Annotated in this window: 46 protein-coding genes (1 of these 46 running past the window's edge); 41 read left to right on the top strand and 5 right to left on the bottom strand. The window is 72.7% G+C overall.

Going from position 1 to position 57671, the window contains the following annotated elements:
- Window positions 1-1822, top strand: partial view of a DNA polymerase III subunit alpha gene (gene dnaE, locus AB0K25_RS29330; RefSeq protein WP_363823766.1) — the 3' portion only. Its footprint begins 1709 nt before the window's first position; the window shows 1822 of its 3531 coding nt (coding positions 1710-3531); its start codon lies beyond the left edge, outside the window; the stop codon is at window positions 1820-1822.
- Window positions 1823-1983: 161 nt separating this feature from the next.
- Here the strand turns inward: dnaE and AB0K25_RS29325 are convergent, their stop codons facing one another.
- On the bottom strand, window positions 1984-2844 hold the full coding sequence (locus AB0K25_RS29325) for an SPFH domain-containing protein (protein ID WP_219469612.1): 861 nt from the start codon (window positions 2842-2844) through the stop codon (window positions 1984-1986).
- Window positions 2845-2900: 56 nt separating this feature from the next.
- The gene (locus tag AB0K25_RS29320; RefSeq protein WP_219469614.1) at window positions 2901-3098 is read right to left on the bottom strand and encodes a hypothetical protein; all 198 of its coding nucleotides are present in this window, start codon (window positions 3096-3098) and stop codon (window positions 2901-2903) included.
- 54 nt (window positions 3099-3152) lie between these two features.
- On the opposite strand from AB0K25_RS29320, the gene AB0K25_RS29315 reads away from it, so the two are divergent.
- The 12 genes from AB0K25_RS29315 to AB0K25_RS29260 all read left to right on the top strand — a co-directional run bounded on the left by AB0K25_RS29315 (window position 3153) and on the right by AB0K25_RS29260 (window position 16785).
- The gene (locus tag AB0K25_RS29315; protein ID WP_219469616.1) at window positions 3153-4190 is read left to right on the top strand and encodes an aminotransferase class V-fold PLP-dependent enzyme; all 1038 of its coding nucleotides are present in this window, start codon (window positions 3153-3155) and stop codon (window positions 4188-4190) included.
- 90 nt (window positions 4191-4280) lie between these two features.
- The gene (locus AB0K25_RS29310) at window positions 4281-4904 is read left to right on the top strand and encodes a transcriptional regulator (RefSeq protein ID WP_308291082.1); all 624 of its coding nucleotides are present in this window, start codon (window positions 4281-4283) and stop codon (window positions 4902-4904) included.
- Window positions 4905-5059: 155 nt separating this feature from the next.
- Window positions 5060-6625, top strand: coding sequence for an MFS transporter (locus tag AB0K25_RS29305; RefSeq protein ID WP_363823764.1), 1566 nt, complete (start codon window positions 5060-5062; stop codon window positions 6623-6625).
- Between the two features lie 11 nt (window positions 6626-6636).
- On the top strand, window positions 6637-7245 hold the full coding sequence (locus AB0K25_RS29300) for a TetR/AcrR family transcriptional regulator (protein ID WP_219469622.1): 609 nt from the start codon (window positions 6637-6639) through the stop codon (window positions 7243-7245).
- 97 nt (window positions 7246-7342) lie between these two features.
- A complete protein-coding gene (gene ruvC, locus AB0K25_RS29295) occupies window positions 7343-7870 on the top strand; it encodes a crossover junction endodeoxyribonuclease RuvC (protein ID WP_218108214.1) in 528 nt (175 codons plus the stop codon).
- Window positions 7867-8469: a Holliday junction branch migration protein RuvA gene (ruvA, locus tag AB0K25_RS29290; protein ID WP_208569454.1), complete on the top strand. Its 603-nt coding sequence runs from the start codon at window positions 7867-7869 to the stop codon at window positions 8467-8469. Before ruvC ends, ruvA begins: the two co-directional genes overlap by 4 nt.
- A gap of 34 nt (window positions 8470-8503) precedes the next feature.
- Window positions 8504-9568, top strand: a complete 1065-nt coding sequence (ruvB, locus tag AB0K25_RS29285) for a Holliday junction branch migration DNA helicase RuvB (RefSeq protein ID WP_219469625.1) — start codon at window positions 8504-8506, stop codon at window positions 9566-9568.
- Window positions 9569-9706: 138 nt separating this feature from the next.
- Window positions 9707-10054, top strand: coding sequence for a preprotein translocase subunit YajC (gene yajC / locus AB0K25_RS29280; RefSeq protein WP_208569456.1), 348 nt, complete (start codon window positions 9707-9709; stop codon window positions 10052-10054).
- A 226-nt stretch (window positions 10055-10280) separates the two neighbouring features.
- Window positions 10281-12209, top strand: coding sequence for a protein translocase subunit SecD (gene secD / locus AB0K25_RS29275; protein WP_219469627.1), 1929 nt, complete (start codon window positions 10281-10283; stop codon window positions 12207-12209).
- Window position 12210: 1 nt separating this feature from the next.
- Window positions 12211-13410: a protein translocase subunit SecF gene (gene secF, locus AB0K25_RS29270; protein ID WP_219469630.1), complete on the top strand. Its 1200-nt coding sequence runs from the start codon at window positions 12211-12213 to the stop codon at window positions 13408-13410.
- Between the two features lie 99 nt (window positions 13411-13509).
- A complete protein-coding gene (locus AB0K25_RS29265) occupies window positions 13510-14076 on the top strand; it encodes an adenine phosphoribosyltransferase (RefSeq protein WP_208569459.1) in 567 nt (188 codons plus the stop codon).
- 276 nt (window positions 14077-14352) lie between these two features.
- On the top strand, window positions 14353-16785 hold the full coding sequence (locus AB0K25_RS29260; protein WP_219470869.1) for a bifunctional (p)ppGpp synthetase/guanosine-3',5'-bis(diphosphate) 3'-pyrophosphohydrolase: 2433 nt from the start codon (window positions 14353-14355) through the stop codon (window positions 16783-16785).
- Window positions 16786-16925: 140 nt separating this feature from the next.
- Here the strand turns inward: AB0K25_RS29260 and AB0K25_RS29255 are convergent, their stop codons facing one another.
- Entirely contained in the window at window positions 16926-17768 is an 843-nt protein-coding gene (locus AB0K25_RS29255) for a peptidylprolyl isomerase (protein ID WP_363823762.1), read from the bottom strand.
- Between the two features lie 61 nt (window positions 17769-17829).
- The gene (locus AB0K25_RS29250) at window positions 17830-18714 is read right to left on the bottom strand and encodes a peptidylprolyl isomerase (protein WP_363823761.1); all 885 of its coding nucleotides are present in this window, start codon (window positions 18712-18714) and stop codon (window positions 17830-17832) included.
- A gap of 259 nt (window positions 18715-18973) precedes the next feature.
- On the opposite strand from AB0K25_RS29250, the gene AB0K25_RS29245 reads away from it, so the two are divergent.
- The 8 genes from AB0K25_RS29245 (at window position 18974) to AB0K25_RS29210 (ending at window position 29279) form a co-directional block, all read left to right on the top strand.
- Entirely contained in the window at window positions 18974-19693 is a 720-nt protein-coding gene (locus AB0K25_RS29245; RefSeq protein ID WP_208569462.1) for an MBL fold metallo-hydrolase, read from the top strand.
- A 70-nt stretch (window positions 19694-19763) separates the two neighbouring features.
- On the top strand, window positions 19764-21086 hold the full coding sequence (gene hisS / locus AB0K25_RS29240; RefSeq protein WP_357535866.1) for a histidine--tRNA ligase: 1323 nt from the start codon (window positions 19764-19766) through the stop codon (window positions 21084-21086).
- A 73-nt stretch (window positions 21087-21159) separates the two neighbouring features.
- The gene (locus AB0K25_RS29235) at window positions 21160-22095 is read left to right on the top strand and encodes an acyl-ACP desaturase (RefSeq protein WP_208569464.1); all 936 of its coding nucleotides are present in this window, start codon (window positions 21160-21162) and stop codon (window positions 22093-22095) included.
- Window positions 22096-23155: 1060 nt separating this feature from the next.
- Window positions 23156-24208, top strand: coding sequence for a S1 family peptidase (locus AB0K25_RS29230; protein WP_219469638.1), 1053 nt, complete (start codon window positions 23156-23158; stop codon window positions 24206-24208).
- Between the two features lie 193 nt (window positions 24209-24401).
- Window positions 24402-26204, top strand: coding sequence for an aspartate--tRNA ligase (gene aspS, locus AB0K25_RS29225; RefSeq protein ID WP_219469641.1), 1803 nt, complete (start codon window positions 24402-24404; stop codon window positions 26202-26204).
- Between the two features lie 129 nt (window positions 26205-26333).
- A complete protein-coding gene (locus AB0K25_RS29220) occupies window positions 26334-27146 on the top strand; it encodes a sugar nucleotide-binding protein (protein ID WP_219469646.1) in 813 nt (270 codons plus the stop codon).
- A 103-nt stretch (window positions 27147-27249) separates the two neighbouring features.
- Window positions 27250-27846 (top strand): helix-turn-helix domain-containing protein, encoded by a 597-nt coding sequence (locus tag AB0K25_RS29215; protein WP_219469647.1) that lies wholly within the window; start codon window positions 27250-27252, stop codon window positions 27844-27846.
- Window positions 27846-29279 (top strand): MFS transporter, encoded by a 1434-nt coding sequence (locus AB0K25_RS29210; RefSeq protein ID WP_363823759.1) that lies wholly within the window; start codon window positions 27846-27848, stop codon window positions 29277-29279. Before AB0K25_RS29215 ends, AB0K25_RS29210 begins: the two co-directional genes overlap by 1 nt.
- Here the strand turns inward: AB0K25_RS29210 and AB0K25_RS29205 are convergent.
- On the bottom strand, window positions 29250-29993 hold the full coding sequence (locus AB0K25_RS29205) for a GNAT family N-acetyltransferase (protein WP_363823757.1): 744 nt from the start codon (window positions 29991-29993) through the stop codon (window positions 29250-29252). The two genes, AB0K25_RS29210 and AB0K25_RS29205, sit on opposite strands and share 30 nt — an antisense overlap.
- Before the next feature lie 129 nt (window positions 29994-30122).
- On the opposite strand from AB0K25_RS29205, the gene AB0K25_RS29200 reads away from it, so the two are divergent.
- The 20 genes from AB0K25_RS29200 to aroC form a co-directional block, all read left to right on the top strand.
- The gene (locus AB0K25_RS29200; RefSeq protein WP_067307861.1) at window positions 30123-30335 is read left to right on the top strand and encodes a hypothetical protein; all 213 of its coding nucleotides are present in this window, start codon (window positions 30123-30125) and stop codon (window positions 30333-30335) included.
- Window positions 30336-30420: 85 nt separating this feature from the next.
- The gene (locus tag AB0K25_RS29195) at window positions 30421-31917 is read left to right on the top strand and encodes a replication-associated recombination protein A (RefSeq protein ID WP_219469657.1); all 1497 of its coding nucleotides are present in this window, start codon (window positions 30421-30423) and stop codon (window positions 31915-31917) included.
- A 3131-nt stretch (window positions 31918-35048) separates the two neighbouring features.
- Entirely contained in the window at window positions 35049-35738 is a 690-nt protein-coding gene (locus AB0K25_RS29190; protein WP_357024742.1) for a hypothetical protein, read from the top strand.
- 139 nt (window positions 35739-35877) lie between these two features.
- On the top strand, window positions 35878-36339 hold the full coding sequence (locus AB0K25_RS29185; RefSeq protein WP_219469662.1) for a DUF948 domain-containing protein: 462 nt from the start codon (window positions 35878-35880) through the stop codon (window positions 36337-36339).
- A 31-nt stretch (window positions 36340-36370) separates the two neighbouring features.
- The gene (locus tag AB0K25_RS29180; RefSeq protein WP_208569474.1) at window positions 36371-36676 is read left to right on the top strand and encodes a hypothetical protein; all 306 of its coding nucleotides are present in this window, start codon (window positions 36371-36373) and stop codon (window positions 36674-36676) included.
- On the top strand, window positions 36673-39351 hold the full coding sequence (gene alaS, locus AB0K25_RS29175; RefSeq protein WP_363823756.1) for an alanine--tRNA ligase: 2679 nt from the start codon (window positions 36673-36675) through the stop codon (window positions 39349-39351). The genes AB0K25_RS29180 and alaS overlap by 4 nt, the downstream gene beginning before the upstream one ends.
- A gap of 72 nt (window positions 39352-39423) precedes the next feature.
- Entirely contained in the window at window positions 39424-39885 is a 462-nt protein-coding gene (gene ruvX, locus AB0K25_RS29170) for a Holliday junction resolvase RuvX (protein WP_208569476.1), read from the top strand.
- Complete coding sequence (mltG, locus tag AB0K25_RS29165) at window positions 39882-41117, top strand: endolytic transglycosylase MltG (RefSeq protein ID WP_219469668.1); 1236 nt, start codon at window positions 39882-39884, stop codon at window positions 41115-41117. The genes ruvX and mltG overlap by 4 nt, the downstream gene beginning before the upstream one ends.
- The gene (locus AB0K25_RS29160; protein WP_363823755.1) at window positions 41114-41923 is read left to right on the top strand and encodes a shikimate dehydrogenase; all 810 of its coding nucleotides are present in this window, start codon (window positions 41114-41116) and stop codon (window positions 41921-41923) included. The genes mltG and AB0K25_RS29160 overlap by 4 nt, the downstream gene beginning before the upstream one ends.
- 280 nt (window positions 41924-42203) lie before the next feature.
- Window positions 42204-43709, top strand: coding sequence for a family 16 glycosylhydrolase (locus AB0K25_RS29155; protein ID WP_363823754.1), 1506 nt, complete (start codon window positions 42204-42206; stop codon window positions 43707-43709).
- A 115-nt stretch (window positions 43710-43824) separates the two neighbouring features.
- Entirely contained in the window at window positions 43825-45060 is a 1236-nt protein-coding gene (locus AB0K25_RS29150) for a hypothetical protein (protein WP_363823753.1), read from the top strand.
- A 311-nt stretch (window positions 45061-45371) separates the two neighbouring features.
- Window positions 45372-46211, top strand: coding sequence for a phosphatase PAP2 family protein (locus AB0K25_RS29145; protein ID WP_219469682.1), 840 nt, complete (start codon window positions 45372-45374; stop codon window positions 46209-46211).
- Between the two features lie 91 nt (window positions 46212-46302).
- Window positions 46303-47247: a glycosyltransferase gene (locus AB0K25_RS29140; RefSeq protein ID WP_357535848.1), complete on the top strand. Its 945-nt coding sequence runs from the start codon at window positions 46303-46305 to the stop codon at window positions 47245-47247.
- Window positions 47248-47468: 221 nt separating this feature from the next.
- Complete coding sequence (locus AB0K25_RS29135) at window positions 47469-49388, top strand: delta-60 repeat domain-containing protein (protein WP_219469688.1); 1920 nt, start codon at window positions 47469-47471, stop codon at window positions 49386-49388.
- A gap of 191 nt (window positions 49389-49579) precedes the next feature.
- Entirely contained in the window at window positions 49580-51217 is a 1638-nt protein-coding gene (locus tag AB0K25_RS29130) for a hypothetical protein (protein WP_219469691.1), read from the top strand.
- On the top strand, window positions 51210-52142 hold the full coding sequence (locus AB0K25_RS29125; protein WP_219469693.1) for a glycosyltransferase family A protein: 933 nt from the start codon (window positions 51210-51212) through the stop codon (window positions 52140-52142). The genes AB0K25_RS29130 and AB0K25_RS29125 overlap by 8 nt, the downstream gene beginning before the upstream one ends.
- Entirely contained in the window at window positions 52135-54369 is a 2235-nt protein-coding gene (locus AB0K25_RS29120; RefSeq protein WP_363823751.1) for a hypothetical protein, read from the top strand. Before AB0K25_RS29125 ends, AB0K25_RS29120 begins: the two co-directional genes overlap by 8 nt.
- Entirely contained in the window at window positions 54366-55973 is a 1608-nt protein-coding gene (locus AB0K25_RS29115; protein ID WP_219469700.1) for a polysaccharide biosynthesis C-terminal domain-containing protein, read from the top strand. The genes AB0K25_RS29120 and AB0K25_RS29115 overlap by 4 nt, the downstream gene beginning before the upstream one ends.
- Window positions 55974-55986: 13 nt before the next feature.
- A complete protein-coding gene (locus tag AB0K25_RS29110; RefSeq protein WP_219469702.1) occupies window positions 55987-56874 on the top strand; it encodes a sulfotransferase domain-containing protein in 888 nt (295 codons plus the stop codon).
- 99 nt (window positions 56875-56973) lie between these two features.
- Window positions 56974-57671: chorismate synthase (gene aroC, locus AB0K25_RS29105; RefSeq protein WP_363823749.1), on the top strand; the 698-nt coding region annotated here is incomplete at its 3' end.

Raw genomic sequence — 57671 nt, 5'->3', positions numbered from 1 at the left:
CTGCGAGTCGCTCGGGTTGTTGAAGATGGACTTCCTCGGCCTGCGCAACCTGACGATCATCGACGACGCGGTCAAGAACATCCAGCTCAACCACGGTCGGGAACTCGACCTGCTGGGCCTTGAGCTGGACGACAAGCCCGCCTACGAGCTGCTCGCCCGGGGCGACACCCTGGGCGTGTTCCAGCTCGACGGCGGGCCGATGCGTTCGCTGCTGCGGCTGATGAAGCCGGACAACTTCGAGGACATCTCCGCCGTGCTGGCGCTCTACCGGCCGGGCCCGATGGGTGTCGACTCGCACACCAACTACGCGCTGCGCAAGAACGGCCTCCAGGAGATCACCCCGATCCACCCGGAGCTGGAGGAGCCGCTGCGGGAGATCCTGGCGCCCACCCACGGCCTGATCGTCTACCAGGAGCAGGTGCAGCGCGCCGCGCAGATCCTCGCCGGCTACACCCTCGGCCAGGCGGACCTGCTGCGCCGGGCGATGGGCAAGAAAAAGAAGGAGATCCTCGACAAGGAGTTCATCCCGTTCCGGGACGGCTGCCGCGAACGCGGCTACTCCGACCAGGCCATCCAGGCGGTCTGGGACGTCCTGGTGCCGTTCGCCGGGTACGCCTTCAACAAGGCGCACTCCGCGGCGTACGGCCTGGTGTCGTACTGGACGGCGTACCTCAAGGCGCACTACCCGGCCGAGTACATGGCGGCGCTGCTGACCTCAGTCGGTGACGACAAGGACAAGATGGCGCTCTACCTGTCGGAGTGCCGCCGGATGCGCATCCAGGTGCTGCCGCCGGACGTGAACACCTCGGCCGGCCCGTTCACCCCGGTCGGCAAGGACATCCGCTTCGGCCTGGCCGCAGTCCGCAACGTCGGGGCGAACGTGGTCGCGGCGATCATGCGATGCCGCGAGGAGAAGGGCGAGTACGCCGACTTCTACGACTTCCTGTCCAAGGTCGACGCGGTGGTCTGCAACAAGAAGACCATCGAATCACTGATCAAGGCGGGTGCGTTCGACTCGCTGGGGCACACCCGCAAGGGCCTGCTCGCCGTGCACGCCGACGCCATCGACGCCTTCGCCGACGTCAAGCGCAAGGAGGCCGTCGGCCAGTACGACCTGTTCGGGGCGGGCTTCGGTGACGCCGACACCGGCAGCACCACCGTGATGCCGACCATCAGCGACGCGGAGTGGGACAAACGGGACAAGCTCGCCTTCGAACGCGAGATGCTCGGCCTCTACGTCTCCGACCATCCGCTGTTCGGGCTGGAACACGTCCTCGGCGCGGCGGCCGACACCACCATCGCCGCGCTGTCGGAGGAGGGCACCGTCCCGGACGGGGCGGTGGTCACCCTGGCGGGCATCCTCTCCGGCGTGCAGCGCCGGGTCACCAAGCAGGGGCGGGCCTGGGCGTCGGCGGCCCTGGAGGACCTGGCCGGCGGGGTGGAGACGCTGTTCTTCCCGAACACCTACGAGGTGATCGGCCAGTACATCGCCGAGGACGCGATCGTGGTGGTCAAGGGCCGGGTGGACCGGCGTGACGACACCCCCCGGATCATGGCGATGGACATGTCCATGCCGGACGTCAGCAGCACCCCCGGCAGTAAACCGGTGACGCTGACCATCCCGGTGCACCGCTGCACGCCACCGCTGGTGGAACGGCTCAAGGAGACCCTGGTGCTGCACCCGGGCGACACCGAGGTGCACGTCAAGCTGCTCAACGGCGGCAAGGTGACCACCCTGCGGCTCGGACCGTTCCGGGTGGCCGCCACCACCGCGCTGATGGGCGACCTCAAGAGCGTCCTCGGCCCCGCCAACGTCAGCTGACCCGCTGGCAGGTCAGCTCCACGTCGGTCGGCGGCAAGATCGTGCTCGATCCTTGTTCCGGTGGTTTCCCCCTGCGCGGATGCCACTACAACAAGGATCGAGCGGCCAGCGCGTCGTCCCCGCACGACAGCGCGGCGCTCGTCGCACAGACCGGCCGGTCGTCACTTGCCGCCGGTGACGATGCCCGGGTTGATGCACAGCCCGGGGGTGGAGCCGTTCTTCTCGGCGATCTCCAGGCAGCGGGACACCTTGTCGACCTTGGCGTTGGTCTCGGTGATCTGTTTCTGGATCTCGGCGTTCTTGCGGTCCTGTTCGAGGTTGCGGGTCTGGGCGAGCTTGTCCTGGAAGGCCTTGATGTTGCCCTCGGTCTTGTCGTCGTGGTTGACCCGGGTGATGGTGACGGACAGGATGTCGACGTCGCCGGAGAGCCGGCCCTCGGCGTTGCCCCGGATGCCCTCGGCGAACGGCTTCAGGTCGACGTTCAGGTTGCCCGTCCGGGCGTCGATCTTCTCCAGCGGGTTGTAGGTGGCGAAGGCGTCGTTGACCGCGCTGTCCAGCTGCACCCCCACCCGCTGGCCCCGGAAGCTCTCGAAGTCGCCCTTGTAGTCCATGAACTGCTTCGGCGCGTTCTCGGGCTTGACCTGCCACTCGATCAGCACTTCCACGCAGGCGTCGGCGAGGGTGCCGGTGCGGACCCGGACACACTGGTCGCCGCCGATGTGGTCGTACTTCTGCCGGCCGGCGTCCCACTCGCCGACCTTCTGCCAGGGGGCGACCCACTTCAGACCGGAGCCGGTGACCTCGCCGGTCGGCTTGTTGAAGCTGGTGACGATGCCGACCGAGCGGATCGGCACGGAGTGCGCGCTCGCTCCCACGCCGAAGAGCACTGTTCCGGCCAGGCAGCCGAGCGCGACCAGCGCGGCGATGCGCTTGACGCCCGGGTTGCGGGCGATGAGCAGCACCGCACCGGCGATCGCCAGCCCGATGGCGAGAATGACGGCGAACGTGAAGCCGACCGGCATGGAGGATCACCCTTCCGGGTTGGTCACAATGTTGATCTTCAACCTAGGGCACCCTGTCAAGCCCGGACCAGCACTGTGGCCTGCCGAGGCTCCCGCCACTGCCGTCCCGCCCGACCCAGGACCACGGCCAGGACCAGCGCCCGACCCAGGACCACGGCCAGGACCAGCGCCCGACCCAGGACCACGGCCAGGAGCAGGGCCCGACCCAGGGCCAGGGCGGACCAGGACCAGGACCAGGGCCCGGTCCGGGCCACCCGGCCCGGATTGGCGCTGACGCGCGGGCGGGGGGAGTGGCTAGCGTCGGTGGCATGGAGCTGGAACAGGCACGCGAGCTGTGGCAGCCGGAGCCGGGCTGGTTGAACACCGCCAGCTACGGGCTCCCACCCGAGCCGGTCTGGACGGCGGTGCAGGGCGCGCTGGCCGACTGGCGGGTGGGGCGTACCTCGTGGGAGGGGTGGGGAGAGGCGACCGGGCGGTCCCGGGAGGCCTTCGCCGGGCTGATCGGGGTGCCGGTGGCGGACGTCGCGGTGGCCAGCACCGTGTCGCAACTGCTCGCGCCGATCGCCGCCGCCCTGCCCGCCGGTGCCACCGTGGTCGTCCCGGAGGTCGAGTTCACCTCCAACCTGTTCCCCTGGCTGGTGCAGCAGGAGCGCGGGGTGCGGGTGCGTACCGTGCCGTTGGCTGGTCTGCGGGACGCGATCGACGCCGGCACCGACCTGGTGGCGTTCAGTCTGGTGCAGTCCGCCGACGGGGCCGTCGCCCCGTACGCCGAGATCGTGGCCGCCGCCCGCGTGCACGACGCGTTGGTGGTGGTGGACGCCACCCAGGCGTGCGGGTGGCTGCCGTTCGACGGGTCGCTGGCCGACGCGGTCGCGGTGGGGACGTACAAGTGGCTGATGTCGCCGCGCGGCTCGGCGTTGGCCTATCTGGCTCCGGCGCTGCGGGAGCGGATGCGGCCGGACGCCGCCGGCTGGTATGCGGGTAAGGACCCGCACTCCACCTACTACGGTCCGCCGCTGCGGTTGGCCGACGACGCCCGCCGGTTCGACATCTCCCCGGCCTGGTTCAGCTGGGTGGGCACCGCGCCGGCCCTGGAACTGGTCGCCGCGCTCGGCCCGGCGGTGATCGGCGCGTACGACGTGGGGTTGGCTAACCGCTTCCTGGCCGGGCTGGGTAGACCACCGGGGCGCAGCGCGATCGTCGCGGTGGAGGTGCCCGACGCGCGGCAGCGGCTGGCGCGGGCCGGGGTCCGGGCGGCGGTGCGCGCCGGGCAGGTCCGGGTCGCGTTCCACCTCTACACCACCGAGGCGGACGTGGACCTGGCGTTGACGGCGTTGACGGACTGAGCCGCCGCAGATAATCCACCGACGGCGCATCCAGACCGTGCCGTCCGGGCGAATCCCCTGGTAATGGTGAGCTACCCGGGGGTGCGTCTGGTGTTGACAGATCCGATGCCGGTGGAGGCCGTCGAGACGACCCGCAGGCGGCTCGCGGCAGCCGCCGAGGACCTCGACGCCAACCTGGTCGCCGCGCTGGTGCTGGAGTTCGCCGCCGACGCCGGGGTGGGGGCGGCCTGGGAACGGCTCTGCGTGCCGATGCTGGCCGGGCTGCGGGGGCGCGACGCCGCCGAGATCGCCGTCGAGCACGCCCTGTCCGAGGGCATCCGGATCGGGCTGGACGTGCACCGCCGTGCTCCCGTCCGGCGGTTGCGCGCCGACGGTGTGCTGCTCGCCGGTGCCGAGCACGAGGCGCACTGCCTGGGCCTGCACGCGGTGGCCGCCGCGCTGCGCGAGCAGGGTCGGGGCTGCCTGCACCTGGGGCCGGACCTGCCCTGGGCGGCGCTGCGTTCCGCCGTGCTGCGGGCCCGTCCGCGGGTCGTGGTGGTCTGGTCGCAGACGCCGGTCACCGGCCGCGCGTACCGTCTGGTCCGCTTCGGCCGCGATGTCCCGGGGGTACGCGTGTACGCCGCCGGGCCGGGCTGGATCGGGCCCCTGCCACCCCCGGCGACCCGGTTGACCAGCTTCTCCGCTGCCCTGGCCGCGTGCGGTGTGCCGGCCTGAGTCGCGCTTCGACCGTCCAGGGTGGCGTGACCCGCACCACATCCGATACGAACCGGTGCCGTATCGAAACATCCCCCTCGTAAGGTGAGTGTCGTTACGAGTCTGCCCCGTATCGTATTGCCGGTACGGGTGAACCGGGGGGAGCACCGGAGCGTATGCAACCGCACGAGAACACCGGACATCCGAGACGATGGGCGATCCTCGGCGTGCTGGTGGTCAGCCTGCTCGTCGTCGTCCTCGACAACACCATCCTCAACGTCGCGCTGCGTACCCTGGCCGACCCGGTGCACGGTCTCGGGGCCAGCCAGGGCGAGCTGGAATGGGCGATCAACTCCTACACCCTCGTCTTCGCCGGCCTGCTGTTCACCTTCGGGGTGCTCGGGGACCGGGCCGGCCGCCGCCGGTTCCTGCTCATCGGCCTGGTCCTGTTCGGCCTGTCGTCCCTGCTGTCGGCGTACGCGCAGAGCCCCGGCCAGCTGATCGCGGCCCGCGCCCTGATGGGCATCGGTGGCGCGGCGATCATGCCGGTCACCCTGTCGATCATCTCCAACGTGTTCGACCCCCGGGAACGGGGCCGCGCGATCGGCGTCTGGGCCGGCGCGGTCGGCCTGGCGGTGGCGATCGGCCCGATCCTCGGCGGCGTGCTGCTGGAGCACTTCTGGTGGGGCTCGGTCTTCCTGATCAACGTGCCGGTGGTGGTACTCGGCGTGCTGCTGGTCGCCCTGCTGGTGCCCGAGTCCCGCGACCCCCGGCCCGGCCGGGTCGACATCCTCGGCGTGCTGCTGTCGGTCGTCGGACTGGTCGCGCTGACCTACGGCATCATCGACGGCGGCGAGCACGGCTTCGGCCGGCCCACGGTCTGGGCCGCCATCCTGGGCGGAGTGGCGGTGCTGGCCTGGTTCGTCGAGCACGAGCGGCGCAGCGACCACCCGTCGCTGGACGTCCGGCTGTTCCGGGTGCCCCGGTTCGCCGCGCCGGTGGCGATCGTCGGCCTGGTCTTCTTCGCCGCGATGGGCGTGATGTTCTTCAGCTCGTTCTACATGCAGCTGGTCCGGGGCTACAGCCCGTTGGAGACCGGCCTGTTCTTCCTGCCGTTCGCCGGGGCCCAGCTGGTCTTCGCGCCGCGCAGCGCCGCGATGGTGCGCCGGTACGGCGGCCGGGCGGTCGCCACGGTCGGCCTGGTGCTGACCTCCGTGGCGCTGGCAGCCTTCGCCTTCATCGACGTCGACACGCCGATCTGGGTGGTGCTGGTGGCCTTCTTCCTCCAGGGCGTCGGGATGGCGAACATCATGCCCCCGGCCACCGAGTCGATCATGTCGGCGCTGCCCCGGGAGAAGGCCGGCGTCGGCTCGGCGGTCAGCAACACCGTCCGCCAGGTCGCCGGCGCGCTGGGCGTCGCGGTCCTCGGCTCGGTGCTGTCCGCCGTCTACCGGCAGGACATCGCCGCGACCGTCGACAGCCTGCCCGCCCCCGCCCGGGAGGCGGCCACCGAGTCGGTCTCCGGGGCGTACGCGGCGGCGGCGCAGGTCGGCCCGGCGGCACCGAAGCTGATCGCGGCGGCCAACGACGCGTTCGTCTCGGCCATGCACTGGGCGGCGGCGATCTCCGCGGTGGTGGCCGCCCTCGGCATCCTCATCGTGCTGCGCTGGATGCCGGGCCGCACCGCCACGGCCACCGACGCGACGCCGGTGGCGGAGCGGGAACTGGCCGCAACCACATAGGGCCGGGAACAATGTCTGACATGAACCCCACCGCCGATGCTCCGCGGTCGCCCGGGCGACCGCGGAGCGTCCGCGCGGACGAGGCCATCATCGAGGCCACCCTGGACCTGCTCGCCGAGGGCAGCACCCTCGAGGCACTGTCGATCGAGGCGATCGCGGCCCGCGCCGGGGTGGGCAAGGCCACCATCTACCGCCGCTGGCCCGGCAAGGACGCCCTGCTGCTCGACGCCCTGCGCCGGCTCAAGGGGGTGGTCCCCCAGCCGGCCGGGCACTCCGTGCGCGACGACCTGGTGCTGCTGGTCGGTGCGGTCGGGCACAACATCGACCCCCGGGCCGAGCGGATCATGCCGTGCCTGGTGCCCGAGGTGAACCGCAGCCCGGACCACTTCCAGCTCTACCAGAACATCATCGAGCCCCGCCGCAAGATCATGCGGGAGGTGCTCCGCCGGGGCGTGGCCACCGGCGAACTGCGCGCCGATCTCGACATCGAGGTGGCCATGGCGCTGCTCACCGGGCCGATGCTGGTCCAGCGGCTGCTGCGCTGGCATCCGGAGCTGGACGACCGGTTGCTCCCCGAACGGGTCGTCGACGGCGTGCTCGACGGCCTGCGTACCCGCTGAGCCCCACCGGCGGGCGGCGTGTCCGCCCACCGGCGTGTCGGGGTGGACCAGTAGGGTGTCGAACACCCGTACTGTCGAGGGGCCTGGAGGAGACGGCGTGCGTGTGCTGGGCGTCGACCCGGGGCTGACCCGGTGCGGGGTCGGCGTGGTCGAGGGCGTGCCGGGCCGCCCCTGCTCGCTGGTCGCCTACTACGTCGTCTACACCGATCCCGCCGACGACCTGTCGCTGCGCCTGCTGCACCTGGACCGGTCGTTGACCGACCTGGTGGCCGAGCACCGGCCCGACGCGGTCGCCGTGGAGCGGGTGTTCAGCCAGCACAACGTGCGCACCGTGATGGGCACCGCCCAGGCCAGCGGGATCGCCGTGCTGGCCGGGGCGCGGGCCGGGCTGCCGGTGCAGACCTACACGCCGAGCGAGGTCAAGGCCGCGGTGACCGGGTCCGGTCAGGCCGACAAGAAGCAGATGACCGCCATGGTCACCCGGCTGCTGCGGCTGGCCGAGCCGCCCAAGCCGGCCGACGCGGCGGACGCCCTGGCCCTGGCCATCTGCCACGTGTGGCGGGGCGGCACCCGGTCCAAGCTGGCCGAGGCCGCCGACCGGGTACGACGAGGAGGAGCACGATGATCGCCAGCGTGCGCGGCACGGTGACCGCGACCGGTCCGGACCATGCCGTGGTGGAGGTCGGGGGGATCGGCCTGGCGGTGCAGTGCGCCCCCGGCACCCTGGCCGAGCTGCGGGTCGGCCAGCCGGCCCGGCTCGCCACCAGCCTGGTGGTCCGGGAGGACTCGCTCACCCTCTACGGCTTCGCCGACGACGACGCCAAGCAGCTGTTCGAGCTGCTCCAGACGGCCAGCGGGGTCGGCCCGCGGCTGGCCCAGGCGGTGCTGGCCGTGCACACCCCGGACGCGGTGCGCAAGGCCATCGCCAACGCCGACACCGCCGCCCTGACCCGGGTCCCGGGGATCGGCAAGAAGGGCGCCGAGCGGCTGGTCCTGGAGCTGCGTGACCGGATCGGCCCGGTGCCGGTGGGGCCCGACGGCGCGGCCGGGGTGACCGCCGGGGCCTGGCCGGACCAGGTCCGCCAGGCGCTGGTCGGGCTCGGCTGGACGGCCGGGCAGGCCGACCAGGCGGTGGCTGCGGTGGCGGAGACCGTCGACGGCCCCACCCCGCCGGTGCCGGTCCTGCTCAAGCAGGCCATCCGACTGCTCGGTCGGACCCGGTGACCGCCGTGGCGCGGTCGGGGTCGGGGTGGCCGGCATGACCGGCGACGGCCTCGTCTCGGCGTACGCCGACGACGCGGAGCGGGACGCCGAGGTCAGCGTCCGGCCGAAGCGGCTCGACGAGTTCATCGCCCAGCACCGGGTCCGCGACCAGCTCGACCTGCTGTTGCAGGGCGCGATGCGGCGCGGCGCCCCACCCGACCACATCCTCCTGTCGGGGCCTCCTGGCCTCGGGAAAACGACGTTGGCCAATATCGTGGCCGCCGAGCTGGGTTCCGGTATCCGGGTGACCAGCGGGCCGGTGATCGAGCGCTCCGGCGACCTGGCCGCCATCCTGACCAGCCTCGCCGAGGGCGACGTGCTGTTCATCGACGAGATCCACCGGATCGCCAAGCCGGCCGAGGAGCTGCTCTACAGCGCGATGGAGGACTTCCGGGTCGACGTGATCGTCGGCAAGGGGCCGGGGGCCACCGCGATCCCGCTGGACGTGGAGCCGTTCACCCTGGTCGGTGCCACCACCCGGTCCGGCCTGCTGACCGGTCCGATGCGGGACCGGTTCGGTTTCGTCGCGCACCTCGACTTCTACTCCCCGGCCGACCTGGAGGCGTTGCTGCACCGGTCGGCGCGCATCCTGGGCGTGCCGATCACCCCGGAGGGGGCGGTGGAGATCTCCGGCCGGTCCCGGGGCACGCCCCGGATCGCCAACCGGCTGCTGCGCCGGGTGCGCGACTACGCCGAGGTCCGGGCCGAGGGGGTGGTCACCCTGGAGACCGCGCGCGCTGCCCTGACCGTCTACGACGTGGACGCCCTGGGGCTGGACCGGCTGGACCGGGCGGTGCTGACCGCGCTGGTCGACTCGTTCCGGGGCGGGCCGGTGGGCCTGTCCACCCTGGCGGTGGCGGTGGGGGAGCAGCCGGACACGGTGGAGGAGGTCTGCGAGCCGTTCCTCGTCCGCGCTGGACTGCTGGCCCGTACGCCCCGGGGGCGGGTGGCCACCGAGGCGGCCTGGCGGCACCTCGGCCGGACACCACCAAATGGTACATTTGGCATGGAAGCCCCCGCTGTGCCTGATCTGTTCTCGAACGCGCCCGATCCACCGTGATCTGAACGTGATCTGCGCCGCATTCGGCGTTCCCAGGTGCAGGGATTAGACTCGCCGCGGTCTGTACAGGATGTGAATATCCGCCTCCGCTCCGGCGCGCACCGCGCCGAACGGGGGCCAATGGGAAGGTCGCACACCGTGCTTTACGCAGCACAGTCCGGCGGAGGCGCCGGCAGTCTGACGCCGATCATCATGATCGCCCTGCTCTTCGGGGTCATGTACTTCATGATGATCCGGCCGCAGCAGAAGCGCCGCCGCGAGGCCGAGGCCATGCAGTCCGCGCTCGGCCCCGGTGACGAGGTCGTCACCATCGGCGGGCTCTACGGCACGGTCGTGGGCGTCGAGGACGACACCGTGCTGCTGGAGGTGGCCCCCGGCGTGCAGTCCCGTTACGCCCGGCCGGCCATCGCCCGGGTGGTCACCCGGGCGGAGCGTCCGGAGGCCGACGAGCCGGTCATCGAGGACGCGGAAGCCGTCAAGGAGTGAGTGTCCGCCCGCCCCGCCGGGGTGGGCGTGACAGGACAACTGGATAGGTGGGCCGGTCCCCGGGGCCGGCACGCGCGCCCCGCCGTCCGACGCCCCCACGTCGGCGGTGGTACGCCGTGCCGCACGGTCGGGAGCGGTCCGCGCAGAGCACGTCGGGGCGGGAACCCCGCTCCGACCTCGTCGCCGCTGCGCCGGCGGCGCGACCGTTACAGGGAGACAGACAGCCGTGGCACCACCTCAGGGACAGATGCGCCCCGGGCGGCAGCTCGCCGTGCTCGGGATCATCTTCGTCGTCCTCTATTCCTTGGTGTTCTTCTCGGGCGGCGCCAGCGGTAGCTGGAAGGACCGGTTGGAGCCACGGCTCGGCCTGGACCTCATCGGTGGCACCCGGCTGACGCTGGAGGCGACCAACAGCATCGACGGCAAGCCCCCGACGTCGGCCAACCTGGAGGAGGCCCGGCAGATCATCGAGAGCCGGGTCAACGCCTACGGGGTGGCCGAGGCCGAGGTGGTCACCGAGGGCAACCGGAACATCGTCATCTCCCTGCCCGGTGAGAACCGGGAGCTGACCGACGTCGGCAGCGCCGCGGAGCTGCGCTTCCGCAAGGTGCTCAAGGCCGCCGACGGCAGCGGTACGGTCGCCGCTCCGGCTCCGTCCGGCAGTGCGTCGCCGGCCCCGTCGGGTAGCGCCTCCCCGGCTCCGTCGGGCAGCGCGTCGCCGAAGGCCTCCGGCAGTGCGGCGCCGAAGGTGACCGGTTCGCCGAGCGCCGGTGGGCAGGGTGGTGGCGCCCCCGCGCCGAGCGCCAGCCCGAGCGCCTCCCCGTCCGGGTCGGCCTCGCCGAGCGCCCCGGCCGCCTCGCCCAGCGCCACCGAGGCGCCGGTGTCGCAGAGCATCGAGGAGCAGCGCAAGGCCGTCGAGAAGAAGGTCGGTGCACCGGCCTGGGCCGCCGCGAGCGGGCTCCAGGCTCCGGCCGACCTGGCCACCAACCCGGCCCTGGCGGAGACGCTCAAGCCGTTCGGCACGCTCTCCCCGCAGGAGATCGCGGTGCTGAGCCCGCAGATGCAGTTCAACGTGCCGACCATCACCTGCGCCCAGCTCGACAAACGGCCCCCCGCGTCGATCAAGGACGAGAAGCAGCAGGCGGTCGCCTGTGAGGGTGGTGCGGCGAAGTACCTGCTCGACCAGGCCAAGGTGCTCGGCACCGACGTCAAGGACGCCAACGCCGTCCTCGACCAGGCCAGCACCTGGGTGGTCAGCCTGAACTTCACCGGCGACGGCCAGTCCAAGTGGACCGAGCTGACCCGGGAGGCGTTCAACAACACCGGCGGCGGCTGCGACCAGACGGCCCTGGGCCAGGACGGCAAGTGCCGGGTGGCCGTGGTGCTGGACAACGAGATCGTCTCCTCGCCCGAGATCCAGGGCGTGCTGACCGGCGACTCGCAGATCACCGGCAGCTTCGACAACACGTCGGCCAACGCGCTGGCCAGCCAGCTGCGCTACGGCGCGCTGCCGGTCACCTTCGTGCCGCAGGAGCAGCAGAACGTCACCGCGACGCTGGGCGACAGCCACCTGCGGGCCGGTCTGCTGGCCGCCGGCATCGGCATGCTGCTGGTCATCATCTACTCGTTCTTCTACTACCGGCTGCTCGGCTCGGTCATCTTCCTGAGCCTGGTGCTCTCCGCGTTGCTGGTCTTCGGCGCGCTGGTGGTGCTCGGCCGGTCGATCGGCTTCACTCTCACCCTCGCCGGCATCGCCGGCATGATCGTCTCGCTCGGTGTGGCGGCGGACTCGTTCGTCATCTACTTCGAGCGGCTCAAGGACGAGATCCGGGAGGGGCGCAGCCCGCGTAGCGCGGTGGGCCGGGCCTGGATCCGGGCCCGCCGGACGATCATCTCGGCCAACGCGATCACCCTGATGTCCGCCGTGGTCCTCTACATCGTCTCGGTCGGCACGGTGAAGGGCTTCGCCTTCGCCCTCGGCCTGGCGACCGTCCTCGACCTGGTGGTCGTCTTCCTCTTCCGGCACCCGATCATGACGATGTTCGCCCGGACCCCGGCGTTCCTGTCGCCCCGGGTCAGCGGCCTCGGTCGGGCCCTGCCAGCCCGTTCGGCCGACCCGGCCACCGCCCGCAACTCGCGCGTCAAGGAGGCCTGAGATGGCTAAGAGTGGTCTGGCGTCCCGGCTCTACCGGGGCGAGGCCGGTCTCAACATCGTCGGCCGGCGCAAGTTGTGGTTCACCGTCGCCGGCGTGCTGGTGCTGATCGCCGTGCTCAGCTTCGCGGTGCGCGGCTTCAGCCTGGGCATCGAGTTCGCCGGCGGCAACTCGTTCCAGGTGCCGGCCAGCGTCGGCACCCTGGACCAGGCCGAGGGCAAGGTCAACGACGCGCTGGCGGCCGAGGGCGGCGGCGCCGAGGTGGTGACCGCGCAGAAGGTCGGCAGCACCAGCGGCGAGTACTACGAGCTGCGCACCTCGCAGCTCAGCGCCGACCAGGCCAACGCGGTCAAGGCCGAGATGGCGCAGGAGTTCGGCATCAACGCCGACCAGATCAGCGGCAGCCAGGTCAGCGAGGCCTGGGGCAGCCAGGTGACCTCCCGGGCGCTGCTCGGCCTGATCATCTTCGTCCTGGTGGTGGCGGCCTACCTGGTGCTGCGCTTCGAGTGGCGGATGGCGGTCGCGGCGATCATCTCGCTGTTCATGAACCTGATCCTCACCGCCGGCATCTACTCGCTGGTCGGCTTCGAGGTGACCCCGTCGACGATCATCGGGTTCCTCACCATTCTGGGCTTCGCGCTCTACGACGTGGTGGTGGTCTTCGACAAGGTCCAGGAGAACACCCGGGGCATCACGGCCAACAACAACCAGACCTACGGCGAGGCGGCCAACCTGGCGCTCAACCAGAGCCTGATGCGGTCGTTGAACACCTCGGTGGTCGCCCTGCTCCCGGTCGGCGGTCTGCTCTTCATCGGTGCCGGCCTGCTCGGCGCGGGCACCCTGAAGGACCTGGGCCTGGTGCTCTTCGTCGGTATGGCGATGGCGTTCCTGACCTCGATCCTGCTGTCCACCCCGTTGCTGGTGCTGCTCAAGAACTATGACCCGCGCATCGAGGCGCACACCAAGCGGGTGCTGGCCCGGCGGGGCGCGATCGCCCGGGGCGAGGTCGTCCCGCGTGGCGCGGCCCGGCAGGCGGCCGGCGACGACGCTGCCGACGAGCCGATCGACCCCGAGGCGGCGGCCCTGGCCGGCAGCGCGCCGAAGGTCGGTTCCCGGCCGGCGGCCAAGCGGGCGACCGGTGCCCGGGGTGGTCGTCCCAGCGGCGGCGGGGGCAACCGCCCCGGTGGCGCGAAGCGGCGCTGACCGACGGGCGACCCGCCACACGTCGAGTCGACGGCGTCCGCCATGCTGTGCGAGCAGCATGGCGGACGCCGTCGTCGTAGCGAAGGAGAATCGACCATCGTGACGGAGACCCACAGCACCGCGGTACGGGGAGACAGCGGCCCGCAGGTCGCCCGGCTGGTCGCCAGCCGGGTGCTGGACGTGCCGGACTTCCCCAAGCCCGGTGTCCTGTTCAAGGACCTGATGCCGTTGTTCGCCGACGGCGACGTGTTCCGCGAGGTGATCGACGGCATCATCGACCACCACGGGCGGGACAGCTTCGACATCGTGGTCGGCATCGAGGCCCGGGGCTTCGTGATCGCCGCCGCGATCGCGTACGCGACCGGGATGGGGGTGGTGCCGGTGCGCAAGGCGGGCAAGCTGCCCCGGCCGGCGTACTCGGCCTCCTATGCCCTGGAGTACGGCGAGGCGACGCTCGAGGTGCACCAGGACGCCTTCACCGCCGGGCACCGGGTGCTGGTGGTCGACGACGTGCTGGCCACCGGTGGCACCGCCGAGGCGACCCTCGATCTGGTCGAGCGGGCCGGTGGCACGGTGGCCGGGTTCACCGTACTGCTGGAGTTGGGTTTCCTGGGTGGGCGGGAGCGGCTCGCCGGGCGTCCGGTCCATGCCCTGCTGACCGTGTGACGCCCGGTCGTCCCGCCGACCTGGGACGGACCGTCCGGCGGAGCGGCACGGCACCTACCGTGCGGGTAGCATTGCCCATTGCTGACCGGGCGATCACCCGTCCGGGCGGCGGGCAGGGCGTCGGCCGGGGGCCGGCGGGTAACGCCATCGGCCCCGACGGCGGCCGATGGGAACATGCCGGCGCGACGGCCGGTTGGAAGACAGGCGTCGGCCGCACGGCCGGCGTGGTCCCGGCGATCGGTGAGGAGGCCGGTGTCCCACGATGTCGTCCCTCCGGTGGAGGGCACGGTGCACCCGACAGGCGACGCTGACGGCGCGGTGACCGCTCGGAAGAACGACCCACCGGTCGGCCCGGCGGGGGTCGGCGACGACGTCGGTGCCACGCTCGACGGCATGGCAGCCGGGGCGGCGCTCGACGACGACCCGTCCCCGAGCGCCGGTTTCGCGTTGTCCAACGCGCCGACCGGGCGTCGGGTGCGGGCGCGGCTGGCCCGGTTCAACGCCCCCTGGCAGAGTTCCCAGGTCAGCGAGGTGCTCGAACCGCTGATCGCCAGCCACCGGGAAAACCACCCCAAGGCGGATGCCCGGCTGCTCCAGCGTGCCTTCGACACCGCCGCGCGGTGGCACTCCGGTCAGTACCGCAAGTCCGGTGACCCGTACATCACCCACCCGCTGGCGGTGGCGACCATCCTGGGCAACCTGGGAATGGACACCACCACGCTGGTGGCGGCGCTGCTGCACGACACGATCGAGGACACCGAGTACACCCTCGACCAGATGCGCACCGACTTCGGTCCCGAGGTCACCCTGCTCGTCGACGGCGTGACGAAGCTGGACAAGGTCAAGCTGGGCGACGCAGCCAAGGCGGAGACGATCCGCAAGATGGTCGTGGCGATGGCGAAGGACCCCCGGGTCCTGGTGATCAAGCTGGCCGACCGGCTGCACAACATGCGGACGCTGTCCTTCCTGCCGGCGCCCAAGCGGGAGCAGAAGGCCAAGGAGACGCTGGAGATCCTGGCTCCGCTGGCCCACCGCCTCGGTATGAACACGATCAAGTGGGAGCTGGAGGACCTGGCCTTCGGCACCCTGTTCCCCAAGCGCTACGAGGAGATCCTCCGGCTGATCGGGGAGCACCAGCCGCAGCGGGAGTCGCTGCTCAAGCAGGTCACCCAGAAGGTCGGCACCGACCTCAAGGCCGCGAAGATCAAGGCGGAGACGACCGGCCGGCCGAAGCACCTCTACTCGATCTACCAGAAGATGATCGTGCGGGGGCGGGACTTCAACGACATCTACGACCTGGTCGGGGTGCGCATCCTGGTCGACACGGTGCGGGACTGCTACGCGGCGTTGGGGGTCATCCACGCCAACTGGCAGCCGGTGCCGGGCCGGTTCAAGGACTACATCGCGATGCCCAAGTTCAACATGTACCAGTCGTTGCACACGACGGTCATCGGGCCCACCGGCAAGCCGGTGGAGATGCAGATCCGCACCTACGCGATGCACCGCACCGCCGAGTTCGGTATCGCCGCGCACTGGAAGTACAAGGAGCACAAGGGCACCCAGATCGTCGGCCCGCCCGCGCACATCGACGAGATGACCTGGCTGCGGCAGCTGCTGGACTGGCAGCGGGAGGCCGCCGACCCGTCGGAGTTCCTCGACGCGTTGCGCTTCGACCTGTCCAGCCAGGAGGTGTACGTCTTCACCCCCAAGGGGGACGTCATCCCGCTGCCGACCGGGTCGACGCCTGTGGACTTCGCGTACGCGGTGCACACCGAGGTCGGGCACAAGTGCATCGGGGCACGGGTCAACGGCAAGCTGGTGCCGTTGGAGTCGGCGCTGTCCAACGGCGACGTGATCGAGATCTTCACCTCGAAGTCCGACACGGCCGGTCCGACGCAGGACTGGCTGAGCTTCGTCAAGAGCCCCCGGGCGCGTACCAAGATCCGCCAGTATTTCAACAAGGAGCGGCGTGAGGAGGCGATCGAGGCCGGTAAGGACTCGATCGTCAAGGCGATGCGCAAGCAGGGCATGCCGTTGCAGCGGATGCTCACCTCCGACGCGTTGATGGCGATCGCCCGGGACCTGCACCTCGCCGACGTCGCGTCGCTCTACGCGGCGGTCGGCGACAGCCAGGTGTCGGCGCAGTCGGTGGTGCAGAAGCTGATGGCCGCGTACGGCGGCGAGGAGGGCGCGGCGGAGGACATCGCCGAGACCGCCGTCGCCACCCGTCCGCCGCACAGCCGGCAGAACAGCAGCGATCCCGGGGTGGTGGTGCGGGGCGTCAGCGACGTCTGGATCAAGCTGGCCCGGTGCTGCACGCCGGTGCCCCCGGATTCGGTCTTCGGGTTCGTCACCCGTTCCGGCGGGGTCAGCGTGCACCGCGACGACTGCGCCAACGCCGAGGACCTGCGGGCCCAGGCCGAGCGGGTGGTCGAGGTCAGCTGGAAGCTCACCTCCGCCTCCACGTTCCTGGTGGCCATCCAGGTGGAGGCACTCGACCGGCACAAGCTGCTGGCCGACGTCACCCGGGTGCTCTCCGAGGAGCGGGTCAACATCCTGTCGGCGACGGTCACCACCACCCGGGACCGGGTGGCGGTGAGCCGGTTCAGCTTCGAGATGGCCGACCCGAAGCACCTGGGGCACCTGCTGGCCGCCGTCCGCAAGGTCGACGGGGTCTTCGACGCCTACCGGGTCACCTCCGGCGCCTGACGGGCCTGGGACCCCACCGGGCGGACCACCCGACCGCCTCCGGATCCGTGGGTCCGTAGGGTCCCCGGGAGTGTTGCGGACACCGGGGTAACGAAAGCGCCCGCCGGCTCAGCCGGCGGGCGCTTCGTCGTACGGTGCGGTCAGCCCTCGATGTCGCTCATGGTCAGCTTGGTGATGGTGACCTCCTTCTTGGGGTGGCCACCCCCCGCCTGCTGGGCGTACGCCTTGTCGTCGCCGGCCGCCCCGACCTGCTTGACCAGGTCCATTCCGGAGGTGACGGTGCCCAGCACTGTGTATTTCGCGTCGAGCTGCGAGTCGCCGTAGACGATGAAGAACTGACTGCCGGTGCTGCCCGGCTGCCCGGAGTTGGCCATCGCGATGACGCCCTCCGGGTAGGGGGGCCGCTTGTCGGTCGGCAGGTTCTCCTCGGCGAGGCCGTAGCTCGGCCCGCCGGTGCCGTCGGTCTGCCGCCAGCCGGCGCCGGTCGCGCTCGGGTCACCGCACTGGAGCACCTTGATGCCCTCGGTCACCAGCCGGTGGCACTTGGTGTTGTCGAAGAAGCCCTTGCTGGCCAGGTGGGTGAAGCTGCCGGCGGTGCAGGGCACCTTGGTCCGGTCGAGCTTGGCGACGATCGGGCCCAGGTTGGTCTCCAGGGTCATCGTCTGGGTGCCCTTGTTGGCCTGCTGGTTGGGGGGCAGCCCGACGTCCTTGATCTGGGCGGGCCGGCCCTCCTTGGGCGCCTCGGTATAGGTGCACTGCGAGAAGCCCTCGGTGCTGGCGGTCTGCTGCTTGTTGTCGTCGTCATCACCGCCGAGGCTGGTCGCCAACCAGACGGTGCCGGCGACCACGAGCACCAGGATCGCGGCGGCCCCGACGATCGCCTGCGTCTGCCGGCGCTTGCGGGCCTTGGCCGAACGTTCGGCCATCTCCCGCTCAAGTCGGGCCCGCGCCGCCGCGCGCTGCCGCTCTCTCGTGGACGTCACGGTCACTCCTCCTGGGCTTTCTCTGGCGCGGCGTGGCCGCAGGTACGGGTGGTGGGCCGGCTCAGCCGGCGCTGGGGCTGGCCGCCGGGGACGCGGCCGGGGAACCGGTCGCCGGAGCCGGCGCGGCCTGCGCCTCGCCGACGGTCAGCTTGCGGATCAGCACGTCGGTCTTGGGCTTGACCTTGGCGCCCGCCCCGTTGTCCACGGTCGGCTGGGCGCCGATCTTCTCGACCACGTCGAGGCCGCCGGTGATCCGGCCGATGATCGGGTACGCCGGCTGGGCCGGGCTGGAGTCCTTGAAGAAGATCAGGAACTGGCTGCCGTTGGCGCCCGGCGGGTTGCTGATCATCGCGACCGTGCCCTTGGGGTAGGTCGGCGGCTGCCCGGGCGGCGGGCTGGCCGAGGGGCTCGCCTCGGGCGCGGTCGGCACGTTCTCGTTGTAGAACGAGTAGCTGGGGCCGCCCAGGCCGGTGCCGCTCGGGTCGCCGCAACGCAACGCACCCTCGGTGGTGATCTCGTGGCACTTGGTGTTGTCGTAGAACGACTTGCCGGCCAGGTGGGCGATGCTCGCCCCGGCGCACGGCGCCGCGGCGAGGTCAAGCTCGGCGGTGACCGGGCCGCCCTGGTCGGTGTCGATCGTCATGGTGCGTACCCCGGTGGTGGGCAGACCGGTGGTGGCCGGGGTGCCGACGTCCTTGAGGTTGGTGTTGGCGGCCGCGTCCTGCGGCGTCCAGAGGCAGACGTCCTCGGCGGCCTTCTGCTCGGGGTCGCTGTCGAAGGCACCCAGCCCCCAGGCCGCGCCGGCCACGATCAGCACCAGCACCACGGCCGCACCGACCCCGGCCTGGATCTGCCGACGCCGTCGGGCGGCGGCGGCCCGCCGGGCCAACTGCCGGTCGAGCTTCTCCCGCGCGAGCTTGCGCTGCCGGTCCCTGCTGGAAGCCACCCGTGCTCCCCTCCTCTACCCTGGTCGTCACCGGCGGTCGGGCCGTACGCGCCACGATGTCCGCAGGTGCGCCACGCCACACGCCCGCCAGAGTGTACGGGTACCCGCTGTGAAAGTGGTGTACGAGGGCCGGCCTGGGTTTATCAAAGTGCGTCACTGTGCCGTACGAGGCCCGTGGTGCGGGTGGGCGCGGATGTCGGCTCGCGCCGACGACTAGGCTGCCCAGGAGACGGACGACTCGAACGAAAGGGGAGCGGACGTGCTCGTGGCCGGCTTTCCCGCGGACGCCTTCGGCACCAACTGCTACGTGGTGGCGACCGCGCCGGGGGAGCAGTGCGTGGTGGTCGACCCCGGTATCGGGGTGCTCGACCGGCTCGACGCCGTGCTCGCCGAGCACCGCCTGCACCCGGCCGCCGTGCTGCTCACCCACGGCCATCTCGACCACACCTTCTCCGTCGCCCCGGTCTGCGGCGCGCGCGGCATCCCGGCGTACGTCCACCCGGAGGACCGGGAGCTGCTGGCCGACCCGACCAAGGCGCTGTCGATGGACCTCACCGCGCTGTTCGGCGGCCGGCTGCCGTACACCGAGCCGGACGACGTCGCGGAGCTGACCGACGGGGCGACGCTGGCGCTGGCCGGCCTGGAGATCACCGTCGACCACGCGCCGGGCCATACCGGCGGGTCGGTGCTGTTCCGGCTGCCCGGCACCGGCTCGCCCTGGGAGGCCGACCAGCTCTGCCTCTCCGGTGACGTGCTCTTCGCCGGCTCGATCGGTCGCACCGACCTGCCCGGCGGCAGCATGCCCCGGATGCTGGCCAGCCTGCGGGAGAAGGTCCTCCCGTTGGCCGACGACACGGTCGTGCTGCCCGGCCACGGCCCGAGGACCACCATCGGCCGCGAGCGGGTGCGCAACCCGTACCTGGTCGACGTGGCGGGCCCCGGTGGCGCACGTCCGGCCGCGCCCACCCGCGGCCTCTAGCTTCTCCTCCGCGCCGCGCGCGGACCTTTCGCTCTCACCGCGCCCGGCGCGGACCCGCAAGGAGTACGCCATGAGCAAGCCCACGCCCCTGTCCGGCTTCCCGGAGTGGACCACGTCGCAGCGGATGATCGAGCAGTTCGTCCTCGACCGGATCCGGCACACCTTCGAGCTGTACGGGTTCGCGCCGCTGGAGACCCGGTCGGTGGAGCCACTGGACCAGTTGCTGCGTAAGGGGGAGACCTCGAAGGAGGTCTACCTGCTGCGCCGGTTGCAGGCCGACGCGGATGGTCCGGCCGGTGACGATGCGCTCGGCCTGCACTTCGACCTGACCGTGCCGTTCGCCCGGTACGTGCTGGAGAACGCCGGCAAGCTCCAGTTCCCGTTCCGCCGCTACCAGATCCAGAAGGTGTGGCGGGGTGAGCGCCCGCAGGAGGGGCGCTACCGGGAGTTCCTCCAGGCCGACATCGACATCGTCGACCGGGACACCCTGCCGGCGCACTACGAGGCGGAGATGCCGCTGGTGATCGGGGACGCGCTGCGGTCGCTGCCGATCCCGCCGGTGCTGATCCAGGTGAACAACCGCAAGATCTGTGAGGGGTTCTACCGGGGCATCGGGCTGACCGACCCGGAGGCGGCGCTGCGCGCGGTCGACAAGCTCGACAAGATCGGCCCGGACAAGGTGGCCGACCTGCTGGCCGAGACGGCGGGAGCGAGCGCGGCCCAGGCGAAGGCGTGCCTGGCGCTGGCCGGGATCTCCGCCCCGGATGCCTCCTTCGCCGACGCGGTGCGCGCCCTCGGGGTGAGCGACCCGCTGCTCGACGAGGGCATCGCCGAGCTGGTCGCGGTGGTGGAGACCGCCGCCGCGCACGCGCCGGGGCTCTGCGTCGCCGACCTGCGCATCGCCCGGGGCCTGGACTACTACACCGGCACCGTCTACGAGACCCAGCTGCTCGGCTACGAGCGGTTCGGTTCGATCTGCTCCGGTGGCCGGTACGACAACCTGGCCAGCGCCGGTGCCGTGTCGTACCCGGGGGTCGGCATCTCGATCGGGGTGACCCGGCTGCTCGGTCTGCTCTTCGGCGCCGGGGCGCTGTCGGTCTCGCGCAGCGTGCCGACCTGTGTGCTGGTCGCGGTCGGTGCCGAGGAGGAGCGGGCGGGCAGCAACGCGGTCGCCGCGGTGCTGCGGTCGCGGGGGATCCCGACCGAGGTGTCGCCGAACGCGGCGAAGTTCGGCAAGCAGATCCGCTACGCCGAGCGGCGTGGTATCCCGTACGTGTGGTTCCGGGGTGCCGAGGGTGACCAGGTCAAGGACATCCGTTCGGGCGAGCAGGTGAACGCCGTGCCGGCCGAGTGGACGCCGCCCCACGCGGACCTGAAGCCGCTGGTCGGCTGAGTCTCAGTTACTGGCGCGTACGCCGACGGGGACCTACGGTGGCGTAAGTTACGCCACCGTAGGGAGGGGCCCTGTGACCGAGCTGAGCCAGACCGCGCTGCTGCACGAACTCGAACCCGTGGTCGCCAAGAACCTCGACCGTCACCTCTCGGTGGCCAAGGAGTGGTTTCCGCACGAGTACGTGCCGTGGAGCGAAGGGCGGACCTTCGACGGCCCGCTCGGCGGCGAGGCGTGGTCGGAGGGGGACTCTACGCTGCCCGAGGTGGCCCGGACGGCGTTGATCGTCAACCTGCTCACCGAGGACAACCTGCCGTCGTACCACCATCAGATCGCCACCCTGTTCGGTCCGGACGGGGCGTGGGGGACGTGGGTGGGTCGGTGGACCGCCGAGGAGGGTCGGCACGGTACCGCCATCCGGGACTACCTCACGGTGTCCCGGGCGGTCGACCCGGTGGCCCTGGAGCGGGCCCGGATGGTGCACATGACCGCCGGCTACAGCAACTCGCACGACACGTCGATGCTGCGCTCGTTGGCGTACGTGTCGTTCCAGGAGCTGGCGACCCGCATCTCGCACCGCAACACCGGCCGGATCACCGGTGACCCGGTCTGCGAGGCGTTGCTGGGTCGCGTCGCGGCCGACGAGAACCTGCACATGATCTTTTATCGCAATCTGCTCGGCGCGGCCCTCGAGGTGGACCCGAACCAGACCATGCGAGCCATTGACGAGGTGCTGGCAGACTTCCAGATGCCCGGGGTGGGTATCGAGGGGTTCGCCCGCAAGTCGGTGACGATCGCCCTCGCCGGCATCTACGACCTGCGTCAGCACCGCGACGACGTGGTGGCCCCGGTGCTGCGCCAGTGGGACGTGTTCAACGTCGTCGGTCTGGACGCCGAGGGCGAGGCCGCCCGCGACCGGATCGCCGCCCACCTGGACGGCCTGGAGCAGGCCGCGTCCCGGTTCGAGGAGAAGCGCGACGCGCGCGCCGCCAAGCTGGCCGCCCGCGCCTGACCTGACCGTCCCCTCCGGCGTTTCACCACCCCCGTGCCTGCCCGCAGGCACGGGGGTGTGCTGCAACCACGTCGCCACCCCCTGCGGCGGGCGCGTCGGGTGTGCCGCGCGGCGGGCGCGTCGGGTGTGCCGCGCGGCGGGCGCGTCGGGTGTGCCGCGCGGGTGGGGACGGCTCTTCCGGCCCCCGCCGCTTCGCCCGGGGTCGTGCCGACGTCATGCGTCACCCGGTTACTCCGTCCGTCCCTCGAAGTCGGTGACTTTCGGTGACAGGTCGGCGGGTGTGACGCGCCGTGACAACGGCTCCTCCCTCGTGCTCCTACCCTTCCGCGCTTTGCTCTGCTGCCCTCGGAGCGCCACCGACCTGAGCTGCCCTTCCTTGCGGCGTGTGATTCGCTGGTCTTCTCATGCATGGCTACCTGAGGTAACTGTCGCGGTGAGGGCGGCAGAGCAAAGGGGACGACCGTCAGGCGGCGGGGTCGACTGATGATGACTCCCGGTGACGGGTGCCGAGTGTTGCCGTTCTCGCCGCCATCGGGCCTGCCGGCACGGGACGTCCTGGTCGGCGGCCCGGTCGTGTCGTGCCGTCCCGGCTGTGGCCGGACCACCCCGGTGCCACCGGTCTCGTCGGACGGTGCGGGGGGCGGGTCGGCTCCGGTCGGTGCGTCCACGGGATCGGCTGCGGTGCCTGCGGGATCGGCTGCGGTGCCTGCGGGACCGGGTGCGGCGCGCAACCGGGCCGCCTGCGAACCACTCAACGCCGGGTCGGGACCGCGGCGTCGGACCCCCGGCGGGGGCCGCTTCGGGCTGTCGGCGGTGGCCGCTTCGGGCCCGGCCCGCTGTGGGGGCGGGGCAGGTTGGCGGAGGGTCTGACATGGATGTGTCCACGATGTTGCCTGACCGTCATAACCGCTGGTGGGGTGAATCCGGGCAAACGCATGTCTTGATAACGATCTTAAATATGTGAATACTTCAGTCTCTCGGCCGGTTTCCCCAGGTCGGCCGGTTGTCCCCGGGCGCGTCTTCATGACGCCGCCCGTCACCCCCTTCCGGAGGTTGTTGCATGCGACCCACGAGGTCCTCACTCCGACACGCCGCCGCCGTCGCCATGGCCGGAACCCTGGTCACCGGCGCGCTCATGGGTGCCCCCGCCCAGGCGGCCCCCGCCTCACCCGCATCCCCCGACGCCGCCGCCAGCCTGGCCGAGCGTCTCGGTGACCGCGCCGCCGGCACCTACGCCGACGCCGCCGGCAAGATGGTCGTCACCGTCACCGACACCGCCGCCGCCAAGCAGGTCCGCGCCGCCGGTGCCGTCCCGAAGCTGGTCACCCGGGGCGCGGCCCAGCTCCGCTCCGCCACCGCCGAGCTGGAGCGGTCGGCCAAGATCCCCGGCACCGCGTGGTGGACCGACACCGCCACCAACCAGGTCGTCGTGTCGGTCGACAGCACCGTCACCGGCGCCAAGCTGGAGCGGGTCAAGGCCGCCGCCGCGCGCACCGGTGGCACCGTCCGGGTCGAGGCCGAGACCGGCGTGCTCAGCACCAAGATCTCCGGCGGCCAGGCCATCTACACCGGCGGCGGTCGCTGCTCGCTCGGCTTCAACGTCCGCAACAGCGCCGGTCAGACCTTCTTCCTGACCGCCGGGCACTGCACCAACATCGGCTCGACCTGGTACTCGAACTCCGGCCAGACCAGCGTGCTCGGTACCCGTACCGGCACCAGCTTCCCGGGCAACGACTACGGCATCGTCCGGCACAGCAACGCCGCCAACGCGACCGGCAACGTCTCCCTCTACAACGGCAGCTTCCGGGACGTCACCGGTGCCGCCAACGCGTACGTCGGCCAGAGCGTGCAGCGCTCCGGCAGCACCACCGGCCTCAAGAGCGGCTCGGTGAGCGCCATCAACGCCACCGTGAACTACGCCGAGGGCTCGGTCTCCGGCCTGATCCGGACCAACGTCTGCGCCGAGCCGGGCGACAGCGGCGGTTCGCTGTTCAGCGGCAGCAGCGCGGTCGGCCTCACCTCCGGCGGCAGCGGCAACTGCACCCGCGGTGGCACCACCTACTTCCAGCCGGTCACCGAGCCGCTGAGCGTCTACGGCGTCAGCATCATCTGACCGATCTGCCGCATCCTCTGATGCACCACCGGATCCGCTGATCCACCTTGCGTGAACGGGCCGTCGGGAACACCGGCGGCCCGTTCCGCGCGTCCGGTGGGCGGGCCGGCCTTGCTCACCCCGCAACCGGGCGGACCGGGCGGCTGACACAATGCGGGGGAACAGCCGTACCGCAGATGAGGAGACGCAAGTCGTGATCCGTACCCATGACGCCGGCAGCCTGCGCGCGACGGACGCCGGCACCACGGTGACGCTCGCCGGGTGGGTGGCCCGCCGGCGCGACCACGGCGGTGTCATCTTCGTCGACCTGCGCGACGGCTCCGGCGTGGTCCAGGTGGTGTTCCGCGAAGAGGACGCGCACGCGCTGCGCAACGAGTTCTGCGTCAAGGTCACCGGCGAGGTGACCCGCCGCCCCGAGGGCAACGAGAACCCGGAGCTGCCCACCGGTGAGATCGAGGTGACCGCCAGCGCGCTGGAGGTGCTCTCCGAGGCCGCGCCGCTGCCGCTGCCGGTCGACGACCAGGTCGAGGCGGGCGACGACATCCGGCTGCGCTACCGCTACCTGGACCTGCGCCGCAGTGGCCCGGCCAACGCGATGCGGCTGCGCTCCCGGGCCAACCAGCTCGCCCGCACCGTGCTGCACGAGCGGGACTTCCTGGAGATCGAGACCCCGACGCTGACCCGGTCCACCCCCGAGGGCGCCCGCGACTTCCTGGTCCCGGTCCGGCTCCAGCCCGGCAGCTGGTACGCGCTGCCGCAGTCGCCGCAGCTGTTCAAGCAGCTGCTCATGGTCGGCGGCATGGAGCGGTACTACCAGATCGCCCGCTGCTACCGCGACGAGGACTTCCGCGCCGACCGGCAGCCGGAGTTCACCCAGCTCGACATCGAGATGTCCTTCGTCACCGAGGACGACGTGATCGACCTCGGCGAGGCGATCGTCGCGGCACTCTGGAAGGACCTGGCCGGGCACGAGATCTCCCGGCCGATCCCCCGGATCACCTGGCACGACGCGATGGCCCGGTACGGCTCCGACAAGCCCGACCTGCGTTACGGCCTGGAGCTGACCGAGCTGACCGAGTACCTGCGCGGCACCGAGTTCCGGGTGTTCGCCGGTGCGATCGACGCGGGCGGCTACGTCGGCGCGGTGGTCATGCCCGGCGGTGCGGCGCAGACCCGCAAGGAGCTGGACGGCTGGCAGGACTGGGCCAAGGCGCGTGGCGCGCGCGGCCTGGCGTACGTGGTGCTGGACGCCGAGACCGGCGAGGCGCGTGGGCCGGTGGCCAAGAACCTCTCCGCCGAGCACCTGGGTGGCCTGGCCGACGCGGTCGGGGCCAAGCCGGGCGACGCGGTCTTCTTCGCCGCCGGCACGAACACCCGGGAGGCGCAGGAACTGCTCGGCGCGGCCCGGATCGAGATCGCCAAGCGGGCCAAGCTGATCGACGAGAGCGCCTGGGCGTTCTGCTGGGTGGTCGACGCGCCGATGTTCGAGCGCACGGACGAGGGCGGCTGGACGGCCGTGCACCACCCGTTCACCTCGCCGAACGCCGACTGGGTCGGCCGGTTCGAGGAGGCCCCGGACCGGGCCCTGGCCTACGCGTACGACATCGTCTGCAACGGCAACGAGATCGGCGGCGGCTCGATCCGTATCCACCGGGGCGACGTGCAGCAGCGGGTCTTCGACCTGCTCGGCATCACCCCCGCCGAGGCGCAGGACAAGTTCGGCTTCCTGCTGGAGGCGTTCAAGTACGGCGCCCCGCCGCACGGCGGCATCGCGTTCGGCTGGGACCGGGTCTGCATGCTGCTGGCCGGGGCCGACTCGATCCGCGAGGTGATCGCCTTCCCCAAGACCCGGGGCGGCTTCGACCCGCTGACCGGCGCCCCGACCCCGATCACCACCCAGCAGCGCACCGAGGCCGGCATCGACGCCAAGCCCAAGCCCCCGGCCGCGTCCCCCGGCACCGCCGGCCCCGCCGCCCCGGTAGCCGACCCGGCCTAACTCCCACCCCACCCCACCCCGGCCGGCCCGCCCGGCCGCCCTACCCCGGATCGTTGATCAAGAGGTTTACGTCATCATCACGCCGTGAGGTGACGTGAACCTCTTGATCGCTGTAAGGGGAGTGGTGGGATGCGGGCGTTGGTGGTGGGGGGTAGTGGGTTTCTCGGGGGTGAGGTGTGTCGGCGGGGGGTTGCTGCCGGGTGGTCGGTGGTGGGGACGTGCTGGTCGGGTGCGGTCGGGGTGCCCGGGGTGGCGGCGCGTCGGCTCGACGTGACCGATCGGGAGGCGGTGCGCCGGCTGGTCGCCGAGGTACGCCCGGACGTCGTCGTCGCGACCGCGTACCGCACCGACGACTGGACGGTCACCGCCGACGGGGCGGCGCACGTCGCGTATGCGGCGGCCGAGGTCGGGGCGCGGTTGGTGCACCTGTCCAGTGACGCGCTGCACGCCGGCCGTCCGACCCCCTATCTCGACGACGACGTGCCGACCCCGGTGCATCCCTACGGTGCGGCGAAGGCGGCGGCGGAGACCGCCGTACGGGTGGTCGACCCGGGAGCGGTGCTGGTGCGGACCTCGCTGATCCTGGGGGAGGGCAGCAAGCAGATACAGCTCTGCCGGGATGCGTTGGCGGGTCGGGCCACCCTGTTCACCGACGAGTTGCGCTGCCCGGTCGACGTCGGCGACCTGGCCGACGCGGTGCTGGAACTGGCCGACTCGACAGTCGCCGGCCCGCTCAACGTGGCCGGCCCGGAGCCGGTCAGCCGGGCCGGGCTGGGACTGCTGGTGGCCCGTCGGCACGGGATCGATCCGGCCGGGATGACGACCGCCACGACCACGGCGGCCGGGCTGCGGCGCCCCACCGACGTGCGGCTGGACTCGTCCCGCGCCGTCACCCTGCTGCGGACCCGGCTGCGCGGCGCGACCGAGTTGCTCGCCGACTGACGGGAGACCGTCGGGTCGGCCGTGTCGGGCCCCACAGGAGATCTTGCACAGAATCTATGCACAAATATTGTGCATAGATTCTGTGCACAGTTATTGTGCATGCATGGAGAACGACGACACCGGCGGGCGACCCGCGACCAGCTCCGTCCGGATCGACCACCGGCAGGTCCGCGTCCTGGCCCACCCGCTGCGGCTGCGGCTGCTCGGCGCGCTGCGGGTGCAGGGACCGGCCACCGCCACCACCCTCGCCGGCCTGCTCGCCACCAACACCGGCGCCACCAGCTACCACCTGCGCCAGCTCGCCGACGTGGGGCTGGTGGTCGAGGACCCGGACCGCAGCGCCGGGCGGCAGCGCTGGTGGCGGGCCGCGCACGAGGTGACCGACTGGGAGCCGAGCGACTTCGACGACGACCCCGACGCCCGGGCCGCGATCGAGTGGATCCAGGGCGACCAGGTGCGCCTCCTGGCTGAGCGGGCCGAACGCTGGTTCGCCGTCCAGCAGGACTGGTCACCGGCCTGGCGGGACGCGTTCGGGATGAGCGACGCCTTCCTCAGCCTCCCCGCCGACCGGCTCCAGGCCCTGGAGGACGAGCTGTGGCAGGTGCTGGAGCGCTACCGCACCGAGGCGGACCCGGCGCAGCCGGACGCCGAGCGGGTGCACGTCTTCGTGGCCGCGTTCCCGATGATCGAGCAGCAGTGATGGCCGCGCTGACCGTACGCCAGGTCCGGTTCCGTTATCTCACCCTCTACGGCCTGCGGTGGCTGCCCACCGGCCTGACCATTCCGGTGCTGATCCTGCTGATGCAGGAACGCGGCCTGTCGCTGTCCCAGATCGGTCTGGTCGCCACCGCCCAGGGCCTGGTCGTGCTGGTGCTGGAGCTGCCGACCGGTGGCCTGGCCGACGCGCTCGGCAGCCGGGTGGTCCTGGTCACCGCCTGGTCGGTGAGCCTGCTGTCGCTCGGGCTGTTCGCGGTGGCGGACTCGTTCGCCCTGTTCTTCCTGGTCTGGGCCCTACAGGGGGTCTACCGGGCGCTCGACAGCGGCCCGCTCGACTCCTGGTACGTCGAGTCCACGCTCGCCGCCGACCGGGACGCCGACTACGAGCCCGGCCTCGGCTTCGCCGGCACCGTCGCGGGCGTCACCATCGCCGGCGGTGCGCTGCTCAGCGGCGGTCTCATCGCGCTCGGCCCGGTCGGGCCGGTGAGCGCCCTGACGGTGCCGGTGCTGGTCGCCGCCGCCCTCCAGGCCGTCGCCCTGGTCGTCCTGCTGATCCTGCTGGTCGAGACCGGCCCGGCCCGGGGCCCCGGCACGCTGCGTGCCTCGGTCGTGGCGGCACCCCGGATGGTGGGTCGGGCCGTCGGCCTGTTGCGCCGCTCCCGGGTGCTGCTCGCCCTGGTCTCGGTGGAGCTGTTCTGGGGTTTCGGCATGGTCACCTTCGAGTCGCTGCTGCCGATCCGGCTCGCCGACGTGGTCGGCGACCCCGAGCGGGCGGCGGCACTGCTCGGCCCGGCCAACTCGGCGGCCTGGCTGGTCTCGGCGGCCGGTGCGGCGGCCACCCCGCTGCTGCTGCGCTGGCTCGGTGCCGCCCCCGCCGCCGGGCTGCTGCGCATCCTCCAGGGTGTCACCGTGCTCGGTATGGGGCTGTTCGCCGGGCCGGTCGGGGTGCTGGTCGCCTACCTGGCCTGCTATGCGGTGCACGGCGCATCCAACCCGCTGCACCTGGGGCTGCTGCACCGGCAGGTCGACGGGCCCTACCGGACCAGCGTCATCTCGCTCAACTCGATGATGGGGCAACCGGGGTTCGCCCTCGGCGCGGTGCTGCTCACCGCGCTGGCCGACCGTAACGGGGTCGGCCCGGCGATGGTGGTCGGCGCGGTCGCGCTGGCGGTGGCCGCCCCGCTCTACCTGCCCGCCTGGTGGGCCGGCCGGCGGGCCGCCCCGGCCGCAGCCCCACCCGGCGATGTCCCGGTCGAAGCCGAGCCGGGGAACGTCCCGCTCGAAGCCGGACCCGGGAACGTTCCGGCCACACCGGCCGGGGCCGGACTTCCGGCTGTGCCCGCCGGGGCCGACCACCGGGGCGCCCAGTCGGCCGGGTCGGCGGCCTCAGCCGAGCCACACCGAGCTGCGCCGTAGGGTGCCGGTGAAGCCGAGCCGGCGGTAGAGCCGCAGTGCGGCGAGGTTGTCGGCGTAGACGCCGAGCCCGACCTGGTCGTACCGGATGAGCAGGGCCCGGGTCATCCCGACGGTCAGCGCCGCGCCCAGCCCCCGCCCCCGTCGGTCGCGGGCCACGGTCAGCCCGGCGAGGAAGCCGATGTCGCCGCGACTACGGTCCGCCCCACAGGCGACCAGTCGCTCGGCCTCCCACCTGCCGTACCAGTCGACGACCGTCGGGTCCTCGGGGCGCGACGAGGAGGTGGGGAAGGCGTCGTCGATCAGCGCGGACAGTGCCGGGTGGTCCGCCGGGCCGAGGCGGACCACCCGCTCCTGCCCGGGTTGCCGTGGCGGGGCGGCGGCGGTCCAGAGGAAGTCCCAGTCGTCGACCCGGGTCGCGCCGAACCGGTCGACCAGCAGCCTCCGGTCGGCCCGGGGCAGCTGCAGGTACTGCCCCGGGCGCACGAACCCGTCGGTGACCAGCGCCGCGACCAGCTCCACCGCCGCGTCGACCGGACCGACCACACCACCCGCCCGGTCGTTCTCCGCCGCCGGGAGCACCCAGGCCACCGCGCCGTCGCGGACCCAGCCGCGGGGCCGGTCGTCGCGCCGCAACGCGTGCCGTACGTACGGATGGTTGTCGGTGGCGGCGAGGACTGCCGCCCGGCCGGCAAGTTCCCGGTCGGTGTCGATCATGCCAGCAGCCTAGAACCCGGCCGGTCGAGACGCCCCGGCGACGACGATCTCCACGGTGGAGATTGACGAGTCGACCGATTGGGTACATCGGGGCCGACCTACTGGGACCCCCTACCGGAGGACATACACATGCTCGCCATCCTCGCGGCCGTCGTCTTCGGCTTCGCGCTCCTGCTGGACCTGCTCAACACCAACTTCGGCGCCCCCGACCTGTTCAACTGGAACACCCTGGTCCTGATCGGCCTGCTGCTGCTCTCGCTCTACCTGGCCGGCGTCGGCAGCGGCCCGCGCGGCGGTGGCGGCGGCCGGTGGTACCGGGGCCGTCGGCCGGGTCGCGGCTGACCGCACCTGACCGCATCGGATCAGAACGGGCGGGGCCGACGGCGCGATTCCGGCGTCGTCGGCCCCGCCCGGTACTGTCTTCCTGATGGATTCCGACGCCCTCTTCTCCCTCGGTGCACCCGCCGCGGCGCCCAGCGCCCCCGCGGGCACCGTCGGCGTCGACGACTTCGCCTCGGTGGGGCAGGACGCCCCCCTTCCGGTGCGGATGCGGCCCGCGAGCATCGACGAGCTGGTCGGGCAGGAACACCTCCTCGCGCCCGGCGCCCCGCTGCGTCAGCTCGTCGGCGGCGGCGCGGCGCTGTCGGTCATCCTCTGGGGCCCGCCGGGCAGCGGCAAGACCACCATCGCCCACCTGGTGGCCCGGGCCACCGACCGTCGCTTCGTGGCGATGTCGGCGCTGACCGCCGGGGTCAAGGATGTCCGGGCCGTCATCGAGGCCGCCCGTCGGCAGCGCCGCTCCGGCGGCCCGCAGACCGTGCTCTTCATCGACGAGGTGCACCGGTTCAGCAAGACCCAACAGGATTCGCTGCTCGCCGCCGTCGAGGACCGTACGGTCACCCTGCTCGCGGCGACCACCGAGAATCCGTACTTCTCCGTCATCTCGCCGCTGCTGTCCCGGTGCGTGCTGCTCACCCTCCAGCCGCTGGACGACGCGGCCGTGCGGGCGCTGCTACGGCGCGCGGTGACCGACCCGCGCGGCCTCGCCGGCGCGCTGACCCTGGCCACCGACGCCGAGGACCACCTGGTGCGCCTGGCCGGCGGTGACGTCCGCAAGGCGCTCACCGCGCTGGAGGCGGCGGCGGCCTCGGCGACCGCGCTCGACGTCGACCGGATCGACCTGGCCACCACCGAACAGGCGGTGGACGTGGCGGCCGTGCGTTACGACCGCGACGGCGACGCGCACTACGACGTCACCAGCGCCTTCATCAAGAGCATGCGCGGCTCGGACGTCGACGCCGCGTTGCACTGGCTGGCCCGGATGCTGGTCGCCGGGGAGGACGCCCGGTTCATCGCCCGCCGCATGGTCATCTTCGCCAGCGAGGACGTCGGCCTGGCCGACCCGTCCGCCCTGTCGGTGGCCACCGCCGCCGCGCACGCGGTGGAGTACGTCGGCCTGCCCGAGGCCCAGCTCAACCTCGCCCAGGCGGTCATCCACCTGGCGACCGCGCCGAAGTCCAACTCGGCCACCACGGCCCTCGGCGCGGCGATGGCCGACGTACGGGCCGGTCGGGGCGGCGCGGTGCCGCGTGGGCTGCGCGACGCGCACTACTCCGGCGCCCGGGGGCTCGGGCACGGCACGGGCTACCGCTACCCGCACGACGACCAACGCGGAGTGGTCACCCAGCAGTACGCTCCCGACGACCTCGTCGGGACCGACTACTACCGGCCCAGCGGGCACGGTGCCGAGCGGTCGGTGGCCGCCCGGCTGCCCCTGCTGCGCCGGATCGTCCGGGGGCTGTCCACCCCGGTGTCACGACCCGACGGGCCGGTGCCGGTGGTCAACGGCCGTCACCCGTCGGGCCCGGGACACGCCGGTGGGGCGGATGAGGACGGCGGCGACGCCGGGGAGGTTCAGCAGTGACATCGCGAGGTGGGGAGCAACCGCAGGACGGTCCCGACGAGCGGCGTGAACCTCGCGCCAAGGGACGTCGGTGGGGTCGGGGGCGGGGCGGCGACGACACCCCGCCCGAGCCGGCCGGCGAAGAGTTCGGTTGGATCGACGACCTGCGTACGGCGAAACAGCAGCGCACCGAACTCGGCCCGGACGGTGGTCCCGTGCCGCCGGTCCGCCCGGTGCCGCCGGTTGCCGGACGGGGACCGGTCGCCCCGCAGGACGCCCCGGGGGGGCCGGTCGCGCCGCGCGTCGGTCAGCCGGTGTCCCGTCCCGACGGGCCCCCCTCGGCCGGCGTCCGCCCACCGCAGCCGGACCCCCGGCCGCAGCAGGCGCCGCCGGCTCTCCGGCCGCAGCCGGCCCCGCCGGAGCCTCGGCCGCAGCAGCAGCCGGGCGCCCGACCGGAGTCCGGACCTCCGACAGGTCCGCCGGCCGGTTCACCGGGTCCGCGGCGGGAGACGCCGACATCCGGTGGCCCCCGCCCGCCGCAGCCGGGTGGGCCGTCCCCGCTGCCGCCGGTCGGCCCCGCCCGGCCCGGGTCGGCGTCAGCCGGCACCGATTCGCCCCGTCCCGCCCGCCCCGACGGACCTCCACCGGGGCCGGCACACCCCGCTACCCAGGCTGCCCCACCGGTGCGCGGGCCGGGCTGGTCCGCACCCTCCGGGCAGCATCCGCGTCCGGGTGCCGGGCCCTGGCCGGGCCAGGCGTCCGCCGATCACCCCGGCCCGCAGCGGCCCGGACAGGCATCCCACCCGGACGCCACCGCCGGTGGTTCCGGTCCGGGCCGGGCTGCGGTCCCGGCCCCCGGCCGGGCGACGGTCCCCGGCGCCGCTCCCGGCCGGCCGGTGCCACCCGGTCAGGCACCACCTGTCGGATGGGTCGGTCCCGGTGCCCCGACGCCTGCCGGGCCTTCGCACGGTGCCCCGACACCCGCCGGGCCACCCCTGGGCCGTCGGGCGGTACCCGACGACCGGTCGGGGGCGGCAGCAGCGGATGGTCCTTCCCTGCGGGGTCGCCGGACCGTGCCGGACGACCGGCCGAGAGAGCGACGTCCCGGTCCGGTCGAACCGGCGAACCGGCCCGGCCCCGGGCCCGGTGGTCCCGCGCCCGCTGCGGCGCAGCCGGCGGGCACACCCCGCGCCGGGGTGGGTGCCCCGACCGGCGCCGGAGTACTACCGGACCCGACTGCCGGCGGCCCCCGTACCGCCCCGACGGCCCCGCCGGGCGGTAACCCTCCGCCCGAGAGGGCCGGGGGGGTCCGCCGCGCCGAGGCGCCGCCCACCCCAGTGCGCGATCCCGGTGGCCGGCCGGCCGGCGAGCGGGCAGGCCGTCGTCGTGCCGCCGAACCGGACCAACCGGTGGTGCCGCTGACCGGCAACGCGCCACCGCTACCCGGGGCCGCGCCGACCCCACCCGATGTTCCGTCGTCGCCGTCCGTTCCCGGCACCGGCCGGTCCGGTCCGGCTGCCCACGACGACAACGGGCGTCGCCGCCCGCCCACCGACATCGCCCCCCCACCGGGCCGACGGTCCGGTCCGGACGGCGGGCCGGCGGCCCACCGTCCCGGGTCGGACGGCGACGGGCCCGGGGGGCGGCGGAACCGCCCGGACGGTGAGGAGCCGTCAGGGCAGTGGCATGTCCGGACCGGGAACGAGTCCGATCCCCAGGGTCGCCCGCCCATCGACGAGTCGCGCGGCCGGCGGAGTCGGCCGGACGAGGGTACGGCGGCTGGTCGACCGGTCCCGACCGGTCCCGCCCAGGACGAGCGGCCCCGTGGCGACCGGCCGGATCGGCCGGCGGACTGGCTGCGGCAGGCCGGTCGCACCTCACACACCGACCCCGCCCTGCGGGTGCTCAACCGATCGACCCCACCGGGTGGTCGGCCGACCCCGCCGGGCGGCGTTGGTCCGGCCGACCCGGCTGGTCGGGGGCGACCGGGTGACCCGCACCGGCCGGAGCAGGCTGGCCCACGCCGGCCGGAGCACGGTGACCCGCATCGGCCGGAGCAGGCTGGCCCACGCCGGCCGGAGCACGGTGACCCGCATCGGCCGGAGCAGGCTGGGCCGGCTCGGGGGACGGCACGGCCGGTCCCGCCCGAGCGGCCGGCCGGTCCCGGGCCGGTGGGCGATGACCCCGGTCCGGTCCGTGCAGCCCGCCCCGGGCCCGACCCGGCTCGGGGTCCGCGTCCCGGTGGCTCCGATCCCGGGTCCGGCGGCCCCCGGGCCGGTGGTACCGCTTCCGTACCGGTTCCTGGCACCCCGCCGGTTGCGGGGGCTGCGCGCCCCGCCGGTCCCGGTCCGGTGTCCGGTGGCCCCCGGGTCGGCGGCTCGGCCCCGGTGCCCGGCACCGCGCCGGTCCCGGGCGGGTCGCGCCCGGCAGGCCCGCCGCCGGTGGCCCGACCGTCCCGCGACGCCGGTCCGGACGGTGCCGCGACGGCACCGACCTCCGGCGCTCCCCGCTTCGGCGCACCGGGTCCGAACGCTGCCGCCGCGCCCCGCAACGAGGTACGCGCCGGGGGCGGGCCACGTCCGGACGCCCCCGCCCCGCCGGCCCCGCAGCCGGGGGCACCCGAACCGGGCGCACGCCGACCGGGCGCGTCCGACCCGAGGGCGGCGCAGCCTGACCCGAGGGCGGCCAAGCCCGGCGCGTCCGACCAGGTCGCACCCCGTCCCGGCACGTCGTCGCGGGGCACCGCCCGTGCGGAGGGGTCGGTCACCGGCACCGCCCGCCCGGACGGTCCCGCCACCGGCCCGGTCACCGGCGTCGCCCGACCGCCCGCCATCACCGACGATCCGCATCGGGCGGCTGGTGCGGACGGCGGCCGGCCCGCCGGGCCACGGTCCGCTGCCCGACCCGCCGGTACGGGTGGGGCCGTCGCGGCGGCGGCTGTCGCCCGGGCCACCGCGCCGGGCGGACGACCGGTCGCCGGCCCGCAGGACGCCGTGGGCCGGGCAGCACCTCCGGTGCGCCCCCCCGATCGGACGGAGCCGGCAGGTGCTCCGGCCGGCCCGTCCTCCGGTCGGGTCGACGGCCCCGGGGTGGCCCGGGTGACGCCACCGCAGGGGGCCCGGTCTGATCCGGACGGGTCGGCCGGGGCGCCGTTGCGTTCGCCCACGCAGGACGAGCCCGACGGCGCCGACGACACCGGTGGCGAACCGCGTCGCCGGACCGGGCACCGGCGTCGCCTGCGGCTGGGAATCCTGGTGCTGGCCAGCGCGTTGCTCCTCGGGGCGCTCCCGGCCTTCTTCGGGATGCGGACCTTGAGCCGGGACCCGGTCTTCGGCACCCTCGACGAGTTGGGCGTGCCGGGTTGGGCGACGGTGGAGACGGTGGACAACGTCAGTGGCAGCCGCTGGTGCCTGCAGGACTGCCGGCTGCGGGAGCGCACCGTGGAGTCCGACCGCGCGCCGCAGGAGACCACCCAGGTCTACGAACAGGCCCTGCGCGCGCAGGGCTGGCGGCCGTGGAAGGTGACCCGGTGCCCGGAACAGCCGGCCAAGGGCAGCTACACCTGCTGGCGGCGCGACGAGTTGACCCTCGACCTGTGGGTGCGGGAGCCGACCTGTGCGGCACCGCAGGCCAGCGGTGACCCGGCGGTACCGCCGGCCACCCCGGTCCCGCCCGCGGCGGGGGAGTGCACCGGCTCGTTGGTGTCGGTGAAGGTCCGCAACGCGATCGACGACGAGCGGACCCGGCCACAGCCGAGCACCGACCCGTCACTGACCGGTGAGGACCCGTTCCCGACGATCACCGACGATCCGCTCGGCAGCCCGACACCTTCACCATCCTGAGCCGGCTTCCATCACGGACGGTAGGGTCTGGGGCTGGCAGGCCCGCCTGCTCCCGATCGACCCGGTGCGGGTCACGCCGCGACCCGGGTCGCGTGTTCCGGGGCGTCGGGCCCCGGAACCCTGCTTGAGGAGGACATGCGTGGATGGTGGACAGATCGCTGCGCTGATCGCGGCCGGCGCGTTCCTGATGCTGGTGCTCGTGCTGGCGGTACCGATCCTGCGGCTGCGGCACACCGTGGACGCGACGACCCGGATGATCAACGACCTCAACGAGCAGACCGCCCCGTTGCTGGGGGACGTGAACACCACGGTCAAGAACGTCAACGTCGCCCTGGAGCAGGTGCAGACCTCCCTCGACGGGGTGAACCTGCAACTCGCCAAGGTCGACACGATGACCAACCACGCGCAGAACGTCACCGCCAACGTGGCGAACCTGGCCACCGTCGTCTCCGCCGCCGCGGCGAACCCGCTGGTGAAGGTGGCGGCGTTCGGGTACGGCGTCCGCCGGGCCGCCTCGGCGCGGCGTACCGCGGAGACCGAGCGTGAGGTGCGCGACACCATCAAGCAGCAGCGTCGGGCCGCCCGGCGCGGCAACAGCTGACCCGGCCCGGGTCGCACAGGAGGCATGACACATGAGGCGACTTTTCTGGCTCGGCATCGGGCTGGCCGTGGGCGTGGTGGTGGTCCGCAAGGCCACCCGGACCGCCCAGGCGTACACCCCGGCCGGGATCGCCAGTGGGCTGTCCGAATCCGCTGGCGGTCTGGTCGAGTCGCTGCGTAGCTTCGTGGAGGACGTACGGATCGGGATGGCCGAGCGCGAACAGGAGATCCACGAGGCGTTCGCCCGGGGTGAGGCGTTCGACGACCAGTTCGCCGAGCTGCGGGAGGACCCGCGTATCGGTGACCGAGAGATCTTTCCGGAGGAGCACCAGCGATGAAGACGGCGGAGATCAAGCGGCGGTACCTCGCCCATTTCGAGGCGAACGGGCACACCGTGGTGCCGTCCGCTCCGCTGCCCGCCATCAGTGATCCGAACCTGCTGTTCGTCAACGCCGGCATGGTGCAGTTCGTTCCGTACTTCCTGGGGCAGCAGACCCCGGCGTACCGGCGGGCGGTGAGTGTGCAGAAGTGTCTGCGTACGCCGGACATCGACGAGGTCGGCAAGACCAGCCGGCACGGCACGTTCTTCCAGATGAACGGCAACTTCTCCTTCGGTGACTACTTCAAGTCCGGGGCGATCCCGCTGGCCTGGGACCTGGTCACCAAGCCGGTCGCCGAGGGCGGTTACGGGCTGGACGGGGAGCGGGTCTGGCCGACGGTCTACCTCGACGACGACGAGGCGTTCGAGATCTGGCGGTCGGTGGGGGTGCCGGCCGAGCGGATCGTGCGCCGGGGCAAGGCGGACAACTTCTGGTCGATGGGCATTCCGGGGCCGTGCGGCCCGTGCTCGGAGCTGTTCTACGACCGGGGTCCGGAGTACGGCCGCGAGGGCGGCCCGGCGGTCGACGAGGACCGCTACATGGAGTTCTGGAACCTGGTCTTCATGCAGTACGAGCGGGGTCCGGGCAGCGGGAAGGAGGACTTCCCGATCCTGGGTGACCTGCCGGCGCAGAACATCGACACCGGCATGGGCCTGGAGCGGATGGCCTCGATCCTGCAGGGCGTCGACAACCTCTACGAGATCGACGAGGTGCGGCCGATCCTGGACCGGGCGGCGGAGCTGACCGGCAAGCGGTACGGCGCGCACTCGGGTCACGTGGCGAGCGAGTCGCACCCGGACGACGTACGGCTGCGGGTGGTCGCCGACCACGTGCGGACCGCGTTGATGCTGATCGGTGACGGGGTGACCCCGAGCAACGAGGGGCGCGGCTACGTGCTGCGCCGGATCATGCGGCGGGCGATCCGGGCGGTGCGCCTGCTGGGCTGGCAGGAGCGGGCGTTGCCGGAGCTGCTGCCGGTGGCCCGGGACTGCATGTCCCCGTCGTACCCGGAGCTGGCGGCCGAGTTCGACCGGATCTCGCAGTACGCGTACGCGGAGGAGGACGCGTTCCTGTCGACGTTGCGGGCGGGGACGACGATCCTGGACACGGCGATCGCGCAGACCCGGTCGGCGGGCAAGCCGGCCCTGTCGGGTGAGCAGGCGTTCCAGCTGCACGACACGTACGGTTTCCCGATCGACCTGACGTTGGAGATCGCCGCCGAGCAGGGCCTCCAGGTCGATGCGGAGGGTTTCCGCCGGTTGATGGCCGACCAGCGCAACCGGGCCAAGGCCGACGCGCAGGCCCGCAAGACCGGGCACACCGACGTGTCGGCATACCGGTCGGTGCGTGACGACGGTGGTGCGGTGGAGTTCACCGGCTACACCGAGCTGAGCCGGGAGTCCCGGGTGCGGGCGCTGCTCAGCGGTGGCGTCACTGTCGGCGCGGCGGTCGAGGGTGACACCGTCGAGCTGGTGCTCGACACCACCCCGTTCTATGCCGAGGGTGGCGGTCAGCAGCCCGACCAGGGGCTGATCACGGTCGGTGCCGGTCAGGTCGAGGTCTTCGACGTGCAGCAGCCGGTGCCGGGTCTGATCGTGCACCGGGCGAAGGTGGTCCGGGGTGAGGTGCGGGCCGGCGAGACCGGCTACGCGGAGATCGACGTGACCCGGCGGCGGGCGATCTCGCGGTCGCACACCGCCACCCACCTGGTGCACCAGACGATGCGCAACTTCCTCGGCGAGTCGGCGACCCAGGCGGGCTCGCTGAACGCCCCGGGGCGGCTGCGGTTCGACTTCAACACCCCGACCGGGGTGTCGCCGAGCGTGCTGCACGACGTGGAGCAGCAGGTCAACGAGGTGTTGTTGGCGGATCTGGAGGTCAACGCCTTCATCACCACCCAGGAGGAGGCGCGGCGGATCGGCGCGATGGCGCTGTTCGGCGAGAAGTACGGCGAGCGGGTCCGGGTCGTCGAGGTCGGCGACTACGCCCGGGAGCTGTGCGGCGGCACCCACGTGGCCCGTTCGGCCCAGCTCGGCCTGGTGAAGATCCTCTCCGAGGCGTCGGTGGGTTCGGGCGTGCGCCGGATCGAGGCGCTGGTCGGGATGGACGCGTTCGGTTTCCTGGCCCGTGAGCACCTGCTGGTGTCCCGCCTCGCCGAGTTGTTCCGGGTGCCCGGTGAGCAGGTCGCCGACCGGGTCGAGCAGACCGTGACGCAGCTGCGTGACGCCGAGAAGGAGCTGGAGAAGCTCCGCGCCCAGCTGGTGCTGGGCGGGGCGGCGGCGCTGGCCGGGCAGGCGAAGGACGTCGGCGGGGTGGCGTACGTCGGCACCGAGGCGCCGGAGGGCGCGGCCGGTAACGACGTGCGGACCCTGGCCCAGGAGATCCGCGGCAAGATCGATCCGGCGCGGCCGGCGGTGGTGGCGGTGGCGGCCCGATCGAACGGCAAGGCGTCCCTGGTGGTGGCCGTGAACGCGGCGGCCCGTGGCCGTGGTCTGGCGGCGAACGACCTGGTGAAGGCGGCCTTCTCCGGTCGGGGTGGCGGCAGCCAGGACGTCGCGCAGGGTGGTGGCCTGCCCGCCGCCGAGGCGCCGAAGCTGCTGCTCACGGTCGAGAAGGCGATCGCCGACGCGTGACGGATCAGCGCACGAGCCAGGGCGGACCAGAGCTGGTCCGCCCTGGCTCGTCACCGGGGAGGGTGACCGACGGTGAGTGAGTTGTCCCGGGGGGTCCGGTTGGGTGTCGACGTCGGGCAGGTCCGGGTGGGGGTGGCCCGCTCCGATCCGCACGGGATCCTGGCCACTCCGCTGGTCACTCTGGCCCGGGATCTGACCACCGGCCCGGACGCGGTGCCCGGTGACCTTGCGCAGCTCGCGCAGCTGGTGGCCGAGCACGAGGCCGTCGAGGTCGTCGTCGGGCTGCCGGTCAATCTGGCGGGCCGGCAGGGGCCGGCGGCCCAGCACGTGTTGGCGTACGTGCGCCGGTTGACCGAGGTGATAGCGCCGGTTCCGGTGACGCTCACCGACGAGAGGATGTCAACCGTCGTCGCGTCTCGTAGGCTTGCCGAGCGTGGCGTCCGGGGAAAGCGCCAACGTGCGGTGGTGGATCAGGCCGCCGCGGTCGAGATCCTGCAGAGCTGGCTGGAAGCGCAGCGGAGGCGGACGGAATGATCGACGATCTGGACCTCGGGTTCGACGAGCAGGAGAGGGGGGAGAAGGGCCGGCACCGGCGTGGCTTCGTCAGCCGACGCAACGGCGCGTCGGGTGGCGGCAAGTCGGGCGGCGGGCACCTGAAGACGATCTTCGCTCTGTTCATGGCCCTGGTGCTGCTGGGTGGCATCGGGGGCGGGGCCTTCTACGGCTTCGACCGGATCCGTAACCACTTCATCACGCCGGACTTCGACGGCCCGGGCACCGGTGAGGCGCTGGTCGACGTCAAGCAGGGCGACACGGCCACCGACATCGGCAACTCCCTCTATGACGCCGGTGTGGTCAAGAGCACCAAGGCCTTCGTCGAGGCGGCCGACGACAACGCGCTCAGCAAGAACATCCAGGTCGGCCGGTACAAGGTCAAGAAGGAGATGCGCGCCTCCGACGCGCTCGCCCTGTTGCTGGATCCGAAGAGCCGGGTGGTCAACGGGATCACCATCCCCGAGGGCATGATCACCCTGGCGATCTACGACCTGCTGGCCAAGGAGACCAAGATCCCGGTCGCCGAGTTCAAGGCCGCCGCGAAGGACCCGGTCAAGTTGGGCGTGCCGGAGTTCTGGTTCAACCGCAAGGACGGCAAGAAGGGGCCACGGAGCCTGGAGGGCTTCCTCTACCCGGCCACCTACGAGCTGCCGCCGAAGGCGACCGCCCCGCAGATCCTGTCGCTGATGGTGGACAAGTTCCTCGACGTGACCGGGGAGATGAAGTTCGTCGAGACGGTCGAGGCCGACCGGGGCATCTCCCCGTACGAGGCGTTGATCACGGCGTCGATCGCGCAGGCCGAGTCGGTCAACCACGTGGACATGCCGAAGGTGGCCCGGGTGATCTACAACCGGGTCTACACCGACCGCTACCACTGCAAGTGTCTGGAGATCGACAGCGCGATCAACTACTGGCTGCGGTTGCAGGGCAAGAACCCGAAGGATTCCGACATCCTCAAGCAGTCCGAGCTGAACGACCCGAAGAACCCGTACCGGACGCACGGCGCGGACGGGCTGACCATCACCCCGATCAGCAACCCCGGCGAGGACGCCCTCAAGGGGGCGATGAGCCCGCCCAACGGCACCTGGGTCTATTTCATGACCGTCGACAAGAAGGGCACCATGGGCTACGGGACGACCGACGCCGACTTCCGTGACCTGCAACGCCAGATGTGCACCAACGGCGTGCTGAGCGGAGAGAACTGCCGGTGAGGGCTGCGGTGCTCGGCCGGCCGATCGCGCACTCCCTCTCCCCGGTGATCCACAACGCCGGTTACGCCGCAGCCGGGCTCGACGGCTGGTCGTACACCCGGATCGAGTGCGGGGCGCAGGAGCTGCCGGCCCTGGTCGCCGGCCTGGGACCGGAGTGGGCCGGGTTGTCGGTGACCATGCCGGGCAAGGAGGCCGCGCTCGCGGTGGCCGACCGGGCGTCGCCGGTCGCCACCGCCGTCGGCGCGGCCAACACGCTGGTACGGCGTCCCGACGGCTCCTGGTACGCCGACAACACCGACGTCTCCGGCATGGTGACCGTGCTGACCTCGACCGGGGTGCCGGCCGGGGCCGCCGTCACGGTGCTCGGCGCCGGGGGCACCGCCCGGGCCGCCCTGGCCGCCGCCGGTGGGCTCGGCGTGACCACGGTGACCGTGGTGGCCCGCCGCCCGGCGGCGGTGGCGCAGCTGCGGCCGGTGGCGGCGGCCGTCGGGGTGGACCTGGTCCCCGTGGCCTGGGCCGACGCCGCCGCGTACCTGCGCGCCGACCTGGTCGTCTCCACCGTGCCGAAGGGGGTCGCCGACCCGTTGGCGGACGGGGTCGACTGGGGACCGTCCACGGTGTTCTTCGACGCGTTGTACGACCCGTGGCCGACCCCGCTGGCCGCCTCGGCGCTGGCCGCCGGCCGTCAGGTGCTCTCCGGGCTGGATCTGCTGCTGGCCCAGGCCGTCGGCCAGTTCACCCAGTTCACCGGGGTGCCGGCACCGGTCGAGGCGATGCGCGCGGCGCTGGCGGCGGCCCGCCGCTGACCCGCCCTCCCGTCGGGCCGGCCGGTCCGGCGGGCGTTCCCCGCGACCCTGCCCGGCCGGTCAGGAGCGGCCAGGATGACGGCGAACCGCATCGCCGACTTTCCGGTCAATCAGGCGTAACCTCGGGAAGCCGGCATTCGTTGGCTCGCCCGCCGAAAAGCAACCCCGGCTGCCTTATTCTTTGGTTAAGTCCTGTCGCCACCTTGATTTCACCCCTGCCACAGCCGCCCGTGGTGGTTACGCTGCTGCCGGTAATCGTCGCCCACCCGGGGAGAGTTCCTTGAGCAGGCACGGAATCCACCGCGCCCTTCCGGCCATCACCGGCCGACGCAAGGCGGTCGTCCTCAGTGTCCTGAGCGTCACCGCAGTCGGCGGCATCGTGGCCACGATGATGCCGCTGATCGCCGCCGAGGTGCCGCCGATCGTGCTCTCCGCCGTCGCGGACACCACGGCCACCCAGGTCCCGCAGGACGGCGACAACGGGGTCAAGACCACCCTGGCCAGCTGCCCGCAACTCTGCGACGGCAACCGGGTCGGCCAGCGCGACGCCGTCCTGGAGTTCCAGGTGCGTGGCCTGCCCGCCGACGCGGTGAAGGTCAAGGCGTCCCTGCGGGTGTACGCCTGGCAGCAGTTCACCTCCCGGGTCCGGGCGCACGCCGCCGAGGGCACCGCGGTCGGTACCGGCGCGTGGCACGAACGGCCCGTCCTCGGCCCGGCGCTGGCCACCGTCGACCGGGTCGCCCAGGGCTACAACGAGTGGGACGTCTCCGGCGCGGTCAGCGGCAACGGCCAGGTCACCTTCGCCCTGACCCAGGAGAACTGGAACACCCGCATCTACTGGGCGTCCCGGGAGAACACGAAGGCCACCATCCGGCCCAGCCTGGTGGTGACCTACCAGCGGGGCGGCCGGCCGCCGACCCGGCCACCGGCCACCACGGCCCCGCCGACCACCGCCGCCCCGAAGCCCACGCCGACGCGTACGGTGGCGCCGTCGCCGACCCGGACGGTCGGCCCGCCCGCGCCGACCACGGCCGCCCCCCGCCCCACGCCGACGGTCCGCCCCGGCACGGACGTGCCCGGCTGGCGGCTGGTCTGGTCCGACGAGTTCACCGGGCCCACCGTCGACCTGAAACGGTGGAACCTGCGCGACAACGAGGGCCGCGACATCGACAAGGGCTGCAACGTCGACGACGCGGACAACACCTTCGTCGCCGACGGGGTGCTGACCCTGCGCGCCCAGCGGGAGACCGCGGTGTGCAGCTCGCAGACCCGGCAGTACACCCAGAGTTACCTGGACACCATCGGCAAGGCGTCGTTCACCTACGGCCGGTTCGAGATGCGGGCCAAGTCGCCCAACGGGCCGACCGACTCCAAGGGCCTCTGGCCGGCGTTCTGGCTGCGCCCTGACGACGGCGGCAAGGGCGAGATCGACGTGGTGGAGCTGCCCGGAGGGTCGTCCCTGCACGGGGCCGCCACCCAGGCGATCTTCTACGACTACACGCCGGTCAAGCAGGACCAGCGGTGGGACTTCCCGACCGGCTACCCGGGTGACGGCTTCCACACGTACACCACGGAGTGGGAGCCGGGGGTGATCCGCTGGTACATCGACGGCCGGCAGGTCTGGCAGCGCGACCGCAGCACCACCCCGTGGTTCGACGAGGCGTTCAACAAGCCGTTCAACCTGCGGCTGAACTTCCAGGTCGGCGGCTGGCTGGGCGACCCCGACGCGGCCACCCGCTTCCCGGCCGACTTCCGGGTCGACTACGTCCGCGTCTGGCAGCGCTGACCCGGACCGGGCACCGTACGCCGCCCGGTGGGCCTCGGCCCGCCGGGCGGCTGCTTGCCCGCTGCCCCTATCGTGTCCGCCAGCGCGCGGCGGTCGGGCGGGACAGGGGGAGGGCATGACGGTGGCGACGGACCCGCGGACCCGGCAGGACGGCCTGGGCTGGGTGACCCGGGCCATCTTCGGTGACCCCCGGCTCTGGCTCGGCAGCCCGCCCGACCCGGTGCCCGCCACCCACCGCCCGGCCGTCCGGTACGCCGTGGTGCCCTCGGTGGAGCGGGCCAGGTTCCTGCTCCCGCTCGTCTCCCGCCGGGTCGGCGCGGCGTCGACCCTGGCGTACAACGCGCTGCGCCCGCCCCGGGTGCGGGCCAACCGGTTGGCCGTCGGGATGCTGGCCGGGCTCGGGGCGACCGGGCTGGCCCGGATGCCGGTGCTGACCGTCGCGGTGCCCACCGACGCCGATCCGGCCGAGTTGCTGCTCGCCGAGCACCTGGGCCGGCTGGCTGGCCGACCGCTGCACGCCGCGATCGGCATCCGGCCGCCGGACCCGCACCACAAGCCGACGTTGCAGCTCTTCGACGACCGGGGCGCCGCGCGGGCGTACGCGAAGATCGGGTGGAACGACGCGACCCGGGCGATGGTCCGCGCGGAGGCCGCCGCGCTGCGGGATCTGCCCCGCGACGGCGGTGACTTCCCGGACGTGCCCCGGCTGCTGGACGAGGTGAGCTGGGGTGACCTGGCGGTGACCCTGGTCGAGCCGATGCCGGCCCGGATCCGCAGGCCGCGTCACCCGCTGCGCCCGGAGGTGGCCGCGATGCTGGCGGTGGCCCGGCGCGGTGGCCCGGCGGCGGCCCGCCGCCCATTGCGCGGCTCGGCGTTCCTGGCCGATGTGACCGCGCGGGCCGCGACCGCCGGTGGTCCGGTGGTCGGGGCGCTGGCCGCCCTCGTCGACCGTGACGGCGACCGGCCGGTGGAGTTCGGGCACTGGCACGGCGACTGGGTGCCGTGGAACCTCGGCCGGCACCGGGGCCGGTTGGTCGTCTGGGACTGGGAGAACAGCGGTGCCGACCGGCCCCTCGGGTTCGACCTCGCCCACCAGGGTTTCCAGAGCGCGTTGTCGCTGGCCGGCCGGGACGTGGCGGGGGCGACCGGCGAGATGGTCGAGCTGTTGGACCGGCACGGCCCGGCGTTCGGCCTGGACCCGGCGGGGCGTCAATTCGTCGCCGACGCATATCTCGTCGAGCTGTGGTTGCGGACGGCGGAACTGGCAGCCGGCGGGGGCGGCTGGAGTGCGAAGTTGCATCCCGCACTGCTGCACACGCTCGCCGACCGGCTGGGCTCACCCCGCCCCTGACCGGCGGTTTCTCCCGGTGAATGGGACAAGTGTCGGGGTCCCGACCGGAAAAACGGCGAAAAGCCCACACTGCCGTCACCGCCGCTACCGAAGCCGGCTCACGTTCCATTAGGGTGGCCCCACTCGATGACCACTGGCCGGCGACGGCGTGGTCGGTGCGGCCCGGGACGGCGTGGGGACCTCGTCCGGGGTGTGGGGAGGCCCGGCCGATGGCCGGCACAATCAGGGAGCACGATGGGATCGTCACGCGTCAATCAGTTCGGGGTCACCTGCGCCCCGGCCGCCGGCCGTTCGGGCGGCGGTGACCCCAGGTGACCATCGTCTACGTGTTAGCCGTGTTGGCCGTGCTGGTGCCCCTGCTGACAGTTCCGGTGCTGGCGGCCCGGTGGGCGTCGGCCGTCGACACCGGCCGGACGGCCGAACGCTTCCGGATCGCCCTCGCCGGGCTGACCGCCGCGTTCGGTCGGACCGGGGCGGCGCTGGTGGTGCTGCTGGCCGGTGCGGCGGCGGTCGTCGCCGTCTGCTGGCCGCTCGGTGAGGCGATCTCCCGGCTCGAACCCCACGTCGACCACCCCGTCTTCGACTACGTGCACGCCCACCGGGTCGGCTTCTGGGAAGACGTCAACCTGTTCATCTCCCCGATCGGCGACCGCTACCCGCTCAAGTGGGTGACCGTGGTGGCCGCGATCGGCTTCGCTATCGCCTGGCGTCGCCGCCGCTGGTGGATTCCGCTGGTGGCGATGCCGTTGCAGTTCGTCGTCGAGCAGTACACCCAGACGATCCTCGCGAAGGTCGTCGACCGGGGCCACCCGCCGACCGACCTGGGCACCTACCCCTCCGGCGGCTGCGCCCGGGTGCTGATGACCTTCGGCACCATCCTGGTGCTGGCCGCGCTGACCTGGCGGATCCCCCGTCGGGTGCTGATCGGCCTGGTCACCGCCCTGGCGGTGCTGGTCACGGTGGAGGGCTACACCCGCATCTACGCCGAGAAGCACTGGCTCACCGACGTCTTCGGCGGCTGGTTCTTCGGCACCCTGCTGACCGGCGTGATGGTGCTCGCCGTGCTGGTCGCCGACGGCCGGGTCCGCCCGCCGGGGACGCCTGCCGACCCGGCACCGCGCAACGCCGACCGGCTGACCACCGGTACCTGACCCCCTCCCCCGTCCGGACCGGCGCTACCCCTCCCCGCGCCGCGACGGACCCGGCCCCCACCACTCCTCGAACGGAAGTTGGGCCACCACCGTGACCACCCTCCTCGTCGCCTCCACCGGTGGGCACCTCGCCGAGCTGCACGATCTGCTGCCCCGGCTCGGGGTGCAGGACGACTGCGTCTGGGCGACGTTCGACTCCCCGCAGAGCCGCTCGCTGCTCCACGGACACGAGGTCATCCACGTGCCGCCGGCCGCCACCCGGGACCCGGTCGGTGCGCTGCGCGATCTGCTGGCCGCCCGCCGGGTGCTCTGCGGCGGACGGTTCCGCCGGGTGGTCAGCACCGGTGCCAGCGTCGCCATGTCGTTCTTCCTGCCCGCCGTGCGGCACGGCCTCGACTGCCACTACATCGAGAGCGCCACCCGCACCGAGGGCCCGTCGCTGACCGGTCGGCTGGTCGCCCGGGTGCCCCGGACCCGGCTCTACACCCAGTACCCGGGTTGGGCGGGCGGCCGGTGGCGCTACGGCGGTTCCATCTTCGACGGCTACCTGCCCGCACCCGCCGCCCCGCGCCCGGTCTCCCGGATCGTGGTGACCCTCGGCACCCAGTCCCGCTTCGGCTTTCCGCGCCTGCTGCAACGCCTGGTCGACGTGGTGCCCCCCGAGGCGGAGGTGCTCTGGCAGGTGGGGTCGACCCGCATCCCCCGGATGCCGGCCGGGGCCCGCCGGCAGGTGCCGCACGCCGAGATGCAGCAGGCCATGCGGGAGGCCGACGTGATCGTCACCCACGCCGGGGTCGGTTCGGCGCTGGCCGCGATGCGGGCCGGCCGCCGTGCCGTCTACGTGCCGCGCCGGGCCCGGCACGGCGAACACGTCGACGACCACCAGGTCGAGATGGCCCGGGAACTCGACCGGCGGGGCCTGGTGCTGGCCCGGGAGGCCGACGCCGTCACGGCCGACGACCTGGCCAGCGCGGCGTCCTGGACGGTCACCACCACCGGCACGGTCCCGCCGTTCCGGTGGGCGGAGCCGGCGTGAGGCCGGCCGGGACCGGGCAGGCCGGTGACGGGTCCCGCCGGTCGATGCGCAATCCTCGTCCTCCGTGGGTCGCCCGGACGCGACCCGTACGGCAGGACCGGACCGAGCCGGTGGTCGAGTGGACCGGTCGGTTGATGGTGCGAAATGTCCGGGCAGAGCAAGCTACGCGTGATCTCACTTCATTTTTGGGGGCGCCAGTGCTTCACAGAACGTCTCGACCGGTGTGGCGGCGGTGGTTCGCCGCTCTCGCCGTACCGGTGCTCGCGGTCAGCCTGCTGGCCGCGCCCGCCCACGCGGCGGACCTCACCCCGGTGACCAGCACTCTCACGTCGGCGAACCCGGCGGACAACATTCCGCACGCGCAGGACGGCGACACCAAGGCGTTCGCCGAGATCGGTAACACGATCTACGTGGGTGGCTCGTTCACCTCGGTCAAGGCCGCCGGGGGCACGAGCTGGACCTCCCGCAACTACCTGTTCGCCTACGACCGCAGCAGCGGGGCGTTGAAGGCCGACTTCGCCCCGACCCTGGACGGTGCGGTGCACGCCCTCGCGGTGAGCCCGGACGGCAAGCTGATCGTCGGCGGCGCGTTCAAGAACGTCAACGGGGTCAGCCGCAAGAACCTCGTCCAGCTGGACCCGGCCACCGGCGCGACGATCACCGGCTGGGTCGGCCGCAGTGACGGCGGACTGGTCCGCCGGACCGTCGTGGTCGGCAACAAGCTCTACATCGCGGGCGCGTTCCACTGGGTCAACGGCACCGAGCACTCGCTGCTGGCCCGGCTCGACGCGACCACCGGTGCGATCGACCCGAGCTTCCAGATCGACGCCAGCGTCGCCCGGGCCAGCAGTGAGCTGGTCTGGGGTCTCGCCGTCGCACCCGACAACAAGACCCTGGTCGCGGTGGGCAACTTCACCGAGGTCAACGGCCAGCCCCGCAACCAGGTGGTGGTCGTCGACCTGGACGGCACCCCGGCGGTCGCCAACTGGAGCACCCAGCGCTACGTGGCGCCCTGCTACAGCGGCTCGTTCCCGTTCTACGCCCGGGACGTCGACTTCTCCGACGACGGCTCATACTTCGTGATCATCGCCGACGGTGGCCGGGGCGACGGGGCGTACTGCGACGCCATCGCCCGGTTCGAGACCGCTGACCGGGGTACGGCCCTGGACGCCACCTGGGTCAACTACACCGGCACCGACTCGGTGACCTCCCTCGAGGTGGCCGACAACGTGGTCTACGTCGGCGGTCACTTCCGCTGGCTGAGCAACGCCAACGGCAACGACTCGGCCGGCAGTGGCGCGGTCAACCGGTTCGGCCTGGGCGCGCTGGACCCGATCAACGGCCTGCCGCTGGTCTGGAACCCGACCCGGTCGGGCGCCCCGGCGGGCACCACCACCTGGGGCCCGATCATGTGGGAGCTGTGGCGGGGCAGCACCGGCCTGTACGCCGGCTTCGACTCCGACGGGCTGGGCAACGAGTACCACGGGCGGATGGGCCTGTTCCCGCTCGCCGGTGGGCGTACGGTCGCGGCGACCAACGCGCCGACGGCGTCGTCGGGTTACCTGTACGTCGGCACCGGCAACGGGCAGACCACCCGGGTGCCGTTCGACGGCAGCACGCTGGGCACGCCGGCGGGCAGCGCGCAGGCGAACCTCACCGCGGCCGGCGCGGCCTTCTCGGTCGGCAACAAGCTCTACTGGTCCAAGACCGACGCGACCGCCGCCGGTGGCAGCTACCTGGGTGTGTCGATGTTCACCGGCGGTTCGGTGGGCGCACCCTGGGTCAGCAGCGGCTACAACGACTGGTTCAACCCGGCGACCATGGCCGGCGCGTTCTACCTCGACGGCCGGATGTACTACACCAAGGCCGGCACCAACAAGTTGTTCTACCGCTACCTGGAGCCGGACGGCTACGTGGTGGGCTGCACCGAGTTCACCCTGCCGAGCGTGGGCCTGAACTGGGGCTCCGTGCGGGGGATGGCCTGGGTCAACGGCAAGATCGTCTATGGCAACACCAACGGCTCGCTGCGCGCCGTGCCGTTCGACGAGGTCGCCGTCGACGGCGCCGCCTCGGTGGAGATCGCGCCGGCCGGTGCCGGCGTGGACTGGTCGAGCAAGACGCTGTTCTTCGCCACCTCCTGACCCACCTTTGGTACGGGCGGTCCGCCGGTGTCCCCGAGGCACCGGCGGGCCGCCCGTCGCGCAGGGGACCGGTCGGCTGTCGACCATAAGTGAACGGTCGGCGACAATAGGACGACCGGCGGCTCGCACCGGGGCCGACGTCCGGCCCACGCCGACCTGCCCACCCCCCTCATCGCTAGAGGACCTGACTGATGGACGTGACCGACGTCACTCCCGCCCGGCAGCGCCCGGTCGGCCTGGCCGAGTTGGCCCGTATCCCGGTGCGGCGGTGGCGCACGGTGCTCGCCGCCACCGGGTTGGTGCTGTTACTGGTGGCCGCCTACCTGCTGGTCTTTCCCGCCACCTACACCGCCACCACGGCCGTGGTGGTCCGCCCGGTGGTCACCGACCCGTTCTCGGTGCCCTCCGGTGGTGCCGACCGGGCGGTCAACATGACCGCGGAGAGCGGGATCGCCACCAGCAACGGGGTCATCGACAAGGTCGCCTCGATCACCGGCCGGGACACCACCGGCGTGGCCGACGCGCTCACCGTGGAAACCCCGGTCGGTGGACAGGTGATGCGGTTCAGCTACTCCGGGCACAGCGAGGCCGAGGCGGTGGACGGCGCGAACGGCGCCGCCGAGGCGTACCTCGAACTGCGCAAGGGGATGTACGAGAACCAGCGCGCCGCTGTGCTCAAGTCGTACGACGACACGATCGCCCTGGTCACCAGCCAGCGCACCACCACCCAACGGTCGTTGCCGGCCAACCAGAACTCCTCCACCCCGTCGCCGCGCACCAGCGCCCTGCTGGACCAGCTGCGGGCGCTCAACGACCAGCTGGCGACCCTCGCCGAGCAGCGTTCCAAGATCGGCTCGGCGGATCTGAGCCCCGGATCGGTCACCAGCGCCGCCCGCGCCCCCGTCCCGTCGAGCCGGGACGCCGCCCCGCTGATCCTGGTCGCCGGGCTGCTCGGCGGGCTGCTGGTCGGCGGTCTGGTCGCCTTCGTCCGGGAGTCCATGGACCGCCGGGTGCGTACCGCCGACGAGGCGTCCGCGCTGGTCGGCGCCCCGCTGCTGGGGACCGTCGGGCGGGACCGCTCCGGGCGGCTCTCCGACACCGACCTGCGTTACCTGGTGCTGGCCCTGAGCCGCTGGGTGGACGGGCCGAGACCGCTGCCGCTGGTACTGCTGTCCAGCGCCGCCGACGAGCGACGCGAACAGGTCACCGCCGGGATCGCCGCGGCGCTCGCCCAGGGCGGGCACGAGGTGCGGCTCGGGGTGGCCCCAGAGAGCCGGGACCGGATCCGGCCGTTGCTCCAGGACGCCCAGCGCCGCCACCCGGCCACCGAACCGACCCGCCCCCGGGTGCCCCGCCCGCGCCCGGCGCCCAGCGCCGTCCCGGCACCGGCGGCCACCGCCCCGATGGGCAGCCCGGAAGACACCATGATCATCCAGCCGGTCCGCAAGCCCCGGCCGTTCCCCACCGAGGACCCGAAGAACGGCGGGGTCTACCGCTCCACCACCACCTCGGCGGACAAGACCGAGATCATCCCCCGGGTGCTGCCCAAGGAGACCCCCACGGTCGACGGTGAGGAGCTGCGCATCGGGTCCGGCGCGGTGCACCTGGTCCCGCTGGACGCCCCGACCGGCGGTGGCGTCACCGTGATCGACGCGCCTCCCGCCCTGCACGACGAGCGGGGCGTGCGAGCCGCCCGGGAGGGCCGGGCCGTGCTGGTCGCCGCCCGGGACAAGACCCGCACCGGCCGGCTGAGCCAACTGGTGGAACGGCTGCGCGCGGTGGGCGTCGAGCCGGTCGGATTCGTGGTGACGGGAGAGAAACGTGACTGAGTCGACGGCCGTCGGGCAGCACCCGCCGGTGACCGTGGTGATCGCCACCCGGGACCGGCCCGGCCTGCTGGAACGGGCCGTGGGTGCCGTGCTCGGCCAGGACTACCCCGGCCCGGTGGAGTGCATCGTCGTCTACGACCACACCGACCTGCGCGAGCTGGCCGTGGACGTCCCGGCCGGCCGTAGCCTCCGCTATGTCAACAACGCCCACCGGCAGGGCCTGCCCGGCGGTCGCAACACCGGCGCCGACGAGGCCACCGCCGACCTGGTCGCGTTCTGCGACGACGACGACTTCTGGCTGCCGGCGAAGCTGCGCCGGCAGGTCGAGCTGCTGGCGCAGCGCCCCGACGCCGCCGCCGCGAGCTGCGGCATCCGGCTGGAGGGCCCCGGCATCGCCAAGGAACGCCAACTCGACCGGGCCGAGGTCACCCTCCCCGACTTCGTCGAGGACCGGATCATGGAGGTGCACTCCAGCACCATCCTGATCCGCCGCTCGACCTGGGACGCCATCGGCCCGGTCGACGAGGAGCTGCCCGGCGGCTACGGCGAGGACTACGAGTGGCTGCTGCGGATCGCCGCGCACGGCCCGGTGGTGATCGTGCCCGAGGTGCTGGTGGTGGTCGACTGGCACGGCGGATCGTTCTTCTTCGGCCGCTGGGCGACCATCGTCGAGGCCACCCGCTACCTGCTGGACAAGCACCCCGAGCTGGCGGGCAGCCGGACCGGCCTGGCCCGGCTGCACGGCCAGATCGCCTTCGCGCTCGCCTCCGGCCGACGGCGGCGGGAGGCGGTCCGGGAACTCGGCCGGGTGGTCCGGCTCAACCCCCGGGAGAAGCGGGTGCTGGTGACCGTCCCGGTGGTGCTCGGGCTGCTCTCCGGGGAACGGGTGCTCCGACTGGCCCAGCGTCGGGGTCGAGGTGTCTGACCGGCGGCGTCGGGCCGGCACGTCGCCGACCGGACTGCCGCCGCTGCCCACCTGGCCGCTGTTGGCCATGTTCGGGTTGATGCCGCTGTGGTGGGCGCTCGGCGGCTTCTACCTCGGCTGGTCGGCGTTCGGACTGGTGCTGCTGGGCCTGATGGTCACCCGGGGCCGGGTGGCGTTGCCCGCCGGCACGGCCTGCTGGATGGTGCTGCTGGCGCTGGTGCTGCTCAGCTTCACCCGGCTGGACCGGGCCACCGCCTACCTCACCTCCGGGTTGCGGCTCGGCTTCATGGTCACCGCCCTGATCGTCTGCGTGTACGTCTACAACCTGGTCCGCGACGGCGTCCCCTGGGCCCAGGTGCTCCGCCCCCTCGGCTGGTACTGGCTGGGCGTGGTCGCCCTGGGCTGGCTGGCGGTGCTGGCACCCCGCTTCCAGCTCACCACCCCGATGGAACTGCTGCTGCCGGGCAGCATGTCGGGGGAGCGGTTCATCCAGGCGCTGACCCACGTGCGGGCCAACGAGTTCAACCCGGTCTCGCGCGCCCCGATCTACCGGACCGCTGCGCCCTACCCGTACACCAACAACTGGGGCACGGCGTACGCGCTGCTGGTGCCGTGTGTGCTGGCGTACCTGACGTCGGTGCGTACCGGCAAGTTCCGGGTGGCGCTGCTGGTGTCGTTGCCGCTGTCGATGGTGCCGGCGTTCATGACCCTCAACCGGGGCATGTTCCTCGGCCTCGGCGCGGGACTGACCTACCTGGGCCTGCGGGCGCTGGTACGGGGCAACGCCAAGCTGATCGCCTCGATCGGCGGGCTGGTGCTGCTGGTCTGGGTGGTCAGCCTGGTGGTGCCCGTGCAGGAGCTGATCGACAACCGGGTCAGCAGCACCGACACCAACGTCGACCGGATGGACCTCTACGTGCGTACCCTCCAGGCCGTCGAACGCTCGCCGCTGCTCGGGTACGGCGCACCCAACAGCGTCGACACCACGCTCGCCGAGGAGCCGCTGGGCACCCAGGGCATGATCTGGCAGGTGCTCTACAGCCACGGCATCCCGGCCCTGGTCGCCTTCCTGGCCTGGCTGGTGCTGATCGCCAAGCGGCTCGCCGGCGCGGTCTCCCCGGCCGGGCAGTGGCTGAGCACCATCCCGGTGATCGCCCTGGTGGTGATCCCCGTGTACGCCTACATCGACCCCAACATGTCGGTGATCTTCTATGCGGTCGGGGTCGGGTTGGCGGCGGTCAGCGGGCCGGTGAACCGCCCGGTGACCCTCGCGCCCGGAGTCGTCGAGCCCCGCGCACCCCGCCCCACCGCGGCGGCCTCCGGCCCGCCGACGGCGGCGCTCACCGGCCCGCCGACGGCGGCGACCGGAACGGCATCCGTGCCGACCAGGGCATCGGCCACCGTCCCGCCCCCCAGCGCCACCGGCACCGCCCCGGCCACGCGTGGCCGAGCCACCGCCAGCGTCCCGTCCCCGCCCACCAGGGTCACGGCCAGCGCTTCCCCGTCCGCCCCCCGGGGCGCGACCCCACCCCCGACCCCGGTCCCGCCCCGCCCTGCGGCCCCAGCCCTGGCCCCGGCCCCGAGCCGAGTTCCAACCCCGGGCCCGAGTCCGGTTCCGAATCCGGCCCCAGGTCCGGCTTCGGCACCCGCTGCGGACCCGGCTCCCGCTCCCGCCGGCCGGAGCGCGTCGCCGTCGGCCCCGGCCCCGGCCTGGCCCCCGCTCCCGGCTCCCGCTTCCGTTCCGGCTCCGGCTCCGGCTCCGGCTCCGGCTCCGGCTCCCGCTCCGGCTCCCGCTTCCGCTCCGGCTCCGGCTCCCGCTTCCGCTCCGGCTCCGGCTCCCGCTTCCGCTCCGGCTCCGGCTCCCGCTTCCGCTCCGGCTCCGGCTCCCGCTCCCGCTCCGGCTTCCGCTGCTGCGCCGCACCCGGTGCCGGCCGCCACCCAGGCTTCGGTCCGGCCGTCGGTCCCACCGTCGGTGTCGGCCGCTACCCAGGCTTCGCCCCGGCCGCTTTCACCGCCGCTGCCCGCTGCCGCCCAGGCTTCGGCCCGGCCGTCGGTCCCATCGCCGACCTTGGCCCCGGCTCCGGGCGGCGGGTCCCGGCCGGGTGGCGGGGTGGACGCACCCACCGTGGTGCAACCGGCCCGGCCCGACGGGCCCACCCCACCGGTCCGGACCGCCACCCGGACCGCAGACCAGACCGGCACCGAGGACGGCAGGGAGCGGACATGAGCCATCCGGGCACCGGGACCGGGACCACACCCGCGGCTCCTCGGCAGGTCGACCGCCGTGCCACGGCGGCCGACGCACCGGCCGGGCCGGTGGCGGACACCTCCGACGCGGCGAGCGGCGCCGGGGAGGTCCGCCGCAGCGCCCGCAGCGGCGCGGTGGGGCTGGTCGGCGCGGCGGTCAACGGCGCGCTGGGTTTCCTGCTCACCGTGGTCATCGTGCGCGGTTTCGGCACCGACGGATCGGGTGCGCTGTTCACCGCCATCGGTGTGGTCTCCATTCTGGGCGCGATCTGCTGCGCCGGTGCGGACACCGCGCTGGTCTGGGCGCTGCCCCGACGCCGCACCGGTGTCGACGGTGACGCCGCCCGGCTGCTGCCGGTGGCGTTGCTGCCGGTGCTGCTGCTCACCGGGGTCGTCGCGACGGTGGGCGCGTTCACCGCCGACCGGCTCGCCCCGGTCTTCTTCGAGCGGTCGGACGGGCCGACACTGCTGCGGCTGGCGTTCCTCGCCCTGCCGGTCACCGTGGCGATGACCGTGCTGCTCGCCGCCGTCCGGGCGGTCCGCCCGGTGACCGCCGTGATCGGCATCCAGTACGTGCTGGTGCCGCTGGCCCGACCCGTACTGCTGCTGGCGACGGTCGCCACCGGGGCCGGGGTGGCCGTCGGGTTCGGCGGTTGGCTGCTGCCGGTGGCGTTGGCCGTGGTCGCCGCCGCCGTCCTGCTGCTGCGTCCGCTCGGGGTGCTGGCGGGGGCGCGGCTGCGGCCGGACGGCGCGGACTGGCGTACCCTCTGGGGCTTCGCGCTGCCCCGGGCGGTGTCGGCGGCGATCGACGCGAGCAGCATGTGGGTCGGGGTGTTGCTCACCGCGGCGCTGGCCGGTGCGGACGAGTCAGGTGTCTTCGGCGCGGTCGGCCGGTATGCCCTGGCCGGGCTGCTGATCATGCAGGGGTTGCGGGTGGCCGTCGCGCCCCAGCTCTCCCGGCTGCTCGGGCAGGGGCGCACCGCCGACGCGGCGCTGGTCTACCGGCGGGTCACCGTCGTGATCATCCTGCTGTCCTGGCCGGCGTACCTGCTGCTGGCGGTGTTCGCGCCCGGGTTCCTCAGCCTCTTCGGTGACGGGTTCACCGTCGGGGCCGCCCCGCTGGCGGTGCTCGCCTTCGCGATGCTCGTCAACTCCGGGGTGGGGATCGTGCAGACCATGCTGCTGATGAGCGGCAACAGCACCCGGCACCTCCAGGCCACCGTGGTGGGGCTGGCGCTCACCGTCGGCCTGGGTTTCCTGCTCATCCCCGACCACGGGGCGCTCGGCGCGGCGTACGCCTGGACGGCCGGCGTGGTCGCCGAGAACGTGCTGGCCGCGATCGCCGCCCGGGTGGCGATCGGCGAGCCGCTGCTCACCCGGTCGGTGGGTTGGGCGGCGCTCGGGGCCGGCGGCGGTGCGGCCGTGGTGGCGGTGCTCAGCGCGCTGGTCGCCGGCCGGGGCGTGGCCGGTCTGGCGCTGGCCCTGGCGGTGCTGGCGGTCGTCGCCGCCGGGCTGCTGCTGGACCGGCGGGTCCGGGGTACGGTCCGGGCCGCCGTGACGATGCTCAGGCCGAAACCGGCGTGACGAGAGGGAGACGATGACGATCCGCGACCGCCTCAAGGGTGTGGTCCCGCACCAGGTCACCCACCAGGTACGCAGCTCGCTGGTCCGGTACGGCGAACGCACCAGCGACCGTCGGCCGCTGCCCGACTTCCTGATCACCGGCACCAAGCGGGGCGGCACCACCTCGCTGTGGCGCTACCTGCTGGCGCACCCCCTGGTGCCCCGGCTCTTCCCGGCCTGGAACACCAAGACCTCGCACTACTTCGAGGAGAACTGGGGTCGGGGCGAGGCGTGGTACCGCTCGCACTTCCCGACCGTGCGGCACCGGCAGGCCCTGGAACGTCGGCACGGCGGGCCGGTCCGCGTCGGTGAGGCCGCCCCGCTGTACATGTTCCACCCGCTCGCCGCGCAGCGGGTAGCCGAGCTGATGCCCGACGTCCGGTTGATCTTCCTGCTCCGGGACCCCGTGGAGCGGGCGTACTCGCACTGGAAGGAGCGGCGCACGGAGGGCAAGGAGCCGTTGGACTTCGTCGAGGCGCTGGCCCGGGAGGAGGAGCGGACGGCGGGGGAGCGGGAGAAGCTGATCGCCGACCCGACGTACTTCAGCGAGGCGTACGACTGGTACACCTACCGGGCCCGGGGCCGCTACCTGGAGCACCTGACGCCGTGGCTGGACCGGTTCGACCGTTCCCAGCTGCTGATCCTGCCCAGCGAGACGCTGTACGCCGAGCCGGCCGCCACGTACGCCCGGGTGTTGGACTTCCTCGGTCTGCCCCCGCACCAGCTCGCCGCGTACGAGGCGCACAACCACCGCCGCAGCAGCGCCATGCCCGAGCAGGTACGGGAAGAGTTGAGCGTGCACTTCGCCCCGCACAACGCGGCGTTGGAACAACGACTGGGTATGCGCTTCGACTGGTCGTGAACCCGGTCGGCGGCCCGCCCGGCGCAGCTCGGCGTCCGCAGGGCGGGACGGACCGGACAGGGTGCCGACGCCGGCACCGGGCGTGACAGACTGACCGTCGTGTTGCGTTGGCTGACTGCAGGTGAATCGCATGGTCCGGCTCTGGTGGCGTTGTTGGAGGGGGTTCCCGCCGGGGTGGTGGTGACTTCTGGTGACATCGTGGGTGAGTTGGCGCGTCGTCGGTTGGGTTATGGCCGGGGTGCGCGGATGGCGTTCGAGCAGGATGAGGTCGAGGTCGTCGGTGGTCTGCGGCACGGCGTCACGCTGGGCAGTCCGGTCGCGATCCGGGTGGGGAACTCGGAGTGGCCGAAGTGGCAGACGGTGATGGCCGCCGACCCGGTGGATGCGGACGAGTTGGCGAGTCAGGCCCGGAACGCTCCGCTGACCCGTCCCCGGCCCGGCCACGCCGACCTGGCCGGCATGCAGAAGTACGGTCACACGGATGCGCGGCCGATTCTGGAGCGGGCCAGCGCCCGGGAGACGGCTGCGCGGGTGGCCGTGGGCACCGTGGCGAAGGCCCTGGTGAAGCAGGCCCTCGGCATCGAGATCGTGTCGCACGTGGTGGAGCTCGGCTCGGTGGCCGCGAAGCCCGGTTTGCGGCCGGTGCCGGAGGATGCTGAGCGGATCGACGCGGACCCGTTGCGGTGTCTCGATCCGGACGCGAGTGTCCGGATGGTCGCTGAGGTGGATGCTGCGAAGAAGGCTGCTGACACGCTGGGTGGGGTGGTGGAGGTGTTGGCGTATGGGGTGCCGCCGGG

The organism is Micromonospora sp. NPDC049257 (assembly GCF_040678915.1).
In the GTDB taxonomy this organism is placed as follows: domain Bacteria; phylum Actinomycetota; class Actinomycetes; order Mycobacteriales; family Micromonosporaceae; genus Micromonospora; species Micromonospora antibiotica.
This window is presented reverse-complemented; position numbering and strand designations above follow the sequence as displayed.

Coding starts and splice junctions, on each gene's coding strand:
- AB0K25_RS29195 (WP_219469657.1), top strand. CDS start 30,421: ATGGATTCCGACGCCCTCTTCTCCCTCGGTGCACCCGCCGCGGCGCCC.
- alaS (WP_363823756.1), top strand. CDS start 36,673: ATGAAGACGGCGGAGATCAAGCGGCGGTACCTCGCCCATTTCGAGGCG.
- secF (WP_219469630.1), top strand. CDS start 12,211: ATGGCTAAGAGTGGTCTGGCGTCCCGGCTCTACCGGGGCGAGGCCGGT.
- AB0K25_RS29300 (WP_219469622.1), top strand. CDS start 6,637: ATGTCTGACATGAACCCCACCGCCGATGCTCCGCGGTCGCCCGGGCGA.
- mltG (WP_219469668.1), top strand. CDS start 39,882: ATGATCGACGATCTGGACCTCGGGTTCGACGAGCAGGAGAGGGGGGAG.
- AB0K25_RS29315 (WP_219469616.1), top strand. CDS start 3,153: ATGGAGCTGGAACAGGCACGCGAGCTGTGGCAGCCGGAGCCGGGCTGG.
- AB0K25_RS29215 (WP_219469647.1), top strand. CDS start 27,250: ATGGAGAACGACGACACCGGCGGGCGACCCGCGACCAGCTCCGTCCGG.
- AB0K25_RS29130 (WP_219469691.1), top strand. CDS start 49,580: ATGGACGTGACCGACGTCACTCCCGCCCGGCAGCGCCCGGTCGGCCTG.
- AB0K25_RS29305 (WP_363823764.1), top strand. CDS start 5,060: ATGCAACCGCACGAGAACACCGGACATCCGAGACGATGGGCGATCCTC.
- AB0K25_RS29220 (WP_219469646.1), top strand. CDS start 26,334: ATGCGGGCGTTGGTGGTGGGGGGTAGTGGGTTTCTCGGGGGTGAGGTG.
- AB0K25_RS29150 (WP_363823753.1), top strand. CDS start 43,825: ATGACGGTGGCGACGGACCCGCGGACCCGGCAGGACGGCCTGGGCTGG.
- AB0K25_RS29210 (WP_363823759.1), top strand. CDS start 27,846: ATGGCCGCGCTGACCGTACGCCAGGTCCGGTTCCGTTATCTCACCCTC.
- AB0K25_RS29200 (WP_067307861.1), top strand. CDS start 30,123: ATGCTCGCCATCCTCGCGGCCGTCGTCTTCGGCTTCGCGCTCCTGCTG.
- AB0K25_RS29110 (WP_219469702.1), top strand. CDS start 55,987: ATGACGATCCGCGACCGCCTCAAGGGTGTGGTCCCGCACCAGGTCACC.
- hisS (WP_357535866.1), top strand. CDS start 19,764: ATGAGCAAGCCCACGCCCCTGTCCGGCTTCCCGGAGTGGACCACGTCG.
- AB0K25_RS29205 (WP_363823757.1), bottom strand. CDS start 29,993: ATGATCGACACCGACCGGGAACTTGCCGGCCGGGCGGCAGTCCTCGCC.
- ruvB (WP_219469625.1), top strand. CDS start 8,504: ATGACCGGCGACGGCCTCGTCTCGGCGTACGCCGACGACGCGGAGCGG.
- ruvA (WP_208569454.1), top strand. CDS start 7,867: ATGATCGCCAGCGTGCGCGGCACGGTGACCGCGACCGGTCCGGACCAT.
- AB0K25_RS29325 (WP_219469612.1), bottom strand. CDS start 2,844: ATGCCGGTCGGCTTCACGTTCGCCGTCATTCTCGCCATCGGGCTGGCG.
- AB0K25_RS29230 (WP_219469638.1), top strand. CDS start 23,156: ATGCGACCCACGAGGTCCTCACTCCGACACGCCGCCGCCGTCGCCATG.
- AB0K25_RS29180 (WP_208569474.1), top strand. CDS start 36,371: ATGAGGCGACTTTTCTGGCTCGGCATCGGGCTGGCCGTGGGCGTGGTG.
- AB0K25_RS29115 (WP_219469700.1), top strand. CDS start 54,366: ATGAGCCATCCGGGCACCGGGACCGGGACCACACCCGCGGCTCCTCGG.